Genomic DNA, 56,665 nt, shown 5'->3' on the forward strand with positions numbered 1-56,665 from the left:
AGCTTCCACAGCTCCCCGGACGTCACGACGGCCGGGCAGACGAAACCGCCCAGCGACGGGCCGTCGGGGCCGAGCAGGATCGGGGTGTCGCCCGTGAAGTCGATGGCGCCGACCGCGTAGGGGGTGTCGTGGATGTTCGACGGGTGCAGCCCCGCCTCGCCGCCGTCGGTGCGCGCCCAGCGCGGGCGCGGGCCGATCAGCCGCACGCCGGTGCGGGCGGAGTTCAGGTGCACCTCGTAGTCGGTGGCGTAGAACTCGTCGAGGTCGGCGCGGGTGAAGAACTCCGGGGCCCCGTGCGGGCCCTCGGTGACGCCGATCGTCCACGCGTCCGTGTACTCGGGGCGTCGCTCGTCGGGGACGGGTCCGCCGATGGTGGTGAACCCGTCGCCCTCGGGGGCGCCGGGCCGCAGCACGTCACCGGCCTGCAGGGCCCGCCCGCCGTGGCCGCCGAAACCGCCGAGGGTGAACGTCGACGCGCTGCCGAGGTAGTGGGGGACGTCGAGGCCGCCGCGCACCGCGAGGGCCAGCCGCAGCCCCGGCCCGGTGGCCGTGCCGACGGCCAGGGTCCCGCCGGCGGGGACCTCCACGGGTTCCCACATCGGCTGCGCGACCCCGTCGACCGTGACCTCGGCGGGAGCGCCGGTGACGCACACGACGGTGTCGACGGAGAACCGCAACGTCGGGCCGGTCGCGGTGATCTCCAGGCCGGGGGCCCCGACGGGGTTGCCCACGGCCAGGTTCGCCTCGCGCAGCGACCACGGGTCCATCGGGCCCGACGGGGGGACGCCGACCTGCCAGTGGCCCACCCGGCCGGGCAGGTCCTGCACGGTCGTCATCGCCCCCGGGGTCAGCACGTCGATGCGCGGGTCGGGGTCCTCGGTGATGTCCAGCGTGGACGTCGAGTGGGTCGCGGTGCGCAGCGGGAGGTCGTCGACCAGGGAGCGCAGCAGGCCCAGGTTCGTCACGACGCCGTCGACGCGGGAACCGGTCAGGGCCTCGCCGAGCAGGTCGAGGGCCGCGTCGCGGCCGGGGGCGGTCGCGATCACCTTGGCCAGCATCGGGTCGTAGAACGGGGTGATCTCCGAACCCGTCTCGACCCAGCCGTCGACGCGCACGCCGTCCAGGCGCGGGAACCCGGCGTTCGTCACCAGGCCGGGGCTGGGGGCGTTCTCCTTGGCGGGGTCCTCGGCGTAGACGCGGGCCTCGACGGCGACGCCGGTCGGGGTCCACGCACGGTCGAACGCGGCGTCGACGAGCGGGTCGGCGTGCCCGTCACGGGCCAGCCGCAGCATGAGGTCGACGAGGTCGACGCCGTAGGCGAGCTCGGTGACGGGGTGCTCGACCTGCAGACGCGTGTTGACCTCCAGGAACGCGGCCTCCTCGCGGACCGGGTCGTAGACGAACTCGACCGTCCCCGCCGACCGGTAGCGCACCGAGGCCATCAGACCGGCCGCGGTGGAGGCGATCTGCTCGCGCACGTGCGCGGGCAGCGCGGGGGCGGGTGCCTCCTCGACGACCTTCTGGTTGCGGCGCTGCAGGGAGCAGTCGCGGTCGCCGATGACGGCGATCCGGCCCTGGCCGTCGCCGAAGACCTGCACCTCGACGTGCCGGGCCGGACGCACGAGGCGTTCGAGGAACACCCCGGTCGAACCGAAGTTCGCGGCGGACAGCCGCACGACGCGCTCGTACGCCTCGCGGACCTCCTCGGCGGTGGCGCAGGCCTGCATGCCGATCCCGCCGCCCCCGCCGGTGGCCTTGAGCATGACGGGCAGGCCCACCTCCGAGGCCGCGCGCACGGCGTCGTCGGCGTCGGCCAGCAGGCCGGTCCCGGCGAGCATGGGGACCCCGGCCCGCCCGGCCAGCTCCCGGGCGGTGTGCTTGCTGCCGAAGGCGGTGATCTGCTCGGGCGTGGGCCCGACGAACGCGATCCCTGCGTCCTCGCAGGCGCGGGCGAACTCGACGTTCTCGGACAGGAACCCGTAGCCGGGGTGGATCGCGCCGGCACCCGTCTGCTGCGCCGCGGCGAGGATCGCGTCGGCGCGCAGGTAGCTGTCGCGGGCCGGGGCCGGGCCGAGCCGCACGGCCGTGTCGGCCTCGCGGACGTGCGGGGCGGCCCGGTCGGCGTCGGAGTACACGGCGACGGTCCTCAGCCCGAGGGCCTTCGCGGAGCGCAGGACGCGGCAGGCGATCTCGCCGCGGTTGGCGACGAGGACGGTGTCGAAGCTCATGCCGGTGCTCCCGTCGGCGCCGTCACGATCATCCGCAGCGGCGTGGGGTTGAAGTCGTTGCAGGGGTTGTTCACCTGCGGGCAGTTCGAGACGACGACGAGGAGGTCGACCTCGGCGCGGAACGCGACCCGCTTGCCGGGGCCGGAGATGCCGTCGACGATGCCGAGGGTCCCGTCGGCCTCGACCGGGACGTTCATGAACCAGTTGAGGTTCGAGACGAGGTCGCGGGCCGACAGCCCGTGCCGGGCCCCCTCCGCCAGGAAGTTCTCCCGGCAGCCGTGCTGGTGCTCGGTGTGGTGGCCGTACCGCAGGGTGTTCGACTCCTTGCCGCAGGCGCCGCCGATCGTGTCCTGGCGTTCCACCTCGTTGCCGACGACCGTCGCGAGGGGGTTGCCGTGCTGGCTGCGCAGGACGGTCCCGGTCCGGACGTAGGCGTTGCCCTGCCAGGCGAGGGTGTCGGGGACGCTGTAGCGCTCGGAGCGGTCGGCGTCGGAGAACAGCAGGCAGTCCGCGGACTGGTTGCCGCCCACGTCGACGATGGTCAGGACGTTCCCGGCGGCCACGACGGCCGACCACGGGGCACGGGGGGCGACGCGCTCGTCGAGGACGACCTCGCCGTCGACGAGGGGGCCGCTCCAGTCCAGGACGGTCTCGGTGATCGTCACAGTCCTCGTGCCTCCGCGTGCTCGATCGTGTTCAGGTAGGCCCGGTGCAGTTCCGGCGTGCTGGTGAAGCGCTCGTCCGCCGGTCCGGTGGGTCCGTCGCGCCAAGCGTGGACCCGCAGCGGTCCCACGGTGAACTCCGGGCGCGGGTCCAGCGGGTGCGCGGTGTTCGCCACGAGGACGATGAGCGGCAGTTCGGCGAGGAGTTCCACCTCGGCCGGGCCCGTCGAGCCGAGCCAGTCGAAGGCACCGTCGGCCCCGACCCGGACGCCCTGGAAGAAGCTGACGCTCGGGGGCAGGTCGCGCGGTCCGAGCCCCTGCTTGGCGGCGGCGAGGGTGAGCAGCCCGCGTCCCGACGGGCTCGGTCCCTCGGGGGCCGCGTCACCGTACTTGCGCGTGTTCCAGGCGTCGGAGGTGGTGCCGCAGAACGCGTCGTGCCGCCCGGAGGTGTCACCGACGACCGTCGCGAGGACGCGCCCGTCGCCCGACAGCAGCGGGTGCCCCGCCCCGAGGTAGGCCTGCCAGGGGATCTTCTGCGTGTCGGCCACGTTCAGCCGTTCCCACGGCGCGACGGCGGAGAACAGCAGGACGTGCGCGCAGGCGTCGCCCGTGACGTCGGTGAACCGGATCCGGGTCCCCCGGGCGACGACCTTCGAGGTGTAGCCACCGGGGGCCACGGTCTCGGCCCAGGTGAGCCGGGACGGGTCGACGTCGGCCGGGGCGAACGGGGAGCTCGACGCGGGCAGGTAGGGCATGGCGTCGGCGAGGGTCCCGGCCTGGGACCGGGCGTCGTCGCGGGCGGCGGCCAGGGTCGCGGTGTTCCTCACGCGGGTTCCTCCACAGGGGTGGTGCGCTGCGGCGCGCTGACCAGCAGCTGCCCCAGGACGATCTTCCCGCCGTGGCGGGAACGGTTGCGGCGGTGGACGAGGGCACCGACGACGAGGGTGGCGGCGATGAACAGCAGGGCGCTGTACTGCAGCCACCAGGTGCCGTCGGTGAGGTCGTAGACGCTGGCGCGCGGCCAGGCGAGGTTGACGACCATGACCGTCTGGTAGACGACGGCGAGGACGTTGACGGGGACACCCCAGCGGCCCAGGGAGAACAGCGGTTTCCCGAACTCGTCGGTGCCGCCGGTGGGCAGTTCCCCGCGGAGCCGGCGGACCAGCAGCGGCAGCGTCACGCCGAGGTAGGCGAGGTACAGCATCGCGATGCAGAGGCTGGCCAGGGCGGTGAACACGGCGCTCTGGTCCCAGTTCACGGCCAGCGCGATCGCCGCGCCGAGCCCCACGAGCACGGCCGCGCCGATGGGGGTCCCGGTGCGCGGGGAGACCCGGCCGAGCAGGTCCGCGAACGGGAACGCCTTCTCGCGGGCCATCGAGTAGACCATCCGCGACCCCGAGGTCTGGACGGCGAGGGTGCAGACGACGACGGCGATCGCGACGCACACCAGCAGCAACCGGCCCCCGACGTCACCGAGGCGCGCCGTGAGGACGTACGCCAGACCGCCGCCGGCGAGAGAGCCGTCGGTCAGGCTCGGCGCGGCGACGACCCCGCCGACGAGCAGCAGGGCACCGCCGACGCCGGACAGCACGAGGGCGCGCAGGATGGTGCGCGGCGTCGTGGCGCGCGGCGCGCGGGTCTCCTCGGACAGTTCCCCGGCGGAGTCGAAGCCGACCATGACGTAGGCGGCCATGAGGGAACTCGCGAGCCACAACCCGAGGTAGTTCCCCTCCCCCGCGCCCTGGCTGGTCAGGACCACCGAGGGGTTCCGTTCGGCGTGGCCGAACAGGGCGACGACGAGGACGGCGACGCCGATGATCTCGACGACGACCCCGGCGGAGGTGATGACCGCCATGAGCCGGACCCCGACGGCGTTGACGACCGTGGTGACGACCAGCAGCAGGACGCCGAGGACGACGGCGTTCTGCGCACCCGTCGCCGACACCGGGGAGGAGTCCGCGCCGGATCCGCCGACGAGCTGGAACCCGGACCAGATCGTGGGCAGGACGGCCTGCAGGGCGATCGCCGCGGTCGCGACGGTCAGGACCTGGCCGATCACCATGACCCAGCCGGTGAACCACCCGACGTCCGTGCCGGCCAGCCGGCTGGACCACTGGAAGACCGCCCCGGAGATGGGGTAGCGCGCGGCGAGCTCGGCGAAGCACAGCGCGACGAGCAGCTGGCCGGCGAAGACCGTGGGCCAGGTCCAGAAGAACCCGGCACCGCCGAAGCTGAAACCCAGCCCGAAGAGCTGGAACACCGTGGTGAGGATCGAGACGAAGGAGAAACCCGCGGCGAACGACGCGAAGGGACCGACGTTGCGGCGCAGCTGCTGGCCGTAGCCGAAGCTCCCGAGGTCGTGGCTGTCGGGGGCGTGGTCGGGGTGGGAGCGGGGTGCGGGAACGGACATCGGTCGATCCCTCCGGTCGGTGGCTCGTGAATACCTGTCGATCGACAGGTATGGCTCCGAGTCTGGCCGAGGAGGTGTTTCGCGCGTGTTTCCGGACCGTCAAAGTCTGGTTACCCCACCGGTCGTCGATCAGCGGGAACCCGGGAGGGGCGGACACCTCCTGGGACGACGAGTGCTCATTCGGCCACGAAGGACCCGGCGGAGGGGTGGGCGGAGACGTGAGGATCGCGCGGGCCCAGCCACGCCTCGAACCCGTCCTCGCCCGGGACCGCGCCGTCGGCGGCCTGCGCGGCCGCCTCCTCGCGGGTGGTGGCCAGGACGTCGGCGAAGGCGGCCCGGACCCGCCGGCGGTCGGCCGGGTCGGTGCCGGTGACGACCAGGTGCGTGCTGCGCTCACCGGGGCGCCAGGTCCCGCTCACCCCGATGCTCAGCTGACCGCCGGCGCCGTTCCACTCGCAGACCGTGCCTGGGCGGGTGGTCAGGCGGAAGGTGCCGCGGGCCCGCAGGCGTCCGGCACCGAGGTCCTCGATGCGCTCCAGCAGCCGCCCCGGGTGCAGGGTGTGCGCCGACGTCAGCTCCGTGGTCCACACCCCGCAGGTGTCGGTGACCGGGGGCCGGTGCACGGCCAGCGGGTCGGCGCGCACGCTCGTGCGGTGCCCCCCGCCCAGGGGGGCGGTCAGCTGCGTGGCGTCGACCCGGTCCAGCGGCAGCACGGGCACCGCCGGTCCGCACAGGTGGGCCAGCAGCGTGCGGGCGTGCTCGTCGGGGATCCCGTCGGCCACCACCAGGTCAGCCTCGTCGAGCTGCTGGGCCAGGACTTCGCCCACCGCCCGCTCGTCGTCGTCGCCGGAAGCGGTGCTGCGCTCGGACAGCAGCGCGTCGCCGAGCAGGTCCTCGACGACGCCGGCGGCCTCGACGACGGCCACGACCCCGCGCACCGCGACCACCTCGCGCAGGTCCTCCTCCGCGCACAGCGCGGCCAGCAGCGGTGCGGGGTCGGCGGCGACGGGCAGGGCCAGCACGAGGTCGGACCAACGACCGCTGGCGGCGATCGCGGCGACGGTCGGCAGGACGTCCTCGCGCTGGGCGCAGCCCAGGCAGGCGTGCTCGAGCGGGACCAGCACGTCCTCCACGATCCCGGCGGCGTCGCTCACGACGCGCCGCAAGCCGTCGGGGAGGAGGTCGTAGCGCAGGACGACGGCGCCGGGGACGTCGCAGAACACCGCGCCGGTGGCCAGGTCCCGCTGGAGCGGGTGGACCGAGGTCACGAGGGTGATCGGCAGGACGGGATTCACAGGCACCTCCACATGAGAACGATTCTCGTTTAGAGTGACGTTACCAGCCGTCGAACCCTGGAGGAGTCCTGTGCCCCGCCCCGCCGACACCTCGTTCACCCCACCCAGCCCACCACCGCCCCCCTCCCTCCGGGGCTGGGTGCTCGTCCCGGCCGGCGAACCGGGCCTGCTGCACCGGGCCCGGTCCGTGGTGCGCACCTCGCGCGACCTCGTCCTGGTCTCCCTCGACCCTGCGGCGGCGACACCGGCCCGAGCCCGCCTGGGGGTGGGACTGGAGTTGCCCTGGACCGCACCGCGACCAGGACGGCTGGTCTGGTTCGGTGACCTGACCGCCCTCGAGACCGCCGCGGTGCTGGAGTGGATCGCCGGACCGGTGGCGGGGCTGGCGACGGTCCCCGCCGCACTGCGCCACCGGGTCACGGTGGTGCAGCCGGCGGCGATCCACCCGCAGGGTCAGCCGCGCCCGTAGCGGCGGCGGAACTTCTCCACCCGCCCCTCGGTGTCCAGGACCCGGGCGTTCCCGGTCCAGAACGGGTGGCTGGCTGCGGAGACGTCCACGTCGAAGACGGGGTAGGCCCCGCCGTCGGCCCACTCCAGCGTCGGCAGGTCGCGACGCCCCGCGAGGGTGGAGTTCGACAAGAACTCGACGCCGGCCGCCTTGTCGCGGAAGACGACGGGCCCGTAGGCCGGGTGCAGGTTCGGTTTCACGGTTCCTCCTGTAGATGAGATAGGTTCTCAACAGTACGACCACCACCCACCCGTCACGACCAGGGAGGAAACGTGTCCGCCCACTGCCAGGTCACCGGAGCCGTTCCGGGGTTCGGCAAGTCCGTCTCGCACTCGCACCGGCGCACCAACCGTCGGTTCGACCCGAACGTCCAGCGCAAGAAGTGGTTCGTCCCCTCCCTCGGACGCACCGTGACGCTGACCGTGTCCGCCCGCGGCATCAAGACCGTCGACAAGCGCGGCATCGAATCCGTCGTCGCGGAACTGCGGGCCCGGGGGGAGAAGCTCTGATGGCGAAGTCCCAGGACGTCCGCCCGGTGATCAAGCTCCGGTCCACCGCCGGGACCGGGTACACCTACGTCACCCGCAAGAACCGGCGCAACGACCCCGACCGCATGGTCGTCCGCAAGTACGACCCCGTCCTGCGACGGCACGTCGACTTCCGCGAGGAGCGCTGAACCGTGGCCAAGAAGAGCAAGATCGCCAAGAACGAGCAGCGCAAGGAGATCGTCGCCCGCAATGCCGGGCGCCGGGCGGAGCTGAAGAAGACGGCGGTGAACCCGCACCTGAGCCCCGAGGAACGGGCCGTGGCCCAGCTGGCCCTGCAGAAGCTGCCGCGCGACGCCAGCCCGACCCGGGTCCGCAACCGCGACGTCTCCGACGGCCGTCCGCGCGGTGTCCTGCGCAAGTTCGGGTTGTCGCGGATCACGATGCGCGACATGGCCCACGCCGGGGAACTCCCCGGTGTCACGAAGTCGAGCTGGTGAGAGGAACCCCGTCGTGAAGGTGCGCGCGTCCCTGAAGAGCCTCAAGCAGAAGGAGGGGTCCATCGTCGTGCGGCGGCACGGCAAGGTCTACGTCGTGAACAAGCGGAACCCGCGCTGGAAGGCGCGACAAGGCTGACGCGGGGTCTGGACGACGGCGACCGTGATCCCTTCGCGCACCCGCAGGGCTGCCCGGCGCAACGGCCCCCTCGTGGGCACGGGAGGATCGGGGCGTGCAGACCATCACCGCCGCCGACGTCACCACCGCCGCCACCCGCACCACGGGCCGCGTCCGGCGCACGCCCGTCCTGCAGGTCGCCCCGGACCTGTGGCTGAAGCTGGAGTTCCTGCAGCACACCGGGACCTTCAAGGCCCGCGGCGCGCTCAACCGGCAGCTCGCCGCCCGCGAGCGCGGGGAGCTGGACCCGGACCGCGGGGTCGTGGCCGCCTCCGGGGGCAACGCGGGCCTGGCCCACGCCCACGCCGCGGCCCAGCTCGGCGTGCCCGCGACGGTGTTCGTCCCCGAGTCCGCCCCCGTCGTGAAGGTGCGCAAGCTGCGCGACCTCGGCGCCGACGTCCGGCTCGTCGGGGAGCAGTACGCCCAGGCCTACGAGGCCGCCGTGGCGTACGCGGACGAGCGCGGTGCCGTCTTCTGCCACGCCTACGACCAGCCGGAGGTCGCGGCCGGGGCGGGGACGCTGGCCCTGGAGGTCCTGCAGGACGTCCCGGACGTGGACACCGTCGTCGTCGCCGTCGGCGGCGGGGGGTTGTTCGCGGGGGTCGCCGCCGGTCTGGACGGCGCGGCCCGCGTCGTCGCGGTCGAGCCCACCGGCGCCCCGACGCTGCACGACGCCCTCGCCGCGGGCGAGCCCGTCGACGTCGACGTGTCCGGTGTCGCGGCCGACTCCCTCGGCGCCCGCCGGATCGGGGAGATCGGCTTCACCGTCGCCCGCCGCACGAACCCCGTGAGCCTGCTGGTCGACGACGCCGCGATCGTCGCCGCCCGTCGTGACCTGTGGTCGCGGTTCCGGGTCGTCGCCGAGCACGGCGCCGCCGCCGCGTGGGCCGGGCTCGACGCCTACCACCCCGCCGACGGGGAGCGGGTCGTCGTCGTGGTGTGCGGGGCGAACACGGACCCGGCCGACCTGGGGTGACGCCCGAACCACCGCGATGACGACAGCGTCATCGCTGTAGCGACAGGAGCCTGGTGGACGCCGCGAACCCCCTGCGCAGCATCGCCTCCACCGTGGATGCGGACGTCCTCCTGGTGCTCGCTCGCACGCACCGCGCCGTCAGCGGTGCCACCGTGGCGCGGCTGGGGGGCCGTTCCTACGCGCGCACCCGCGCCTGCCTGCACCGGCTCGTGGCGCACGGACTGGTCACCGCCGAGGACGCGGGCGCGGCGGTGATGCACCGCCTGAACCGCGATCACGTGCTCGCAGGACCGGTCGAGCGCCGGCCCCGAGAGCGACATCGACGTGCCCCTCGTCCACCAGGCGGCCGACAGCGAACCGTGGGGCGATGCGGCTCACGAGACGGGTCGGGAGCTCGAGAGGACGACGGGCAACGCGGTGCAGTTCCTGACCCTCGGCACCACTCAGCTCGCGCGGGGCGTCGCCGACGGTGAACCGCTCATCGCCGGTCTCCGCCAGGACGGGCGGGTCCTGTCGGCCCTCCCGTGCGCGACCTGCTGGCGCCCGCGTGAGCGACCGGGGCCGAGGACGGGCTGGCACCCTGGTGGACGCGGCGGTGGACCGGATCAGGTGACCCGGTCCGACCGGCGTCAGCGTGGGTCGTTCTCGCACCCCACTCCGTCGTGGTCGCTGTCGAGGCCCGGTCGGTAACCGGGCTCACCGCTGCGGATCGGGCGCCCGATCGCGTTCCACACCGCCGTGCAGTTCGCGTAGTACACGCCCGTGCTCGGCGGCGTCGTCACCGGCGGCGTCGGAGCCGCGGCGATCTGCTGGTTCACCCGCGCCCCGGTGGCCGACGACCACTCGACGTACCCGCCCTGGAAGTCGACCCGCCGCCCGCCGGCGATGGCGTACTCGTCGCTCGTGGGGTACCCGAGGGAACCGCCCTCGTACCCCGTCGAGCCGTAGGCCGCGAGCAGGTCACCGCACAGCGCGTGGGCACCCGTGGTCGGCGACCAGTACGCCGTCCCGCCCTGGAAGCGCTGGTAGACCCCGGAGGCGACGCTCGGGAGTTCCTGCGTGGCGGGGTAACCGAGGCAGCCGTTCTCGAACCCGAAGCGGCCGTACAGGTCGCGGAAGGAACCGGAGACCGTGTGCGCGCCCGTCGCGGGCGACCAGTAGGCGACGCCGCCCTGGAACAGCTGGAACACGCCGCCGCGGATCGGGACCTCCTGCGAGGTCGGGTACCCGAGGAACCCGTTCTCCCAGCCGAGGGACCCGAACAACTGCGCGAACGCACCCGAGACGCTGTGGGCGCCGGTCGACGGTGACCAGTACAGCGTCCCGCCCTGGTACTGCTGGTAGACGCCACCGGCCCCCGCCGGGTTCTCCCCCGAGGTCGGGTAGTGCAGGAACCCGTTCTCCCAGCCGGTCGAGGCCCACAGGTCGCGGAAGGACCCCGAGACGTCCCAGGCACCGGAACCCGGGCTGAAGTAGATCGCGCCGTTGCGGAACGTCGCGAAGCTGCCCGTCGCCGTCGGCTGCTCGCACCCCGCGGTGCCGCCGAGCTTCCCGGCGGCTCCGCCGAGCTGGTCGTAGCGCGCCTGGACGGGCTGCTGCAGGCACTCGGCGGCCGAGGCCGTCCCCGCCGTCGCGACCGTTCCCCCGACCAGCAGCGCCGCTGCCGCCACCACCGCGCGTCCTCGCACGTCCCGCTCCTTCGTCGCAGTGAACCTCCGCACCGCAGGCTAGGGGAATGCGGGACCGGGTGCGGGTGGAACGGGCGAATCCCTCCCGCGGGCGGGCACCGGAGCACCCGACCGCGGGAGGACGCCGGGTCAGCGCCCGTCGTAGGACAGACCCGCCCCCCGCGCGAACATCGGGTCGGCGGAGTCGTCGGCCACGTCGGGCAGCTGGGCCGTGACGGCGGCCTCGGACGACGGCAGTTCGAACGGCAGCCGTCCACCGGGCGCGCGCCGGCCCAGGACGGTGTCGAGCAGCACCTCGTCGGACACGCCGTAGTTCGCGAGCACGGCGTCGGCGACGGAGGCCACGCCCGTCAGGACGAGCGGGCGGTCGAGCTTGGGCACGGCGACGGTGGGGGTCCCGGCGGCGGCCGCGGCCCGCAGCAGACGCACGTCGGCCTGCTCCTCGGTGGGTTCCAGGCCGGTGAGGTCGGCTCCGGAGCGCGGGTCGGCGATGCGGACGACGGCGAGGTCGGCCTTCGTCGGGTCCTCGGTGACGCGCAGCCCGCGGGCCCTCGCCACGGCCGGGTCGATGCCGGCGAGGTAGACGGTGCGGACGGAGGCGCGGCTGACGGGCAGCAGGTCGTCGGTGTTCTGCAGCAACGTCAGCGACCGTTCCTGCGCCTCGTCGCCGATTCGCTGGAACCGGGCGTTGCCGGCGAGCCGGCCCGCGGCCGCGGGGTCGACGAACGGGTTCTCGAACAGGCCGAGCTGGAACTTCTGGACCAGGACGCGGTGGGCGGCCTGCGCGACGCGCTCGGCGCTGAGCAGCCCTTGCTCGACGGCGGCGACGACCTGCGTGGAGTCGGAGTCCCCGCCGATCTGGTCCACGCCGGCGTTCAGGGCCTTGGCGAAGCGCTCGGTGCGGGTGGCGTTCTCCATGCCCCAGGGCATCCCCACGCCCCACGAGCCGATGAAGCTGTTCGGCGGCCGGTTGTCGAGGCACTCCTGCGGGCAGTCGCCGGTGATGCCCCAGTCGGACAGGACGACCCCGTCGAAACCCTTCTCGCCGCGCAGGACGTCCTGCAGCAGGTAGGAGTTGAACCCGGCCCCCACCTGCTCGACCTCGTGGCCGTCGCGCACGAGGTTCTCGAGGATGGAGTAGGTCGGCATGATGCCGGCGGTCCCGGCCTCGAAGGCGCCGTCGTAGGGCACCAGGTGCTCCTCGAAGTTCCCTCCGGGGAACGCGGCGTAGCGGCCGTAGGCGTAGTGCGAGTCGTAGCCGTTGACCTGGGCGCCGTACCCGGCCCAGTGCTTGGTGACGGTGGCGACGCTGTCGCGGGTCAGGCCGTCGGTGCCGCCCTGCACGCCGTCGACGTAGGCACGGACTTCGTCGCGGGCGGTCTCGGCGTCGGAGCCGAAGGTGCCGTTGATGCGCGTCCAGCGCGGTTCGGTGGCGAGGTCGGCCTGCGGCCCGAGGAGCTGGGCGATGCCCATGGCGCGGAACTCCTGGCGCACGACGTCGCCGGCGCGCCGGGTCAGGTCGGGGTCGCCGGCGGCGGCCAGGCCGGTCGGGTCCGGCAGCGACGTGGTGCCCTTGCCCGCGACGGTCTGCCCCTCGACCTCGGAGAAGCCGTTGCGGGGGTCGCTGGAGACGAGCACGGGGATGCCGAACGGTTGCTGCTCGGCGATGAGCTGCACGAGGTTGTTCGCCTCGGCGATCTGCGCGGGTTCGGCCGACAAGCGGGTGATCATCGTGGTGACGTGCCGGTCGGCGATGTCGCGGACAGTGGCGGCGACGTCGTAGGTGGTGCCGGAGGACGTGAGGTTGCCGTGGACGAGCAGACCGGCGCGCTGGGCGAGGTCCAGGCGCGCCAGCAGGTCGTCCGCGCGCTGCTCGGGGGTCAGGCGCCAGTCCTCGTAGGGGGTCACGCGGCCGTCGCGGTCGAGGTCGCGGAACTTCAGGCCGCCGACGTCCAGGATCGGGGCGCCGCGCGTGGACAGCACCGGCTGCGCGCTCGTGCGGGCGGCGGGGGTGGCCGGGGCGGCACCCGCGGCGGTGGTGCCGCCGACGGTCACGGCGACGAGACCGGCGAGCACGGCCGCGGCCCGCGAACGGCGCAGGCGACGGGGGACCGGGGGGTGGGCGTCCATGATTCTCCTTCGAACCGGGCGGCGTCGTGCCCGGCGGCACCGCCGGGCAGGGGAACCGTACACGAATTTCTCAGGAGGCTCAGAAATTGGTGGCGGCGGCGGGCGGCCGTGGGAGGCTGGCCCCGTGCCGACCACCGACACCAGCCGCCGGGGCGGGCGCGGTGAGTACGCGAAGTCGGCCCTGCGCCGGCAGGAGATCCTCGACGCCGCGCTGACGGTCTTCGCCGCGTCCGGCTACCGCAGCGCCTCGCTGCGCGAGATCGCCGACCGCATCGGCATCTCCCAGCAGGGGCTGACGTACCACTTCCCCACCAAGGACGCCCTGCTCGCCGCGGTGCTGCAGGCGCGCGGCGAGCGCCACCGGGCGCTGTTCGAGAACGGCGAGACCACCCCGGCCGGGCACGTGCGGGCGCTGCTCGACCTGGTGGAGCACAACCAGGCGACCCCCGGGCTCGTCGAGCTGCACTGCACGCTGTCGGCCGAGGCCACCGCGCCCGACCACCCCGCCCACGGGTACTTCCAGGAGCGGTACTCCGGCATCGTCGCCCACCTCGGCCGCGTCTTCGGGCAGCTGCGCGAGCAGGGTCTGCTGCGGGAGGGGGCCGACCCCGCGGGCTGCGCGCGCGGGCTGGTCGCGCTCATGGACGGGCTGCAGGTGCAGTGGCTGCTGTCGGGCCGCGGCTTCGACATGGCCGCCGACGTCCGCGCGCACCTGACGTCGGTGACGACCCTCGACCTGACCTGACCTGACCTGATCCGATCTGACTCGACCCGCGTCAGGCGAGCGGCGGCGCCGTCGTCCCCCGCACGATGAGCCGCGTCGGGAAGGGCCCGAGGTCGCGCGGCGGGCGGCCCGCGAGCAGGTCCAGCACCTTCTTGCCCGCGGCCGCCCCCAGGGCCTCGGGGTCCTGCGCGACCGTCGTCAGGTCGGTGAGCTCGGCCAGCGGGTGGTCGTCGATGCTGATGACCGAGATCTGCCGCGGGACCTCGATCCCGGCCCGGCGCAGGCTGCGCATGGCCCCCAGGGCCACCTCGTCGGAGAACGCGAACACGGCGCTGGGCAGCTGCCGGCCTGACAGCAGCCGGTCCATGCCCTCCGCACCCCCGCGCGACCCGCCGGACCAGGACACGACGAGTTCCTCGTCGACCGGGATGCCGGCCATCTCCATGGCGGTGCGGTACCCCTCCTCGCGGTCGCGCTGCGCCTGCCACGCGCGGTCGGTCGCCGCGACGGTGTTGAGCAGCGCGATGCGACGGTGCCCGAGCTGGAGGAGGTGGTTGACGGCCTGCTGCGCCGCGAGCACGTCGTCGATCGCCACGTAGGGGACGGTGTCCCCGTGGCTGCCGGCCGCCACGACCGCGACCCCGGCGTCGGCGAGCTTGGCGAGTTCGGGGGGCGTCAGCGCGATGGCGACGACGACGAGCGCGTCCACCTTGCGGCGCACCGGCATCGTGGCGAAGAACTGCACCCGTTCGTCGGGGTCGTCGACGCACCGGACCAGCAGGTCCAGACCGGCGGGACGCAGTTGACGCTCCAGGCCGACGACCACGGAACTGCAGTACCAGCTGGGCAGGTCGTGCAGCACGACGGCGACCCGGCCCGTGGCGCGGCCGGCCAGCGCCGCGGCCTCGGGGTTCACGACGTAGTCGAGTTCGGCGGCGACGGCGAGGATCCGGTCCCGGGTGCCGACGCTGACCCCCTCGAGCCCGCGCAGCGCGCGCGAGACCGTGCCGAGGGAGACCCCGGCCCGCTGCGCGACGTCCGCCATCCGCACCTCGGGCACGGGCGGGTCGTGCTTTCGGGGGAGTTGTCGCGACGTCGCGGGCATGGGTGGATTCCAGCACCGTTCGACGTTCCGGTCCAGCGCCTCGGCCGCGGAACGGGTCCCACAATCGTGTGCGTTACCAAGTTGCAACGCAAGCGGTTGCGTCGCGCTGACCTGCACCGACACTCAGGTAAACGCTTGCGTGAAAGTCGGTTGCGCGTTGACGGCCCTCACAGCCGGGTGTGTAGTTCTCCCGTCGGTCCGGGTTCGCCGAGGAGCCCGGCTGGGAGGTGACTCCCGTGGGGAACCGGTCGTTCCCGCCCGCTCTCGACGAAGAGGAGAACGCCGTGTTCGGCAAGTCCAGTCTGTCCCGCAGAGTGACCCTCCCCGTCGCCCTCGCGGCGACCGGCGTCCTGTTCCTGGGCGCCTGCGGGGGTGGGAACGACAGCGGCGGGAACTCCGACGCCGCCAAGAGCGGGAACGACACCGGTCCCATCACGTACGTCCAGGGCAAGGACAACAGCAACATCGTCCAGCCCGCCATCGACAAGTGGAACGCCGCGCACCCGGACGAGAAGGTCACGCTCAAGGAGCAGACCGACCAGGCCGACCAGCAGCACGACGACCTGGTGCAGAACTTCCAGGCCAAGAACGCCGACTACGACATCGTCAGCGTCGACAACATCTGGACGTCGGAGTTCGCGGCCAAGGGGTGGCTGGTCCCGCTCGAGGGCGACTACGCGCTCGACACCTCCGCGCTGCTGCCGGCCACGGTCAACGCCGCCACGTACAACAAGAAGGTGTACGTCGGGCCCACCAGCTCCGACGGTGGCCTCCTCTACTACCGCAAGGACCTCGTCCCCACGCCGCCGACGTCGTGGGACGAGCTCATGGCCGACTGCTCGATCGCCAAGCAGAACAACATGGACTGCTACGCGGGCCAGTACGCGCAGTACGAGGGTCTCACCGTGAACATCGCCGAGGCCATCAACACCGCGGGTGGCTCGGTCCTGTCCGAGGACGGCAAGACGGCGACCCTGGACACGCCCGAGGCCAAGGCCGGCCTGGACCGGCTCGTCAAGGCCTTCCAGAACGGCGACATCCCCAAGCAGGCCACCACCTACCAGGAGGAGCAGGGCCGGCAGTCCTTCGAGGACGGCAAGCTCCTGTTCCTGCGGAACTGGCCGTACGTCTACAGCCTGGCCAAGACGGACGGGTCCTCGACGGTCAAGGACACCTTCGGCGTCGCGGCTCTGCCGGGCAACGGCGACGGCAAGCCCGGCGCCTCCAGCCTCGGTGGTCACGCCGCCGGGATCAGCGTCTACTCCGACCACAAGAAGACCGCCTTCGAGTTCCTGAAGTTCCTGGAGTCCGAGGAGATCCAGAAGGACTGGCTGACCCAGGGTTCGGCCGCGCCCGTCCTCTCCTCCCTGTACGACGACCCCGCGCTGGTGCAGCAGTTCCCGTACCTGCCCACGCTGAAGACGTCGATCGAGAACGCCGTGCCGCGGCCCGTGACGCCGTTCTACCCGGCCGTCACGAAGGCCATCCAGGACAACGCCTTCTCGGCGCTGTCCGGCAGCAAGTCGACGGATGCCGCCCTGAGCGACATGCAGAAGTCGGTCCAGAACGCCATCAGCGGCGGTCAGTGACCTGAACCCGCACACCGGGGGCCGGACACCCGCGACGACGCGGGTGGGCCGGCCCCCGGTGGACAGTCCCGAGGAGGACGCATGAGCGCCACATCCGGTGTCGCCACCGGCGAGTACGCACAGGGCAAACCCCCGCTCAAACCAGCCAAGCGAGCGAGCCTGCACGACGGCTCCGGCCGGCGCGCGGCGCTGCTGATCGCCCCCACGATCGTGCTCCTCGCGATCGTCATCCTGTACCCGGTCGTCTCGGCCGTGTCCCAGTCGTTCACCAAGGACGCCGGCCTCGACCCGGCGACGGGCATGTTCGTCCAGGGCGGTTTCGCCGGGGTCTCGAACTACAAGCTGTGGCTCCTGCAGGACTGCGGCAGCGGCGCCTTCAGCTGCCCGCCCGGCACCCTGGGATCGCAGTTCTGGACCGCCACCGGGGTGACGTTCCTGTTCACCGTCGTGGCCGTGACCCTGGAGACGGTGCTGGGGATGATCTTCGCCCTGGTCATGCACCGCAAGTTCAAGGGCCGCGCGATCCTGCGCGCCAGCGTCCTCGTCCCGTGGGCCATCCCGACGGCCATCACCGCGAAGCTGTGGTACTTCATCTTCGCCTACGACGGCATCGCCAACCACCTGCTGGGGACCCAGATCCTGTGGACCGGCGACGGCTGGGCCCCCAAGTTCGCCATCATCATCGCGGACACCTGGAAGACCGCCCCCTTCATGGCCCTGCTGATCCTCGCCGGTCTGCAGGTCATCGACGAGGGCGTCTACGAGGCCGCGAAGATGGACGGCGCCGGGGCCTGGAAGCGCTTCGTCCACATCACGCTCCCGCTGGTGAAGCCGGCGCTGATCGTGGCGGTGCTGTTCCGCACCCTGGACACCCTGCGCATGTACGACCTGCCGGCGATCCTCACGCACGGCGCGGGGAACACGTCGACGTTGTCGATGCTCGTCGTCGACCAGGTCAGATCGGGGTTCAACGCCGCGTCGGCGCTGTCGACGATCACGTTCCTCATCGTGTTCCTCGTCGCGTTCATCTTCATCAAGTTCCTCGGCGCGAACGTCACGGCGCAGAAGGCGCCGAAGGCGAAGAAGGCGGGTTGACATGGCCACCACTGCCACCACCGGGTCCCGCGGCAAGGTCAAGGTCACCAGCTCGGGCGTCGAGGTCGTCCAGCGCCGCCGGCCGCTGTCCACGACGCTGACGTACGTCGGGGTCGTCCTGATCTGCCTGTGGGGGCTGCTGCCCTTCTACTGGATGATCGTCACCAGCTTCCGCGACGTCGGGTACACGTTCGACACGACGCCCTGGTTCACCCACGTGACGCTCGACAACTACGCCACCGCGTTCTCCACCGCCCGCGGCAACCACTTCGGGCGGGCGCTGGGCAACAGCGTCGTCATCGCCGTGGCTGTCACGGTCATCGGCATCCTGGTCGGCGTCTTCGCGGCCTACGCGCTGGCCCGGCTGGAGTTCCGCGGGAAGTTCTACGTCCTGGGCCTCATCCTCGGGGCGTCGATGTTCCCGGGCGTCGCGCTCGTCACGCCGCTGTTCCAGCTCTTCACCAACATCGGCTGGCTGAACACCTACCAGGCGCTGATCATCCCGGACATCTCGTTCGTCCTGCCGCTGACGGTCTACACGCTCACGGCGTTCTTCACCGAGATGCCGTGGGAGCTGGAGGAGTCGGCCCGCATGGACGGCTGCACCCCAGGCCAGGCGTTCCGCAAGGTCATCCTGCCGCTGGCCGCGCCCGGCATCTTCACGACGGCGATCCTGGCCTTCACCGCGGCCTGGAACGAGTTCCTCCTCGCCAGCCAGCTGGGCGGGGACAAGGTCCAGCCCGTCACGGTCGCCATCGCGAGCTTCGCCGGGGCCCAGCCCCACCAGGAGCCGTACACGGCCGTCATGGCCGCCGGCACGATCGTCACCGTCCCGCTCATCGTCCTGGTGCTCGTGTTCCAGCGCCGCATCGTCTCCGGCCTCACGGCTGGCGGCGTGAAGAGCTGACGCACCCGCACCGACCGAGACAGGAGACCGCCGTGAGCACCCCCAGCCGTCGCCCGGACGTCCCGGCGAGCGCCGTGCGCGCCCGCAAGAACGCCCAGCACCTGGAGACGTTCGGCGGTCTCCTGATCGCGATGACCGTCCTCGTCCTCGGGTTCACCGTGTACGCGGAGGTCACGGGGGCGCCCGCGCTCAAGCTCGTGGGCGTCCTCGTCCTGCTGCTCGTCGCCGACGTCGTCGTCGTCAAGGCCGCCCGGTCCCAGCGCGCCCGCTCCGAGCAGCGGTGAACGCCGACTGGTGGCGCCAGGCGGTCGTCTACCAGGTCTACCCGCGCTCCTTCGCCGACGCGAACGGCGACGGCACGGGTGACCTGGTGGGCCTGACGGCCCGCATCCCCCACCTCGTGGCCCTCGGCGTCGACGCCGTGTGGCTCAGCCCGTTCTACCCCTCGGCCCTGGCCGACGGCGGGTACGACGTCGACGACCACCGCGACGTCGACCCGAGGATCGGCACCCTCGACGAGTTCGACCGGATGGTCACCGCCCTGCACGCCGCGGGGATCAAGCTGATCGTCGACATCGTCCCCAACCACTCCTCGAACCGGCACCCGTGGTTCCAGGCCGCGCTGGCCGCCGGGCCCGGCTCCCCCGAACGGGAGCGGTACGTGTTCCGCGGCAGCGAGCACCCGCCGACGGACTGGGTCGCCAGCTTCGGCGGGCCCACCTGGGAACGCGTCGGCGACGGCGAGTGGTACCTGCACATGTTCGCCCCCGAGCAGCCCGACTGGAACTGGGACCACCCCGACGTCCGCGCCGACCACGAGCGCACGTTGCGGTTCTGGGCCGACCGCGGGGTCGACGGGTTCCGCATCGACGTCGCGCACTACCTGACGAAGGACCTCAGCGGGACGCTGCCGTCGCAGGCCGAACTGGCCGGGTGCCCGGAGGGGACGCACCCGTTCAACGACCGCGACGACGTCCACGAGGTCTACCGCTCGTGGCGGAAGGTCTTCGACGAGTACGACCCGCCGAAGACGGCCGTCGCCGAGGCCGTCGTCCCCACCCACCGGCGCCCCCGGTACGCCTCCGCCGACGGGCTCGGGCAGGCGTTCAACTTCGACCTGCTCGAAGCCGACTTCGACGCCCGGCGGTTCCGCGACGTCGTGGAACGCAACCTCGCGCTGGCGACCGAGGCGGGGTCGACCTCGACGTGGGTCCTGTCGAACCACGACGTCGTCCGGCACGTCTCGCGGTACGGCCTGCCCGACGGCACGTCGTACCCGCAGTGGCTGCAGACCGACGGCACCGAACCGGAGCCCGACCTCGCGCGGGGACTGCGCCGGGCCCGGGCGGCGACGGCGTTCCTGCTGGCACTGCCCGGCTCGGCGTACCTGTACCAGGGCGAGGAACTCGGTCTGCCGGAGGTCGCGGACCTGCCGGGGGTGGTCCTGCAGGACCCGACGTGGATCCGGTCGCTGGGGACGTGCAAGGGACGCGACGGGTGCCGCGTCCCGCTGCCGTGGACGCCCGACGGGCCGACGTTCGGGTTCGGCCCGGACGGCGGCCTGCCCGCGCACCTGCCGCAACCGTCGTGGTTCTCCCGGTACGCCGCGGCCGCGCAGGCCGGCGACCCCACGTCGACGCTGTCCTTCTACCGGCACGCCCTGGCCCGGCGGGCCGAGCTGCAGGGCCCGGAGTCGCTGGAGCCCCTCGACGCCGGTGAGGGGGTCGTCGCGTTCCGGCGTCCGGGCGGGTGGACGTGCGTCACGAACTTCACGACCTCCCCGGTGCCGCTGCCCGCCGGGGACGTCGTCCTCGCCAGCTGGGGCGACCCGCGCGGCGGGGGGCTGGCCGCGATCGCCGGCGAGGGCACGGTCTGGCTGCGCGGCTGAGGTCAGAGCGCGTCGAGCTCGGCGACGGCGTCGGCCGGCAGGTCCAGCGCGGCGCCGGCCACGTTCTCGCGCAGGTGCGTCACGGACGAGGTGCCCGGGATGAGGAGCACGTTCGGTGAGCGCTGCAGGAGCCACGCGAGGGCCACGGCCAGCGGCGACGCCCCGAGGCGGGTGGCGACGTCCGTCAGCGTCCGCGACTGCAGGGGCGAGAACCCCCCGAGCGGGAAGTAGGGGACGTAGGCGATCCCCAGCTCCTGCGTGGCGCGCAGGACGGCCTCGTCCTCGCGGTGGGCGAGGTTGTAGGAGTTCTGGACGCAGACCACGGGTGCGATGGACCGGGCCTCGTGCAGCTGGTCGACGTCGACGGTGCTGAGCCCGAGGTGGCGGACCAGGCCCTGCCGCTGCAGGTCGGCCAGCGCCCCGAACTGCTCGGCGATGGAGCCGGGGACGGCGGTGTGACCGTCGGCGCCGCCGCCGACGCGCAGGTTCACGACCTCGAGCGCGTCGACGCCGAGGGTGCGCAGGTTGGCGTGGACCTGCTCGACGAGGTGGTGCGGAGCGGTCTGCGGCACCCAGGCGCCGTGCTCGTCGCGGACGGCGCCGACCTTGGTGACGACGTGGACGCCGTCGGCGGGGGTGAAGGCCTCGCGGATCAGTTCGTTGACGACGTGGGGGCCGTAGAAGTCGGCGGTGTCGACGTGGTTGACGCCGACGTCGACGAGGGTGCGCAGGACGGCGAGCGCCTCGGAGCGGTCCCGCGGCGGTCCGAAGACGTTCGGGCCGGCGAGCTGCATGGCGCCGAAGCCGGTGCGGGTGAGGTCCAGGTCTGCGACGGGGTAGGTGTCGTTCACGTCCCCAGCGTGCGCCGGGGCGGGTCGCGCAGGCAGTTCCCCGCCGATCCTGGGGGTGCGGGGACCAGGCTGGTCCCGGGGACGGTGCCTAGGCTGGCGCGGTGAACGCTCTGGGCGAGTTCCTGCGGGCCCGTCGTGGACTGGTGGACCCGGCGGACGTGGGGATCCCCGTCAGGGGGGTGCGGCGGACCCCGGGTCTGCGGCGCGAGGAGGTCGCGACGCTGGCGGGCATCAGCGCGGACTACTACCTGCGGCTGGAGCAGGGCCGGGACCGCAACCCGTCGCGGCAGGTGCTGGAGTCGCTGGCGCGGGTGCTGCGGCTGGACCCGGCGGCGACGGCGCACCTGCTGAGCCTGGCGACGGCGGCGCCGGCGCCCCGTCGGCCGCGGCGGGAGGTCGTGCCGGTGGGCATCCGGCAGTTGCTGGACGCGCTGGAGCTGCCGGCGTTCGTGGAGAACCGGGTGTTCGACGTGCTGGCGGCGAACCCGGTGGCGACGGCGTTGTGGCCGTCGCTGCGGGTGGGGCAGAACCGGTTGCGGGCGGTGTTCCTCGACGACGTGGAGCGGGCGATGGTGCTGGACCCCGAGCGCAGCGCGGCGGGGATGGTCGCCTCGTTCCGCGCGTCGGTGGGCGCCGGGACGGACGACCCGCGGGTGGCGGCGCTGGTGGGCGAGCTGTCGGTGGCGAGCCCGGAGTTCGCCCGGTTGTGGGCGCGGCACGACGTGCGGGAGCTGGCCGGGGGCACGGCCCGGTTGCAGCACCCGGCGGTGGGTCCGCTGGAACTTCGGCGGGAGAAGCTGCCGGTGGGCGGCACCGACGGGCAGCTGCTGGTGATCTACCACGCGGAGCGGGGGTCGGAGTCGGCGCGCTCGCTGGCGCTGCTGGGGTCGCTGGCGGTCTCCCCGCCGGGAGGTGCGGTCGACTGACCCGGGCCGGGCGGGAACGGACCGGTGCGGGCAGGCGGAGGAGTTTCTCGACGTTTCGCGGACAGCTCCCCTGCTGATCGGGGCGGCCACCGTGAATTGCTGCAAACGGGTGACGCTGACGTCTCCTCCGTGGCACTGTCGCTACCAGCTGTCACCCAACGACGGGAGCACGGTCCATGCGCACGCACCGTTCCACCTCCATCCGAGCAGCCGCCGCGGCGTTGGCGCTGCTGGCCGCACCCACGGTGGCCCTGGCCTCGGCCGCACCGGCGTCCGCGGCGGCCGCGGGCTGCATCCGCGAGAACCTGTTCGACGTCTCCTCCGGAGCCTCCTACCGCATCCCCTTCTCCGGGGTCCCCACCTTCCGCAACGGCCCGGGGGGAACGATGACGGTGAGCCGCAGCTACACCGGCAGCGCCGCCTACCAGGTGACCGCCGGCACCAGCGCGGAGGTCGACGCCGTCCTCGCCAAGGCCAAGGTGGAGATCAGCGCCTCGCTCACCAAGACGAACTCCACCTCGGCGACGAACACGTACACCCGCAACATCACGGCCGGCAAGTTCGGGAACGCCCGCTACGTCAGCTACGGCAGGACCGTCAGCTGGTACCGCGGCTACATCTCCCCGACCTGCACCGTCGTCAAGACCTCGTCGGGAACCATCCGGTTCCCCTCCACCAGTGAGGGTTGGTACTACTGGGAGACGTCGTCGTGACGTGACCCGGGTGGAACCGGTCGACGGGAGATCACCGGAAACCGCCCCCGCCGTGATCGTCCCGGGTACGGTCGGGTCGTGTTCCAGCAACCAGGACAGTTGATGCTGCTGTCGGTGCTCGTCCCGATCGTGGCGTGGGCCGTCGGGCTCGCCGTCACGGCCTACGTCGCCTACCGCGTCGTGCGGGCCGGGGTCCGGGACGGCATCCGGGAAGCCCGCTCCGAACGAGACCCGGGCCGGGGGCCGGACCGGTTCGAGTAGCGACGGGCGGCCCGCCCGACGACACGCGGTGCAGGGCCACGGAACTCCCCGTGCCCCCGCGCCGGGCTCACTCGCGCTCCGGCCCCAGCAGCACCCTGCAGGTCCAGTAGGCGGTGACCGAGAACCCGGCGCAGAGGACCAGCACCAGACCCAGCGCCGTGACCACCACACCCGGCCACAGCGAGACGTCGACCGTCGACTCGGCGCGGTCCAGCAGGAACGCCCCCACGGCGACGCAGAGGACGGCGAGGGAGGTGGTCGTGCCGGCCGCCGTCCTGAGCGGTGCGACCCGGCGTTCCAGCGCGGACACCCGGCCCGCGTCGTCGTCGGACCACGGGTGCTCACCGTCGAGTTCAGCCACGACCCGATCATGGCGGTCTTCCCCCGTCGAGGGGGTGAGGACGCGCAGATCGTCCCGGTCGGCCAGCGGCGGGGAACCCGGGACGAACCCGTTCAGGTGGTGCGGCGTCCGTCGCGCCGTTCCTGCAGCCAGAGGAGTTCCAGCAGAGCGGCGAACACCGTCGCACCGGCCGCGACGAGGAGCAGCGCCCGGCCGGTAACCCTGTCGAACTGCTGCAGCAGCCGGACCTCGGAGGGGTTCGCGGAGTCGCGGACGACTTCGACGCGCGCACCGGTGCGGGGCGGCGGGTCCGGGCAGGGCAGGATCGTCCGCGACGTGCCGTCGACGTCCAGCCGCACGAAACCCCCTTCGCCCGTGGAGACCTCCGTCACCACCCCGGTGGTCTCGACGCCCCGCTCACGCCAGACGGCCCGGTCGTGCGCGTCCCAGAGGGCGTAGGCGACGCACCAGGCGATCACGGCGAGCAGGACGAGACGACTGAGCCACTGCCACGGGTACCTCCCCAGGAGAACCAGCCGACTCACCGGCCCCCTCGCAGGCCACCGTGGGCGGGGGTCCCGGCGTCGTCGCCGTCGTCACCGTGGTCGTCCCCACCCCCGTCACCGCCGACCCGCGCTCCGGCGCCCTCGCCGTCGTCCTCCGCGCCGCGCTCCCGCTGCCGTCCTCGACCCACCACGCCCACCACCGGTCCTCCGCCCCCACGCCGTCCACCTCGACAGTCCCGCGCCGACTCACCCGAGTCCCGGGGCGATCTCCGCCAGGCGGCCGGCGACCGCCGCCTCCAGCCGGTCGTCCGTCGCCACCGCGGAGAACTCCGAGTCCAGCTCGCTCCAGAGCTGCTCGTCCTCGCCCGACAGTTCCTCCCACCCGGTCGGGCGGAACCGCAGGTACTCCTCCCGGGCCCGCAGGACCAGGTCGGCGACGTCGGTCAGGCCCAGCCACCGGTAGCCGTCAGCCGCGTCGTCGACCTCGCGCAGGCGGTCGCCGAAGAAGAGGTTCTCCACGGCTCCGCCGACCAGTCCACCGTTCTCCGCGATCCCGTGCAGGGCCAGGGCCGCCCCGAGCCGGCGCAACCCGGGCGGGGCGGAGGCGTCCTGCCGCTGGTGCGCGAGGACGGCGGGGACGTTCACGGCGTCCAGCAGTGGCGTCACGGTGGCTCCGTCGTCGGCGGGGTGGTCACCGTCGACGGTAGCCCCCCGTCCCGACACGACGGGCTCGCTCGACGACTCGGCGTCGGACCCGGCGACGTTCCCGGGAACGGGGAGCGGCGTCACCGGTGGAACCGGTAGAAGGGTGCCCGTGCCGATGCTCGTCCGGGCCGCGACCGCGGCCGACGCCCACGCCGTGACCGAGACCCACGTCACCGGCTGGCAGTCCGGGTACCGGGGTCTGCTGCCCGACGCGTACCTCGACGCCCTGTCCGTCGAGGACCGCACCCCCGGCTGGGCCCGGGCCATCGCCGACGGGGCGCAGGTGCTGGTCGCCGACGACGGTGAGCGGGTGCACGGTTTCGTCACCTTCGGCACCACCCGCGACGCGGACCTGCCCGCCTGCACCGGCGAGGTCCAGGCCCTCTACGTCCGCCCGGGCACGTGGGGACGTGGCGTCGGGGGGTCGCTGCTGGACTGCGCCCTCACCCGGCTGGCCGAGGCGGGGTGCGAGCACCACGCCCTGTGGACCCTGAAGACCAACCTGCGGGCCCGCCGCTTCTACGAGCGCCGGGGCTGGCGGGCCGACGGACGGGAGAAGACGGAGCGCAGACCCGGCCTGGTGCTGCACGAGGTCCGCTACCGGCTTCCGTGAGCGGCGGCGGACGTTCGGGGCCGGGCGAGACCTCGATCCGCTACTCTGCGATGAGGCCACGTCTCCGCTGATGCCGGTTCGCCTGACGGCGAACGACCAGATCGGACGACCCTCGTGCCTCTCCGCCCCCTCGACGCCCTGCGCGCTGCGCTCTCCCCGGTCACGGCCGCGCCGACCGCCGAACTCCGGGCCTTCCGCGCCACCCTCGTCGGCACGCTCGTCACGTCGGTGGGTCTGGGGCTCACCCTGCCGTTCACCTTCGTCTACTTCCACCACGTCCTCGGGCTGCCCCTGCCCGTCGTGGGGGTCGTCGTCGCCGCGGCCGCCGTGCTCGCCCTGGGCGCCACCGCCGCGGGGGGCGCGATCGCCGACCGGGTCGGGCTGGGACGGGTCGCCGTCCTCGGCCTGGGTCTCCAGGCCGGCGGGACCGTGCTCCTGGCCCTGGCCCGCGAACCCGTGGCCGGGACCACGGGCCTGGCCGTGCAGTCGATGGGCAACTCCCTGGTGTGGCCCAGCCTGAACGGGCTCGTCACCCACCAGGTCCCCGCCGAGCGCAGGTCGCGCGCCTTCGCCGTGCGGTTCGGGCTCGTGAACGTCGGGATCGGCGCCGGATCCCTCGTCGCAGCGGCGACGGTGTCGGTCGCGCGCCCGAACAGCTTCCACGTGGTCTACCTGCTCGACGGCGCCACGACCGCGGTCTTCGCGGTCGTCCTCCTCCTGGGGCTGCGGGGCACCGCGGGCTGGACGGCGCACGCGCACCGCGCGGGCGAGGTCACCCGGACCGGTTACCGGACCGTGCTGCGCGACGGGCGCTTCACCGCCTACCTCGTGGTCGTGCTGGCCCTGGCGGTCTTCGGCAGCTCCCAGACCGAGGGCCCGTGGGCGGCGTTCGTCGCCCTGACGCCCGGCGGGTCCGCCCGGGTCGTCGGCCTGGGCTTCGCGGCGAACACCGCCGCGATCGTCGTGTTCCAGCTACCGGTGGAACGCCGGACCCGGGGGCTGCGGCGCAGCCGGCTGCTGGTCCTGTGCGCCCTGTCGGGGGCTGCGGCGTGGGTGCTGACCGGGATCGCGAGCCTGCCGGGGCTCCCGGCGCCGGTGGCCGGAACGCTCCTGGTGGTGGCCCTGGGCGTCTTCGGGGTGGGTGAGACCTTGCTCAGCCCGGTCATCAACGCCGTGCCGAACGCCCTGGCGCCGGACCACCTCCGCGGCCGGTACAACGCGCTGAACTCGGCCACCTACCCGGTCTCCAAGTTCATCGGCCCGCCCCTGGCCGGAGTCCTGATCGGAGGCGGGACGCCGGGCTCCTGGGTCGTCGTGGTCACCCTCGGCGCGCTCGCCGCAGCCGGTGGCGCCGTCCTGCTCGGCCGACGCCTCCCACCCCACGTGGAGCTCCCGGGACGATGACCCCGGGCGTCAGCCGAGCGTCGCCCTGCCCGTCGCGTCAGCCGGTGCCACGGCCGCACGCCACGACGTCACCGCACCCCGCTGGGCGCCGGGGGCCTGGGCGACGACGTGGTCGGCCAGCAGGTCGTAGAACTCCCGGGTCGTCCAGGGCTCCCAGCCGTGCGGCTGGTCGCGGCCGAACCGGTACGTCACGTTGGAGCCCTCGAGCTTGTCGACGCGTTCCTTGAACAGGTTGACGCCGACGTTCAGGAAGTACGTGTCGGCGTCGCCCACGTAGATGGTCAACCGGCCGTCGAGCTTGTCGCGCAGCTCGTCCCAGTGCTCCTCGACGTAGGTCGCGAGGTCGAAGTGGTCGCGCCAGTGGGCGGCGACGTCGTGGTCGATCTCACCCGTCGCCTTGTCCCAGATCGGCTTCGGGTAGCCGTCGGCACCGCGGGGGGAGAACACGGCCTGCCACACGTCCCACTGACCGAGCCCGGAGCGGCCGCGGCTGCCCAGCGCGCGCTCCCAGCCGTTCTCCTGGCCCATCGTGTACTGCGTCTTGCCGCTGACCTCGCGCGCCGACGGCACGGGGACGTCGAGGTAGGCGTGGTGGGTGACGCAGGCGTTGTCGTCGTCGTAGACGTCGACGAGCTGGTGGGCGTGGAAGTCCAGCGGGTCGGGGTAGCCGGCCCAGGCACCCTGGTAGAGGTCGGGGTAGAAGATCTGCGTGGCCGCGGCCTCCCAGCCGCCCGTCGAGCCGCCGGAGAGCACGCGCGCCCACGGAGCGCCGATGGTCCGGAAGCGACGGTCGACCTCTGGCAGCAGCTCGGTGTTCAGCGCGGTGCCGTACGGCCCGATGTTCGCGGAGTCGACGGCGTAGGAGTCGTCGTAGTAGGGGTTCTCGTGGCGGAAGGTCACCGTGATGAACTTCGGCGCCGTGCCGGACAACCAGTACGCGCTGAACTCGTTGCCGCCGTCCTCGGTGAACCCCCGCGGTGCGTCACCGGGGAAGTGGCCGTGGTGTAGCTCCATCGGGTAGCGCACGGTCCGGTTCGCCGCCTCGTCGTAGCCCAGCGGCAGCAGGACGTCGGCGGCCACGTACGTGTCGCGGCCCCAGAACTCCGAGAGCACCGCGCTGCGGATCTTCACGTGCTTGACGTGCCGCGACTCCGCGGGGTTGCCCTGCTGCGACGTGCCGCCCGCGGGGACCGGTTCGGAGGGTTGCACGACCGTGTCCAGCGTGAGGCGCAGGGTTCGCCGGTTCCCGGTCGCGGGGACGGTGACCTCCACGACGGGGCCGTAGAGGTTCCCCGTGGAGGCGAAGACGTCGTGACCGTCGCCGCCGGGCAGGTGCAGGTCGATCTCCGCGCCGTCGGAGCGGGAGAAGTGCGTGTAGACGTTGAAGAAGGCCTGCGCGCGGTAGGTGCCGGGCGGCAGCGCCGAGGCGTCGGCCAGGGGGAAGCCGACGGCCGGAGCGGCCAGGGGGACGCTGGTGCTGCGGCCCGGGGCGAGACCGGTGACGTCCAGGCCCCAGAACGGCACCCCGTCGGCGACGTCGCCGGCCTGCTCGCGCGGTTCGCTGTCGGCGTCGGTGGTGAGGATGACGTAGACGCGGCCGGTCACGGGCCCGGGCACCAGCCCCGGCGCGAGGGTGACGGACGCGGTGAGGGACGGGCGGTGGGCCGGGGTGGCCGGCCCGGCGGCCGACGCGGCGGGTGCGCCGCCCACGGCGGCGGCCCCGGAACCCACCCCCGCGACCGCGGCGACGAACGAACGGCGGGACGGTCCGGTCACGACGGCTCCAGGGTGTGGTGGGGCGAGCACGTGCAGTGGTGCGGAACGTAGCAGCGGTGCCGGCACGGGACCAGGGGTCGACGCGCCACCGGTCAGCGCGCGCCCCCGGCCACCTCGTGCGGGGCGCGACGTCCCTCCCGGGCGGCGACGTCGCGCGTCGTTCGTGCCGGGAGGACCACCGGACACGCCGGGGGCCCACCCGTGAGGGCGGGGCCTGCGGTGGTGAACGGACGACTCAGCCGCGACCGCAGCGGCGATGGAACTCCGCCTCGCGCCCCTCGGTGTCCAGGACGCGGGCGTCGCCGGTCCCCGGCCGGCGGATCAGGGAGCCCCGGGTCCTGCCCACAGCTCGACCCGCAGCTGACCGCGGTCCTCCTGGAACGCCATCGTCCGGTGGAGGTGGGCCGCGGTCGTCGAGGACGCGAAGGCGACGTCCCACGGGTCGTTGAGACGCACTCCCACCAGCCACACCCGGCGGAAACCCCCGAGGGAGGCGAGGCGCTCGTCCTCGGGGACCTCGTCCCCCCCGATGGAGGTGCTGCCGGCGGGGTCGCTGCGGAGGAGGACGTCCTGGAGACCGAGTCCGGGTGGGAGGTAGTAGCGAGCCATCGGGCGGGTGGTGTTGCCGAGGTAGACGACCGCGTCACCCGGCCGCACGTCCGCCGCCAGGTCCCGGGCCAGCGAGGGCATGTCGTCGACCACGTAGGCCTGCCGCCGGACCTGCGCCAGGTGAGGGACCTGGGTCGCCACGAGCAGCGTCACCGCCAGCCCCGCGCCGACGGATCGCCACCGCGGGGCGCCGGAGGACCGTGGTCCACGTCCACGAGCGAGCACAGCGACCCCTGCCCCGCAGAGCACGGCCAGACCCGGCGCAGCCGCTGTCGAGTACCTGGGCTCGAACAACTGCCCGCCCCACGCCGAGCCGGCGTTCGCCAGCACCGGCGCCGCGATCCACGCGGTCACGAACACCGGGCCGAACCGACGACCTCCCCGGTCCGTTCGACGCGACCACGCGGTGAGCCCCACCGCGCACAGCACGGCCACCACCACCAGCGCCGCGCGGCCTCCGGCTGCGGAGTGCCACAGGCCCAGCGTCCTGGACAGCACGGGGAAGTCGTCGCCGATGCGGTCCGGCGCCTGGCTGAAGCCGACGGCCACCATCGCGAAGGACGCGAGGGCCGGGAACGCAGCACCGAGCAGGACGCGCCGCCGCGGTGCGCGAGCCGGCTGCAGGAGCACGACGGCGATCAGTGCGGCGACGGCGGGCGCCCCGCTGAGGACGTGCAGCGCCGCCGCTGCGGTGGCTGCCCCCGTCCACAGGACCCACCAGCGGGTGCGGGGTCGTTCCCGGTCACGCAGGAGGGCGTACGCCGTGACGGTCACGCTCGCCACGACGAGGGGGTAGGGGCGCGCCTCCTGGCTGTGGTCGACGAGCACCGGCAGCACGGTGCAGACGACACCCGCTGCCGCCCCGGCCACCGGGTCCAGCAGGCGACGCGCACACGCGGCGACGACCACCACCGCCACCACCGTGGCCACCGCCCCGGGCAGCCGCAGCCACGCCTCGTCCTGCGACACCCGCACCCAGGGGTGCATGAGGGCGTACCAGGGCCCCAGGCCGGCATCGGTCACCCGCAGCCCGCGCAGCATCACCGACCAGCCCCGCACCGCGGTGGCGAGGGTGTAGAACTCGTCGCGCCACAAGGGTTTCGCGTCGTAGCGCCACGCGGTGGTCCCCACGGCCAGCAGGCACGGCAGCAGCCACCACCACCCGCCCGCGACGCGACGGAGGAGCCGGTGGTGACCGAGGAGGCGGTGCTCGCGCGACCGTCCCCGCGTCAAGGAGCGACGCCCCAGCCCTCGCGGCCGCCCCCGCGCGAACCACCCGGGCGGCGACAGCGATCCCGCGACCCACCCGCCGGCGCTGCACCCCGCCGTTCCGCCACACCCACCTCAACGCCCCCCGCCGGGCCGCTGACGACCCCTCGCGAACACACCCCGTCGACAGCGGCGGGCCGGCCCCGCGCTCGGACGCAGTGTGGCGGTGACCGGTGCGGAGGGGCTGAGGACACGCCCTCGTCCGACCGGCGTCCCGCCGACGCGGCCCCCGGTGGCCCACCGTCGCGAGGAGGCTCGGTGCGGCGGCGCGGGTGCGCGGAACGGCCACGGCCGGCACGGCTGCCCCCACGGGCGTGCCGAGCAGGGTCGCCTCACCGGGGGTGCAACGTCGCGGGCAGGGGCGAGGTCGCGGTGACGTCGACGAGGCTGCCGCCGGCTTCCCAGCGGACCACCGCCCACCGCCCCGTGGTGGCGCACCCGGGGTTGACGTCCGAGGTGACCTCACGGGGCGTGACCGGGGTGCTGGCGGTCTGCGTGATCGAGTCGGCGCCATCACGCAGGCGCAGCTGCGCCGTCGGGTCGGCGGTCATGTCCCGGTCCGAGATGAACAAGGCGCTGGGGTCCTTCGTCCTGTTCTCCACGGGGCCGGTGAACAGGCGCAGCCGAACGCTCCGGCAGACGTCGTCGAGGCAGTAGTCGGCGCTGCGCGGGCCGCTGGGGCCCTGGGCCACGTCGCTCAGCGCGCTCAGGTCGAAGACCAGCCCGAACGGTGGGGCGAGGGTCGTGCACGCGACCCCGGGATCGAGGTGCGAGCAGGCGGACGCGGCGACCACGAGGAGGCACGTCCCGGCGACCGCCGCTCCACGGCGCGGGCCCCGGAGCGCGGCGGGCCGTCTGTCCTCGAGCACGTGCCCCATCATGACCACCCGGCCGACCGCCGTTGACCGTCAGGGCGCGCTGTGCGGGACCGCGCGGTCGAGGCGCTGCCCGGCTCCACGCCCGACAGCGGTCGCTCACGGAGCCCATCCGACCCCGGCGTCCTGCGGACCGGGTTCCCGGGACGGGCCCGCCGAGCCCTGGTCCGAGTCGTGGAGGACGACTCGACGGTCGTGCCCACGTCCGAGGTCGAGCTGGAACCCCACGGCCCGGCGCAGCTCCCCCGACCAGGTGGGCGACCTGGTGAGGGGGTGCCCGGTGCCCGACCACGCCCGTCGGTGGGCGGACGACGAAGGCCCCGCACCCTCGGGGTGCGGGGCCTTCGTGGTCCCTCGACCGGGCGCGACCTCTGATCAGCGACGCGGGATCAGCGTCGGCCGTAGCGGCGCCGGAACTTCTCCACACGCCCCTCGCTGTCCAGGACACGGGCGTTGCCGGTCCAGAACGGGTGGCTGGCCGCGGAGACGTCGACGTCGAAGACCGGGTAGGTGGTCCCGTCCTCGAGCGCCTGGGTCGGCAGGCCCACGCGGGTGCTCAGCGTCGAACGCGACAGGAACGTCGTGCCGGCGGACTTGTCGCGGAAGGCGACCAGGCCGTAGGTGGGGTGGGTGTTCGACTTCACGGTGACCTCCGGAGTGGGTGTCGCAACCTGCACTCCTGAGAACCGCTCTCACCCAGGACTTGTTCCCGCGGTGCGGCTGCCGCCGAACCAGGGCCACCGCTGCACCCAGGTCGCCCGCCGGACCGGTCCGGAGGCGACCGGGGGCGCACCCGCCCCGGGGTGTCCGCTCAGGGGCGTCCCGCCTCCGCGGGTTCGTCCGCCGGCAGGGTCGGGGCCCCGCGCCCGGCGCGCAGGTTCAGCGCGAGGACCACCGCCCCGACGGCCAGCCAGGCGATGCCGCCGATCTTGGCGGCCGCGTCGGCGTTGACCAGCACGTACCCGATGATGAGGAACCCCAGCACGGGGGCGACGAGGTGCAGGAGGTAGTTGCGCGAACGCCCCCGGACGAGGTGGTGGACGATCACCGAGACGTGCAGCAGGCAGAAGCCGAACAGGGCGCCGAAGTTCACCAGCGACGAGATCAGCCCGATCTGCCCGACGAAGAACAGCACGAGGACCAGGGTCAGCCCGGTGACGACGAGGGTCGCCGCCATCGGCACCTGCCGGGCGCTGACGCGCGACAGGAACGCGGGCAGCTGCCGGTCGCGGCTCATGGAGAACAGCAGGCGCGAGGTGGCGGCCTGCGCGGCCATGGCGTTGGCGATGCCCACGGCGATGACGTTGACCACGAGGAAGGCGGTCTTCCAGCCGGAGTTCGACGCAGCCTCGACGAGGTCGAAGAACGCGTTGCCGGCGGCGGCGTCGCCGAAGGAGTCCCGCCCCGCCGCGAGCAGGCTGGCCAGCCAGGTCTGGACGACGAAGAGGAACGCGACGACGAACAGGGCGATGAGCATCGCGCGCCCGGCGGGGTTCTTGCGTCCCGTGGTCTCCTCGGCCAGGGTCGAGATGCCGTCGAAGCCGAGGAAGCTGAGCACGGCGATGGACAGCGCCGAGGCGATGAGCGGGCCGCTGACCTCCGAGGAGTTCCAGAACGGTGTCGCACCCCACTCGGCGCCGGGGATCGTGCCACCGTTCAGCGCGGTCGCGGCGATGATCACGAACGCGACGACGAAGACGATCTCGACGGCCAGGAACACCCGGTTGGCCAGCTTGAGGGAGCTGATGCCCAGCAGGTTCACGACGGTGTTGATCGCCACGAACACCAGCGCCCACACCCACCGCGGGCTGCCGGGGAAGATGCCGACCATCGACTCGGCGGCGAACACGTACAGCAGCGTCGGGATGAGCAGGTAGTCCAGCAGGATCGCCCAGCCGGCGAAGAACCCCAGCGCGGGGTGGACGCCGCGGCCGACGTAGGAGAACACCGAACCGGCCAGCGGGAACGCCTTCGCCATCTGCCCGTAGGCGAGGGCGGTGAACACCATCGCCACCAGGCCGATGAGGTAGACGAGGGGGACCATCCCGCGGGCGCTGTCGTAGACGGTCCCGAAGATCGCCCACGGGGCGATGGGGACCATGAAGACCAGGCCGTAGACGAGCAGGTCGAAGGTGGAGACGGAACGCTTCAGCTCCTGCTGGTAGCCGAAGGACTCCAGGGTGCGCTGCTGGTCGCTCATCGCGGTTCTCCGGGTTCCTCGTCGCCGGCGGGAGCGGCGGCGTCGTCGTGGGCGGCGAGGAAGGCCGCGACGACCGCGCGGAACTCCTCGGGCTGCTCGAGGTGGGTGCAGTGGCTGGCGCCGGGGAAGACGTGGCTGGTGACGTCGGGGATCCGTTCCACGAACGGCGCCCAGGTGGCGGGGGTGGCCTCGTCGAACTCACCGGCGACGACGAGGGTGGGCACGGCGACCGCGGGCAGGCGGTCGACGACGCTCCAGTCGCGCAGGGTGCCGACGACGTGGAACTCGTTGGGTCCGTTCATCGTGTGGTAGACGGTCGGTTCCGCCTCCATCTGGGCCTCGCTGGCGGCGAAGTCGGGGTGGGTCGGGGTGATCCGGCAGACGTGGCGGGCGTAGAACACCTGCGTCGCGGCCAGGTACTCCGGGTCGGTCGTCGTGCCGGCGGCCTCGTGGCGCTCCAGCGCGTCGCGGACGTCCGCGGGCAGCTCGGCCCGCAGCTGCGCGGCACCCTCCACCCACAGCTGCATCGACGCCGGGGAGTTGCAGATCGCCAGCGAGACCAGGGACGCCGGGCGGCGCACGGCGATCTCGGCCCCCAGCATCCCGCCCCAGGACTGGCCCAGGACGTGGCAGCGCTCGATCCCCAGGCCGGTCAGGACGGCGTGGAACTCGTCGACGAACAGCTGCGGGGTCCAGAACTCCGCGGGCGCGTCGGGCAGGTGGGTGCTGCGCCCGCAGCCGAGCTGGTCGTAGTGGACGACGGTGCGCCCGGTCTCCTGCGCCAGGGCGGCGAGGTTGGCGACGTAGTCGTGGGCCATGCCCGGTCCGCCGTGCAGGACGACGAGCGGCAGGGCGCCGGGGCGGGGGGCGGTGGGGGTGGTGACCTGCACCCAGGTCTCGTGGCCGAGGACCGGCAGGGTGCGGGACTCGACGGTGGGGGTCGCGACGGGCATGGCGAGAGCATGATGAGCCGAAAGGTCCCGCACAAGACCATTGGCGGGAATTTACCTGCGGGAAACTGCGCGAGGATGGCGGGGTGAGGCAGACGGACGCGGAGCGGGCGCGGACGCGGACGGGTGCGTCCGCCGGTCCCGACAGCCCCCGCGTGGCCGCGGTGCTCGAACGCCTCGTCACGGCCATCGCCACCGGGCAGTACCTGCCCGGCTCCCGGCTGCCCCCCGAGCGCGACCTCGCCGCCGCTCTCGGCGCGGGGCGGATGACGGTCCGCGCGGCGCTGGCGCACCTGGCCCGGCGCGGTCTCATCGAGACCCGTCGCGGCCGCACCGGCGGTTCCTTCGTCGTCCAGCAGTGGCCCGAGTCCTCCACCGCGATCGTCGGGCGCACCCTGTCGGCCACCTACGCGCAGCTGCGCGACCTGTGCGAAGCCATCGCCCGCCTGCACGGGGCCGTCTGCCGGGCCGCGGCCGAGGCCCGCTCCCCCGCCGACCTGGCCCGCATCGAGGACGCGCTGGACGTCTACGCCGGAGCGGAGTCCGGCCTGGCCTCCCAGCAGGCCGACAGCGCCCTGCACCTGGCCATCATCGACGCCGCGCACAACGACACCCTGCGCCGGGTGCTGGCCGACCTCGAGGGCCAGCTCAGCATCGGCGCCCCCGCGCACCTGTGGGGAGCGCCGGAGGGCATGCGGGCCATGGAGGTCCGGGCGCTGCGCGAGCACCGCGAGCTCGTCGCCGCGATCGCCGGGCGCCGGGCGGACGACGCCGAGCGGATCGCCCGGGCCCACGTCGCCATCGACCTGGAGCTGCTGACCGCGGCCCTGGCCCGCACCGGCGTCCTGCCCGCCCCCGCCCGGTGACCGCCGGACCCGGCCGCTCGTTCGCCGCCGCCGAACGCGGTGCCGGTCACGTCGAGGTCGGCCTGCGCAACCGCCCGGACCAGCGGCTCTCCACCTGGGCCGCGACGCTGGACGCCGTCTCGGACGCACCCGTCGCGGAGTGGGTCGTGACCTCCTCCGACTCAGGACCACGACCGACCGGTCACTCGATGCACAGGACGAAGTCGTCGAAGACGTGACGGCCCGGGGCACCTCCGGTGGCGGCAGCCGCAGCGGCGACGTCGTCCAGGTGCGCAGGCGTCATCGGCAGCGGGGCTTCGCCGTCGTGACGGACCGAACCCCGGGGGTGGTCCACCCCGGCCACGTCCGACATCTCCACGTGCGCCCCCAGCAGGTGCTCCACGGACCTGGTGCGGACCAGTTCCCGCAGGCGCTGCAGCGAGGCGCAGAACGCCGGGAAGTCGTCCACGTACAGCCGGCCCGGGTAGACCGTGTCGCCGGTGAGCAGGGCACGGGTGGCCGGGTCGTGCACGGCGACGGAGGTCCGGTGGTGCCCGGGGATCGCCACGACCTCCACCACGCGACCGCCGAGGTCCAGGCGCCCTCCCGCACCCTGCGCGTCGATGCCGAAGAAGGAACGCACCGCGGCGACGTCGTGCCCCACGACCACGGTGTCGGGCCGGTCGTCGAACTGGCCGTCGCCGGCGACGTGGTCGTCGTGAGCGTGGGAGTGGGCCACCACCAGTCCGTAGCCCGGACGGGGGTGCACTCTCAGCCACTCGTCCACGAGCCCGTCCACGATCGAGCGCAGGGAGCGCGCGACGTCGTCCCCGGTGGCACCGGTGTCCAGGAGCAGTGCCCGCTCGGTGCCGAGGAGCAGGTACAGGAACGGTGCCTCGAAGTGGGAGGTGATGCTCTGGCGCAGTACCACCGTGGCCTCGTCGGCCCAGTGGACCTGGAACGCCGGTTCAGGTGCGCCCGAGGTGGCGGTGTTCCAGGTGACGTCGAGGTCGAGGGGACTCATGGCGGCAGGCTAGGTGGGTCCGGGCCGGCGAGGAGCGCTCGGAGCAGGCACCGGAGGTGCTCCCCGTCGGCGACGGCGCGGTGGTGGGGGGTGCGTCTGCGCAGTTCCGGCGGCACCTGCGGGAGCCCCGGCGCACGCACCGGGGGCTCACCCTCCCCGGACCCACACGGTCACGTCGAGAACACCCCACCCACCCAGGTCACGACTTCGCGCGCCCCACCGCACCGGCACCGAGAAAGTCGTCTGCCCGGAACCGGCCGACTCCAGCGTCAGGCACCATCCCGTCCACCTCCCGCCCGCGCCACCGTCCCGGCACAGCTCCTGCGAGGGGTCGCTGAGGTGGAGACCGGCCTCTCCGGCGTGCAGCCGCTGCGACAGGCCCTGCACCGCCAACCCTGCAGCGGCCGACGGGTCGTGGCTGCCCCCGTCCACACCCCCGGCACCGCGCGGCACGGAAAGACCCACCCCGATCGCCGCCGCCTCGCACGGACGCAGCAGCACCGCCACCTCCGGTCCCACCTGCTGAGCCTCCGCCGCGTCCGCGCCACGGGTCGTGAGCACCACGCCCGCCAAACCACCCGCCAACCCGCCCCGCACCTGGCGCAGCCGGGCACTGAGCTGCACCACGCTGACCTCAGCGACGTCGCAGTCGTGGACCACCGCGCCGGACGGACGCGCTGCTCGCACCCGCTCCTGCGCCGGCGCCCCGAAGAACAGACCCCCGCCGCGATCGGCAGGGCGATCACCGTGACGACCGCGACGACCGACGCCCGCCGATCCACCCCACGCCCCTGAGCACGCCCGAGCCCCCGCCCTCGACCGCGACCTCGCCGCGGACCGGGCCGTGCGCCGGCGCGGTCCAGCAGCCGCGCGCAGGACATCGTCCACCGACGGGGCACAGCACGATCCTGCCAGCGAGAGCCACCTCGGTCACCACGTCGAACGGCACCACGTCGAACGGCTCGCGTTCTCCCACCGCCGGTCCCGGCACGGCGAAACCCGCGCGCGCCGGGACGTCGAAACCCCGGCCCAGTCGGCGAACCCCCGCCCAGAGATCTTCCGCACGTGCCGGTGATCGAGGTCGGTCCACGGGCAGGAGCCCCCTCGACTCGGCGGCGTCCGCGCGACCCGCGACGTCTCGAACCGTCGCGCCTCACAGATCGAGGAGTCGTCGCGGGCGTCCGCCAGTGGCGGCACTCGCCCGGTGTCGAGGTCTTCCACCAGACCGGTCGACGACACCGTGCCGGACGGCCCCACGTCGTGGGGCTACCCGCTCGTGCGCGACGACGAGCAGGACCCGTGGTTCATCCAGGACGACGGCGACGGCTGAACCGCACCGCGAACCGCCGCCGTGGACGCCGGCGGGCCGCGCCGAGGACCCGCGGGCCTCGCCCCGGGCAGGTCGACGTCGTGCACGAGGTCAGTCCCACCAGAAACGCCAGGACAGCTGTCCGGGCAACTCGTCCGCGTACTCGGCCACCGATCCTGGACCGTCCTGGTAGATCGCGTCGGAGCAGAAGGCCACGTGCTCGCCCGCCAGCTGCAGCGAGACCGTCTCGGTGATCTCGGCGGCGACGGAGACGACGACGGTGGCCGAGTCGATCGCCACCAGTCGAACACCGAAGCGCTCCTCCCAGCTGCGCAGCACGCACGACAGCTCAGCGGGGCTGGCGTCGAAGTTCACCGCACCCGACCAGCCCAGCGACGCCAGGACGTCGGCACCCCGGGAGACCGGGACGAGCCCCAGACGCAGGGCGGGGTCCGCCGACAGCAGCTCGCGCGCCAGCTCCAGGGCCAGCGCGTCGGGGTCGTGGCGCAGCGGCTGCGCGGGAGCCAGGCCCGGCCAGGTGCTCTGCTCCTCCACCTCCTCGAACCAGGAGCTGAGCACCTGCTCGGCGTCGAGGTCGTCGACGCGGTCCAGCTCGGACTCGAAGAGGCTCTCCGCCTCCCAGTCAGCAGCGGGCTCGTCGAGCAGCACGGGGTGGAAACCGCTGCGGGTGCGCTCGGCGTGCAGCCGGGTGAAGACCTCCAGCGAGGCCGGTCCGACCGACGCCCACAGGGCGGGGACGCCGTCGTCGTTCATCACCACGGCACCGGCGGGAAGACCGCCCGGGAGGTTCGAGAAACCGCTCACGGGCTCCATCCTGAGGGTGGGTCGGACACGGGGCGAAGAGCAGTCCCGTCCGGCGTCCGGAACGAGGGTCGGGCGGGAACGTGGATCCACGATCGTCTCGTGCCGCGCGGGCACCCGGCCACGGCGCTGTCGTGCGGCACGATGACCCGCACCCGCGCAGTGCCGTGGTCACGACCGAACCAGGAGGCAGTCCGTGGTCCGCTTCCACCCGCGCCTGATCCGCGCGCTGCTGCACCACCGCCACCAGGAGTGGCGCGAACGCCGTGCACCGCTCCCACCCGAGGGGCGCCTCGAGCCCGCGTGGTACCCGGACCGGCCTGTCTCCGGCAGCGTGGGAGCGAGCTACGAGCCCGTCGACACGTCCCGGGTGCGCAGATCGCGTCGTCGCTGACCCGGACGCCGGCTGCTGCGCCGCCCCACCGGTACCGGCCTCCCTCACGGCAGCGGGACCGGACCGACGAGGTCGTCCGGCGCCCGCCGGGACCGCCCGCTGTCGGTGACGACCGCCAAACCCTCGCGCGCCCAGTACTCGAAACCACCGATCAGTTCCCGCACCCGGGTGTACCCCATCGAGGCCAGGGTGGAGGCGGCCTTGGTGGAACCGTTGCAGCCCGGCCCCCAGCAGTAGACGACGATCGGGGTGTCCAGGTCCGGGGCCAGGTCCGCGATGCCGTCGTGCACCTGCGCGCCGGGCAGGTGCACCGCGCCGGGGATGCGGCCCTGGCTCCACCCCGCTGCCGAGCGCACGTCGAGCACCAGCGGCGCCGCACCGGCGGCGCGGGCCGCGGCGAGGTCGGCGGGATCGGTCTGGTGGGCGAGCTTGGCGGCGAAGAAGTCCACCGCGGAGATCGAGGTCGGCATGCCCACCATGGAACCCGGTCGACTCCTGCGGGACCAGGTCCTGTCCACGGCGTCGACGCGTCTGCGCCGTCGATCCGCTGGTAGTTTCGCCGTCGTGGCGACGAATCCCCGGCCGGCCCTGGACGCGACCGACCGCCGCGTCCTGGAAGAGCTGCAGCGGGACGGCCGCATCAGCGTCGCCGACCTGGCCCGGGCGATCAACCTGTCCGCGAGCGCCACCGCCGACCGGTTGCGTCGTCTCACCGACACCGGTGTCATCACCGGCTACAGCGCCACCCTGGATCCCGAGGCGCTCGGTTACACCGTGACCGCGTTCGTGCGCCTGGCCTACCCGACGGGCAACTACAAACCCTTCCACGACCTGCTGGACGTCACCCCCGAGGTCGTCGAGGCCCACCACGTCACCGGGGACGACTGCTTCGTCCTCAAGGTCCTCGCCCGGTCCATGCGCGACCTGGAACGCATCACCGGCAAGCTGGCGACCCTGGGGGGCATCACGACCAGCGTCGTCTACTCCAGCCCGCTCCCGCGCCGACGCCTCGATCCCGCGTGAGCACCGGGACGTACCCGCCCTCCGCACGGTGTGAACCCGCAGGGTTCGTGCTCAGCCCCGCCCCGCTCACGGACCCACCGGTCGACCGCGGCGCACCGAGATCGGTCGCTCGATCGCAGCGACCGCCCTCGTCCTGCTCGTCGCTGCGCTCCTGCGTCGGGCGGCGCGACGGGAACCGTCTCCACCGTGGCGACGTCCCAGCGACGTGCTGCGCCGACGCGACCTGCTGACCGCCCTCACCGCCACCGGCGTCCTCGCCGCCTGCGGCACGAGGGACAGCCAGGACCCGGCCACCCCCGCGACCCGCTGGCCCGGCGACCTGCCGACGACGACCGCCACCTGGCAGGAACTCCCCCCGCCACCGATCGACCCCCGCGGGGCCCCGACCCTGACGTGGACGGGGGCGGAACTGCTCGTGGTCGGCGGGACCGGCCCCGTCGTCGGGCCCGTGCCGGACTGCCCGGCGAACGCCAGCTGCGCCGCCCCACCGACCGAACCGGTCACGGACAGCGGCGCCTACGATCCCGCGACCGGCACCTGGCGCCGCTTCCCCGAACCCCACTCCTTCCACCACGGCACGACCTGGACGGGGAACCTCCTGACCGACGGCTGGTCCTGGTTCGACCCCGCCACCGGCGGATCGGGTCCGGCCCCCGAGTCGGACCTGCTCGTCTACGCCCCCGCCTGGTGGTCGGGGACGGAGGTGCTGTGCGTCGGCACCGACGGCAGCGGCCAACCCGTCCCGCACACCCTCTGGGCCTGGAACCCCGCGACCGGCACCACCCGCACCAGCCGGGTCCCGGGCCCCGACTCCGGGGAGAGCTGTTGCACGATCTGGACCGCGGACGAACTGCTCGTGGGGCTCACCCAGGTGCCGGACGGGTACGCGGGCAGCAGCGTCCAGGCCTACGACCCGGCCCACGACCGCTGGCGCGCCGTCCCCGTCCCCGTCCCCGGCGGCGCGGAGGAGACCTCCGGCCCGACCGCTGTGCCGTTCGGGGGGTGGGACGGCCGCCGGCTCATCGGAACCGGGTGGAACGCGGACCAGGAGCCGAGGCTGGAGCGGGTCGACCCGGTGGACGGCACGTCCGACCCGCTGGACCTGCCTGCGGCGCTCCAGGACCCCCGCTGGGCCCAGAACGTGGTCGTCGGTCCCGGGCACGTGGCGGTCGGAGTCGGCGGCCGGTACGCGGTGCTGCACGAGGAGACCTGGACCGCGTTGCCCGCGTTGCCCGGCGTCGTGGACGGCGACCCGACCACCGTCGCCTGGGCGGGTGATCGGCTCGTCGTGTGGGACGACTCGATGGAACGCACCGGCTGGCAGATCCAGCCGACGTGACGGGCCGTCCACGACGACGCGCCGCCTGGCTGCTCCCACCACGGGCCAGGACGTCCAGCGACGTCTGCGCACTCCGGGGTTCGCACGCTCCACCGCCGGCCCGGGTCGTGCGATCGCCCCTCGGCGTCCCCGGGTGCAACCTCGTGCGGCGGCTGGTGCGTATCAACCGGTGAGGAAGGGAGGGACCGTGGAGGCGCACCCCGGTGAGCAGGACTTCGACGACTTCGCCACGTCCGCCATGCCGCGGCTGCGCGTGCTGGCCTACGCCTGGTGCGGCGACTGGCACCACAGCGACGACGTCGTCCAGGACACGATGGAACGCCTCTACGCCGCCTGGCCCCGGGTGCGCCGCCGTGGCGAGCAGTACGCCTACGCCCGCACCACCCTCGTCCGCCGCCTCATCTCCGAGAACCGTCGCGCGTGGCGACGCCACGAGACCGCGACCTTGGACCAGGCCGGCGACGAGGCGACGAGCACCCACCCGCGAGCCGAGGACAACGCCGAGGACAGCAGCCAACGGCTGGACGTCCTGCAGCTCCTGCGCCACCTGCCGGCTCGGCAGCGAGCCGTGGCCGTGCTGCGCTTCGTCGAGGACCTGCCCGTCAGCGACGTCGCCGACCTGTTGCACTGCAGCGAAGGCACCGTCAAGAGCCAGGCCCACCACGCGCGTCGACTGCTGCAGCAGCACCTCGTCCAGGAGCACTCCGCGACTTCCGCCGAACCCGTACCGACGCCCGCGCCCACGACCCGGCCCACCTCGAGGGGAGCCCGCTCATGACCCACGACCCGCACTCCGACGTCGACGTGTCCGCGCGCCTGCGGTCAGCCCTGCGGGAACGCCCCGCCCCGGCGCCGACGTGGGACCTGGCGGCGCTCAAGGCGCGAGGTCGCCGCCGGCGCCGCCGTGCCCAGCTCCTGCCCGTCGCGCTCGGCCTGGCCGTCGTGGCCGGCGCGGCGGCGCCCACGGTCGTGGGCGGCTCGCCCTGGCCGTGGGAGGCCACCCGGACGACGGTGGCTGCCGCGACGCGGGTGGCGACCCCTGAGGAGGTCGTCCGCCACTACATGGACGCCCGGATCGCGGGCGACAACGCCGGCGCCTTCCACGACTACTGGGCCGAGGAACCGGACACCGGTGTCGAGGCGATGATCCAGTGGACCGCGCAGGAGCTGCCCGCCAAGGACGTCACCATCGGCCAGGCGCAGCCGGACCCCACCGCGCTCACCGCGCACCGGTTGTGGCGCCAGGTGGTGGCGGTGCCGCTGTCCTACCAGTGGGACTACGGACCGGGGCTGCGGTCGGGCAAGTTCCCCTTCAGCGGGTCCGTCGTGCTCGTCCGCGACAGCGACACCGACCCGTGGCGGATCTGGTACTCCGACCAGTCCCCGGACTTCCGCAGCAAGTGACGACCCCAGAACCTCGACCCGAGCGGTGACACCCTGTCCGACGTCCGGGTCGTGGCGCGCTGCGCGTGCTCCCGGTCCTGGCGACCGCGGCCAGACCTGACCACCTCACCCCGCACTGGACGCCGCTGTCACGCCGCCCCCAGCGCCCGAGTGCTCCAGTTCGAACAGTCCACGACCTGCAGGCCGGCACCGGTGAGCACGACCAACGCCTTGCCCGCGTCCACCACGGCCACGTCACGCGGACGCTCGCACGGTCGCTCCTCGAGAACGACCGCGTCGTCGTCGAACCGGACCAGCGACGCCCGTCCCGCCCAGGTCTCGTGGATCGTCACCCAGGTCCCGGTCACCGGATCGTGCGCCAGGGGGCGCAGGTGGTCGCCCACCTCCACCCGATCACGGCCGTCGGGATCGAGGATGCGCAAGAACCCGTTGTCCTCGATGGCCAGGTGCTCCCCGTCGGTGGCCGCGAACCAGACCGGCCCCAGCCCCGTCGCGATCCGGGGCGCCACGGGGTCCAAGCACCGATCCAGCAGACGGCACCAGCCGCCGCCCACCGCCAGCGACAGATCCTCGGTCAACGCGATCACCCGCAGAACCCCCCGCAGGGACCTCACCTCCTCCCCGGTGACCGCGTCCAGGACCCGGGTGGGGCCACGGTCGCAGCTGACAGCGACACGGCCTCCCGCCAAGGCGGTCAAGACCTGCACGTTCGTGCGGCTGCGGTCCTGCCACAACCGCTCACCGCTCAGGTCGTAACCGCACACGCCCTGACGCGTGTACGCCCCGGCGACCACCACCGGCCGCTCACCCGGAACCAGCGCCACCCGGGATCCATCGTCGTGGACCGTCTCGAACGTGGCGCAGCGCGCAGCCCGTTCTCGCGACCACACGTGCACGACCCGCTCGAACTCCGCGGTGACCAGCAGGTCCTCCTCCCACGGCGGCGCGGCGACCTGACGCAGGTCGCTCACCGGCGAACACCCCCTGCGAACACGTCGACGACCATGCCCGGGAGTCTGACCGACACCTCCGACAGCAGCGTCCCGACGGGGTTCGGCACGGCGGGCCCCGTGACCCGGCGCCGAGTTCTCAGCTCGCTCGTCAGCGGCGGTGCCGACCGCGGTGCGACGGCCACCGCCACGACGGCCCGCGGCCCGTTTCCCACCGGGTCCGCACCTGGACCTCCGCCCGCTCGCGGAGGTCCGCCCGGAAGCGTTCCTCCACCTCGGGGTGGAGCCGTGCCTGGAGGCGGCGCAGCAGCACCCAGCCCGTCAGCACCAGCGCGCACGCCGCACCGCCACCGGACATCAGCACCAGCGCCACCGAGTCGTCACCGGAACCGGCGCGGCGGGCGACCCGGGGGTTCGCGGTGTCGTACTGCACCTGCAACCGGTCCCCCGCCCGGGGGAGGGGATCGGTGCAGCTCAGGTAGGCCCGCCGACCGAGCACCTCGACCTCGATGCTGCCCCACTTCGGGTGCGCGCAGTCGTCCACCAGGAGGACGGGAGCGGTGGTGTACGCACCCCGCTGGGCGTACGTGCGCTCCTCGTCCCAGGACGCCCAGCCGTAGACGGTTCCCAGGACCACCCACAGCGCCAGCCAGGCCACCAGTCCCGGGCGCTCCAGGAGGGCCGGCAGACGTCGTCGGGCGAGTGACCACCCGCGGGGCCGGTCCCCGGGCCGACCGTCGGGACCGCTCACCGGCATCTCGGGTCCCGCCCCGTCCCGGTTCGAGCGTGCACCGTCCCAGGCTAGGAGGGGGCCGGGTGCTGCACGGCACGTCTGCGCACCAGAGCACCCGGGCGGCCGATCAGGAGAACCACCCGATCGTGGACCGAGTGGCACCCGGCCCGCCGCCCTGGAACCGTCGTCCCGTGAGCGCGACCCCGACCGCGCAGGAGTGCGTCTTCTGCGCCATCGCCCGGCACGACGCCGAGGCCAGCACGGTGTTCGAGGACGACACCGTCGTGGCCTTCATGGACCGCTACCCCGTCACCCCCGGGCACCTCCTGGTCGTGCCGCGCCACCACGCGGTGGGCCTGGAGGACCTGGACGACGCCACGGGGATCCGCGTCTGGGCGGTGGCTCACGACCTGGCCCGCACCCTGCGCCGCTCCACGTTCCGCCCGGAGGGGATCAACTTCTTCCTCTGCGACGGCGAGGTCGCCTTCCAGACGGTGTTCCACCTCCACCTGCACGTCCTGCCCCGCTGCACCGGGGACGGCTGGACCGTCGAGAACCTCCCCGGGACGCTGGACCGGGACAGGCGACACCTGGACGAGGACGCGCGCGAGATCAGGACCGCCGCCGCTCGACGCGCGGGCGAGGGTCCGGCCGGTACCCGTGGGTGATCGGGTCGTGAGGTTCCTGGCCCCCGGGTGGCTGGTCCCCCTGGACTCCGGCCTGTGGGCGGTGGACCGCTACCAACCCGTGGCCGCGGTCCTCGACCTCCGCGACGGGACCGTCCGGAACGTGGTGTCGTGGTCCGCGCAGCCACCCCCCGCGGCGGTGCGGTACTCCTCCACGGTGGTGCTGGACGACGGGACGTCGCTGTGGGTCCAGCAGGAGAGCGGCGGGCCCGTCGTGCGGGTCGGCGAGGAGGGGATCGCCGCCAGCGGGCTGGTCGACGACTCTGACGATCCGACGGCGAAGCAGTCGCTCCAGGTGTGCAGGCCGGGTTTCGCGTGGTGCTCGGGCAGCGCCGACGAGTACGAGGTCGTACCCCGCGGAGCACCTCCCAGCGAGCCACCCCGGCACGGCCGGCTGCAACGGGTGGACTCCGACGGCCGGGTCCACACCGTCGAACTGGACCGGGGAGTCCGAGAACTCCTCGACACCCCGCAGGGTCTCCTAGTCGCCGCCGTGGGGGACGACGTGCACCGGCGTCCCCGCTGGGACGGGGACCGGGACAAGGTGGCCCACGGCACCCGGCACTTCCTGCTGCCGTGGCAGGAGACACCACCACCGTTCCTCGGCGACCGGTACGCCCTGCCCGCGGACTTCCACCCGCCCCCGCGGACACCGCACCCGACCCTGCCGTCCCAGGACGTCGCCGGGTACGGCCCCGTCGCCGCCGGTGGTGGGCTGGAGTGGTTCGCAGGACCCGGCCGGAGAGCGCCCGACGACGATCCGGCGTTCGCCCGGCCGGTCCTCAGCGCCCGCGGACCCGACGGGACGACGGTGGCCTCGTGGGACCTCGGTGGTGGCTGGATCGACGCCGTCACCGCCCACGGCACCCGGCTGACCGTCGCCCTGGCCCACCGCCCGACGGGGTGGAGGTCCCACGTCGTGCACCACCCCGTGGAGGTCTTCACCCTGGACGCCGCCGACGGTTCCCGGACCGACGTGCTGGCCGCTGACGCGGTGGACGTCAGCGAGGGGTGCTGGCCCCTGCAGCCGCCGCCGGTGGACGCCCGGTCCTACGCCTGGGAGGTGCTGAGGAGCGCCCAGCGCGGTGCCGGGCAGCTGGAACGGGTGGGGGCACGTGAGGTGCGGTACCGCCTCGACGGTTCGTGGCCGCAGACGGTCCTGGAACTCACGTGCACCGTGTCCGGACGGCCGGGTGTCGTTCTGCGGCAACGGACACCGCTCTTCGACGAGCTGGGTCGCGCCATCGGCTCGCAGTACGCCGCCGCGCACCTCGTGGACCGGCTGGCCTCGCACTGGCAACCCCGGCCGGGAGTGGCCGACGGTTTCCTCGACCTGTGAGCCGGACGGTGCCGTCGACGTGGCAGGGCCCGGGGTTTCCGCGGACGAAACCGGTGCGCCGGGATTTCTGGGGTTCTCGTCCGTCCGGGTCCGGGATCGACGGCCGTCGAACGCCGGGAACCCCCGCGGTCGCCGACGCGAACCGGGGGACCTCACCCCAGGCCGACCGCCACGCGGTCTCTCACCATCACCTCCACCGACGCCCGCGGCGGACGTCCGCTCATCACCGTCACGTCGAAGTCCGCAGCACCGTCGGCGGCTGCGGGCGAGCGGTACGACCACGTCAACCGCGTCACCCCCCGCTGGTGCTGGACCCCCACCCCGGTCGAACCCACCAGCACCGTCATCCAGTCACCGCAGGCGGGGTCGCGCCCGATGTCCGCCGACGCCCGCGCCACCCCCGGCCACGGCACCCCGTAGCCGGCCTGCAGCCACAGGAACGTCAGCCCACGGCGCCGGGCTTCGACGAAGGTCGTCTCCGGGTCCCACTCCACACCGGGCGGGAGGTGGAACACGTACACCGCCGCGCTCTCCCCGCGGCCCAGCTCAGCGCGCGGGACCAGTTCCCGGGAACCCTGGCGGGCGAAGCACCGGCGGAAACCGGCTGCCTCCAGGCTGGGCAGGGTGGGTGGGGCGAAACCCAGCCACTCCCGCGCCGCGTCCTCGCTCACCGGCTCGAAGTGCCCCAGCCGGCCCCGTTCCCGCGGCCCACGGGTGGGGCGTCCCCGTGGTGGCAGCAGCGAGTCCAGCGCCGCCGCGACCGGTGACGGGAGCGGCAGGTCGAGGAGGGGTCGCGACCAGTCGTGGTCTTCGCCGTCAGGACTCACCCGCTCACCGTGCCAGCACGTGCCCGCACCGAGGAAGGCACCTCGTCACCCGACCCCGACGTCAGATCGAGACCTGACCCGCCGTCGACCGTCGCGCTCGACGATCGTGGTGACGGCGGGGTTCGATCGGTAGCCCGGGCACTGTCGCGACCCCGTGCTCGGCTGCGCGGGTGCACACCGTCGCCGTCGGCATCCTCGTCCAGGACCAGCGCGTGCTCCTGGGGCTGCGCAGCGCGGGCCGCCGCGCCTTCCCGGGCCGGTGGGCCCTGCCCGGGGGCCACGTCGAACCCGGCGAGTCCGAGACCGGGGCCCTGCGCCGGGAGCTGCGCGAGGAACTGGGCATCGACGTCCTGGAGTGCGACGGCGAACCCACCTCGCGACTGCACGTGACCTCCGGCGCGCCCGGCACCGAGGTGCGCCTGAGCGCCTGGCGGGTACGAGCCTGGGACGGACGTCCCGGCAACGTCAGTCCCCACGAGCACGACCGTCTCGCCTGGTTCACGCTCGGGGAGTTCGACCAGCTGCGGTGGGCGCACCCCGAGCACCGTGAGGTGCTGAGGGAGCTGCTCGACCCGACCAGCCCGTGAGACGCCCCGGGGGGTCTGCCCGGCTCCACGGTCGTCCCACGGGTCCACCGGCTCACCCCTGCCGCCTCCGGTCGGACTCGGCCACGGTCCGCGCGGGAACAGGTCCTAGTCTTCGGGCACGCACCCCCGACGACGAGGACGTGACCCGACCGTGGACCACCTGACCTTCCCCTCCGACGCGGACGGTCTCGTCCTGCACGGCTACCACTGGCCGGCGCCCGGACCCCGCGCCACCGTGCAGGTCGTGCACGGCCTCAGCGAGCACGCGCCGCGCTACGACCGGCTGGCCCGGGCGCTGGTGGCGGCGGGGTACGACGTGTGGGCGCACGACCACCGCGGTCACGGCGCCTCGGTGGACGAGCGGACCCCGCACGTCAGCTTCGGCGTCGGCGGGTGGGACGGTCTCGTCGCAGACGTGACGCAGTTCTCCGCCCTCGTCGAGGCCGAGCGTCCCGGCCTGCCGCACTTCCTCGTCGCGCACTCCATGGGCTCGTTCGCGACGCAGGTCACCCTGCTGGACCACTCCCGGCGCTACGACGGCGTGGTGCTCAGCGGGTCCACGACCATCGACGTGTTCGCCGCTGGCCTGCCGGCGCCGCAGGAGGGGCAGGGCGGTGACCTGTCGGCCTTCAACGCCGGTTTCGAGCCCCGCACCGGCTACGAGTGGCTCTCGCGCGACGCGGCGGAGGTGGACGCCTACGTCGCGGACCCGTTGTGCGGGCAGGAGACCGCGCCGGAGGTGATGGGGGCGCTGTTCTCCTCCCCGCGGGTCGGTGACCCGCGGGAACTGGCGGGGATCGACCCGGGCCTGCCGCTGCTCGTGGTCAGCGGTGGGGACGACCCGCTGGCCGGTGGCGGGGAACTGATCGAGCTGCTGGGCCGGCGGTACCGGGAGGCGGGGGTCCGCGACGTGGAGGTCGAGGTGTACCCCGGGGCCCGGCACGAGGTCTTCAACGAGACCAACCGCGACGAGGTGACCCGCCGGGTCGTGGACTGGCTCGACGCGCGCTCGGCGGCGCCGCGCGAGCGGGGCTGAGGGCTGAGGGGGCGACGTCAGGGCGCGCCGGGCCGCTCGTGCTCGTCCTGCTCCTCCAGCACGGCGAGCAGGTGCGCCAGCACCGAGACCACCTCGGGCAGCAGCGCCTGCTCCCGCCCGCTCAGCCGGGCCGTCGCGGAGGCCACCGTCGTCGCGCTGGCCCGGTCGTAGCGGGTCAGCAGCGACGTCGCGGCCCGGGTGGCCCGCACGTCCACCCCGCGCAGGTCACCGACGGCGGGGGTCCGCTCGGTCAGGCCGGCCGCCCCCGTGGCGCGCAGCAGGTTGCTGACCGTGGACCGCGCCAGGTGCAGCGTCCCGGCGAGCTGGCTGGGGGTCGAGGGGCCGCGGGCGGCCAGGACGCGCAGCAGCTCGACCTGGGCCTCGGGCAGGTCCGGCAGGTCGGCCAGCTCCCGGCTGCGGCGCAACACCTTGCGGCGCAGCGGGCCCAGCAGGACCGACAGGTCGGCGGCGGGGCCGGGGGCGGTGTCGTCGGGCACGTCCTCATCCTGCCCGGTGAGGGGTCTTGACCTCCAACTGGTTTTGCACTCAAAATCATGCGGTGATGACGCCGGAACTCCAGGACCCCGCTCCCCCGCAGAACCTCGACGGGCTGGTCGGGCACCGCTTCGTCTACACCTACGCCAACGGCTGGCGGTACGAGATGTACGTCAAGAACTCACGCACCATCGACTACCGCATCCACTCCGGCATGGTCGGCGGACGCTGGGTCAAGGACCAGCACGTCGACCTCGTCCAGCTCGACGAGGACAGCTACAAGGTCTCCTGGACCGAGCCGACCGGCACCTGCGTCGTGGTGAACGTCATGCCCGGGCGGCGCCGCCTGCACGGCACGATCTTCTTCCCGCGTTGGGTCGAGGAGGACGGTTCCAGGACCGTCCTGTTCCAGAACGACCACCTGCCGCTGATGCAGCAGTACCGCGACGCCGGCCCCACCTACCCGATCCACGTCGTCCCCGAGTTCGCCCGGATCACGTTCTTCGAGCACGTCGGCACCGACGACGAGGACGTCGTCTCCACCGCCCCGGGCGACCTGCCCGCCTCCTTCGTCGACCAGGAGAACTGACCGTGGAACCCTCGCCCGAACCCGGACCGCAGGACGACCTGCGCGCGCCGGACCACACCCACCGCGTCAGCACGTCCGACGGGCTGACGCTCGTCGTCCACGCCTGGGACGGTTCCGGTGCGGCCGCGCACCCGGTCGTGCTGCACCACGGGTTCAGCGCCAGCGCCTTCGTCGAGTGGCCGCGCACGGGCCTGCTGCAGGCCCTGCTCGCCGCCGGACGTCGCGTCCTGGCGGTGGACGCCCGGGGGCACGGGGCGTCGGACAAACCCCACGACGCGGCGCGCTACGGCGAGGTCCGGATGGCCGCCGACGTCGTCGAGGTGCTCGACGCCCTCGACCTGGGCGTGATCGACCTGGTCGGGTACTCGATGGGCTCGGTCGTCTCGCTCCTGGTCGCCTCCACGCACCCCGACCGCGTCCACCGCCTCGCCGTCGGCGGGGTCGGCGCCGGGATCGTGGAACTCGGCGGGGTCGACACCCGCGCCCTGTCCTCCGCCGAACTCGCGCGGGCCCTGCGTGCGCCGGACCCCTCGGCGATCACCGACCCGCTGGTCCGCGGTTTCCGCGAGTTCGCCGAGGCGACCGGCAACGACCTGCTGGCCCTGGCCGCCCAGGCCGACGCCGTGCACGCCGCACCCCTGGCCCTGGACCGCATCAGCGCCCCGACGCTGGTGGTGGCCGGGGACGCCGACCCGCTGGCCGAACGTCCCGAGGTGCTCGCCGCCGCCGTCCCGCGGGCCCGGTTGCAACGGGTGCACGGCGACCACGCGGAGGCGCTGTCCGACCCGGGGTTCGCCCACGCGATCGCGGAGTTCCTGGCTCCCTGAGCCGACGGCCGGTGCCCGTGGTGCGGGCACCGGCCCGACGCCAGCGGGTGCCGACCCCGTCCGCCGAGGCGACGATGGGCCGGTGCCGCTCCTGCCGTCCCCGCCGACCGAGCGCGACGCCGTCCGCGCCTGGGTCGCCACCCACCTCGGGCACCTGACCTGCGAGCCGCCGGGGGAACCGGTGCCGGTCTCGGCCGTGCGCGGCGGCCAGCGCGCCGCCGATGCCGCGCTCGCGACGCTGGACCTGGCCGGGTACGCCGCCCGTCGCAACGAGGTCCTCCCGGTCGGGCGCCGGGGCGCGACGCGGTTGTCCCCCTACGTCCGCCACGGCCTGCTGCCCCTGCCCACCGTCTGGGCCGCGGCCGCCGACGCGCCGGCCCGGGACCGCGCGAAGTTCCGCGACGAACTGCTGTGGCAGGAGTACGCCCGTCACCTCTACGCCCGCCTCGGCCACCGCACGGCCGAGGCGCTGCGCTTCGAGGCTCCCGTCCCGCGGCAGGCCTGGCCGCGCGAACCCTGGCCGGCGGACATGGCGTGCGTCGCGGCGACCACCGCCGAACTGCACGAGGACGGCTGGCTGGTGAACCAGACCCGCATGTGGCTGGCGTCGCAGTGGTCGGTGCGCGCCGGGGCGGACTGGCGCGAGGGTGCGCAGGAGATGTACCGCCACCTGCTCGACGGTTCGCAGGCCGCCAACCGTCTCGGCTGGCAGTGGGCCGTCGGGACCGGGACGGGCAAGGTCTACGGCTTCAGCCGCTGGCAGGTCGAGAAGCGCGCCCCCGGGTTGTGCCGGGGGTGCGCCCTGCAGCGGGCCTGCCCCGTGCAGGAGTGGCCGGACACCGACGCCGGACCCCGCGCCGACGTCCCGGCGGAGCTGACGGGTGGGCCCACCGACGCCGCGGGCCCGCGGGAACCGGAGGTCGCGGGAGAACCCGACGCCGTCTGGCTGACGGCGGAATCCCTCGGGGACACCGACCCGGCCCTGCTCGCGCACCCGGACCTGCCCACCGTCTTCGTGTTCGACGAACCGCTGCTGGCGCACCTGCGGTTGTCCGGCAAACGGCTCGTGTTCCTGGCCGAGACCCTGGCCGAACTGGGGTGCGACGTGCACCTCGGTGATCCCGTGGCGGAACTGTCCGGGCGCCGGCTGGCCGTCACCCACGCCCCCGTCCCCGGTTTCGCCCGCCGCGCCGCGCAGCTGGACGTCGTCGCCCGCCACCCGTGGCCGTGGTTGCGCCGGCCCGGTCAGGGGTCCCTGCGCTCGTTCAGCGCGTGGGTGCGCTCGGCGGGGTGAGGACCAGGCACCCGTCGTGGCCGCCGAACCCGAAGCTGTTGGACAGCACCGGGCCCGGCACCTAGGCGGTCGGCTTCGTCACGACGTCGACGTCGAGGTCGTCGTCGAGGTTCTCGTGCCCGACGGTGGGCGGGGTGGTCGCCGGTCCGCGCGCCCCGGTGCACGCGCAGCACGGCCGCGGGTGCGTCCGGCGCCGACACGGGCACGGTGGAGGGGACCCGAGCCGCTCAGGCGCCCGCCGAGACGTTGACCATCCAGTCGACGCCGAACCGGTCGGTGAGCGCCCCGTACAGGTCGCCCCACACCTGCTTCTCCAGCGGGGTCGTGACTTTCCCGCCCTCGGCGAGGCCGGTGAAGAACCGCTCCCCCTCGGCGGAGTCGTCCCCGAACAGGCACAGCGCGACGTTGCCGCCGCCCGCCGCGGACATCCCGGGCATGGCGTCGGAGACCATGAGCGTCAGGCCCGCGGGGGTGTCGAGCTGGCCGTGCATGACGCCGTCGGGGTCGACGCCCTCACCGCCGCCGTAGTCGGCGAAGGTCATGACGCTCGCCTCCCCGCCGAGGACGGAGCGGTAGAACTCCAGGGCCTCGCGGGCGGTGCCGGCGAGGCAGACGTACGGGCTGAGGCGGGTGCTCACGGGAACCTCCAGGAGACGGGCGGGCCGCCCTGCGCGACCCCACCCCTGCGACCCGCACCGCGCGCCGAACTCATCGGCGCGCGGGTCCGGTGGCGGGAGGTCGGGAGGGTGCCCCGCGTCGTGCGGGTGGGCACGATCGATACGGCCGTCCCGCGACACCCCGATCCCCCGGCGGCCCACCACGGCGTGTCGGCGGACGACGGCATCGATCCTGCACGCCTCACCCGGCACGGACTTCCTCCGGCAGGCCGGGGACCCCCGGGTGGTCGACCGGGCCACTCCCACCGACCCCCGACCGACTCCGTCACCGGGGCGGCTGACCACCTCGGTGACGGCAGGTCGTCCAGGACGCAGGAACGGCGTGCGGAACCCGGGCACCACCGTGCTCCCCGGCGACCGCGCGGTCACGGCGATCTCGGTGCGGAGTCGTCCTCGGGAACTGCCCGATCGCTGTCGCGCAGGATCTTCAGCTGCCGTCGTCGAAGTCCTGGCTGTCGCGGAGCTGCTTCACCAGCGGGCCGAAGGTGGCCGGGTCCGGGCGCAGGACGGCACCGGTGCTGGAGAACACCAGGTCGCAGCGGCCGGTGACGTCCACGAGCAGGTAGGTGTACTCCCGCAGGTAGCGCTCAGTGGGCGTGCTGTCGGGGTTGTGCTCGTAGTCCGGGGTGGTGAGCAGGTCGATCTGCGCCTGCTGCCCGGGCTCGGGAAGGCAGTCGGGCTGGCCGTCCACATGGGCGGCGTCGTCCACTGCCTCCTGCAAGCGGGCGAGCAGACCCGGGTCGTGGGTCTGACCCGTCCACGCGTTCGTGGTGTCCGTGATCGTCGCGCCCGCCACGGGATTGGTGCTGGCGCGGGCCGGCGCCTGTCGTTCCCCGGACCGGGGCTGGATGGTGAGACTGTCCAGCAGGTCGTGGACCTGCGCCTCGTCACCGGCGAGCTGCACCCGCACCCCGCGCGAGGGGACACTGACGGTGGCGCTGCTGTCGTTGCCGTGGACGATGTCGTCGAGGTAGACGGGCACCCCGTCGATGAGATCGAGCCCTGAGGTGGTCCCCGATCCTCCAGTCCACTGCCGCACCGCCCACGGCACCACCAGGGCGCCAGGACCGTCCTGGGCGAGGTCGCAGTCCGGCCCCAGGCTCGCGGTCGATGCGCCCACCACGGTGATCGCGCCGGGAGCCACGCACGCCGCCTGCGCTGAGCCGGTCCTCACCTCGTAGCCCTGCGCGGTGACCTGGACACCGTTGACGCCGCGATCGGTGGCCTCGATGCCCGGCGGCTGCCACTGCTCTTCCGGGGCGGGTTCGACCGTGGTTGCCGGCGTCACCGGCCGGACACGAACGGCACCTCCCCCACCGGAACCAGTCGCCACGAGCGCGGCGGCGGTGCAGGCAGCGACCAAGCCCGTGGTGGCGATGGCTGCCGTGCGCCGGCGTGCGTGCTGGCGGCGCCGGGCGGCGTGCAGGACCGCGTCGGGGTCCAGACGCCTCGGCGGGGTCGGCACGGCGTCGCTCAGCAACCGCTGGAGGTCCTGGTTCATCGCGCACTCCCCTGAAGACGAAGCCCGTGCAAGGCGGGGTGACGGCGCAGCGTGGCCAGCGCCTTGGAAGTCTGGTTCTTCACCGTGCCCACGGAGCAGTCCAGGGCAGCGGCGGTGTCGACCTCGGTGAGGTCCTCGTAGAAGCGCAAGGCGATGACCGCCCGCTGACGCGGGGGCAGTGCCCGCACCGCGGTGAGCAGGACGTGGTGGACCTCTGGCCCCAGGCCGGCGGGCACGGGTAGTTCGGGCAGGTCGGCGGTGGGGATCTCCCCGCGCCAGCGCCGGCGGCGCCAGTCGAGCGCCTGGTTCACCATGACCCGGCGGACGTAGGCGACAGCGCCTTCACGCCCGTTCGAGCCCTCGGTGCCGCCGATGCGCCGCCAGTGCGGCCAAGCCCGCACCAGCGCGGTCTGCACCAGGTCCTCGGCAGTGGCCCAGTCCCCCGTCAGCAGCCACGCCGTACCCAGCAGCGTCTGCTGCCTCCTGCTCACGAACAGCCGGAAGTCCTCCGCTGCATCCATCTGGGCCTCCTCGGTGCCTCACCCGCTACAACCGGCTGGACCCTGCAGAAGGTTGTCCCGCGCTTCTCGGAGCCGCTCTGGACCGCACGGTCGTCCCGCCGTCCGCGCGCTCGACGACCTCACGCTCCCACCGAAGACCACGAGATCACGGATCACGTGCTGCGGGGGTAGCCACCCTCACGGATCGTCGGCAGGCTCACCCAGTGCCCTTCGCCGGTGAGCCCCCAGCCGACAGCACCGACACCTTCGCCCTGGCCGTCGACTACCTCGACTGGTACGGCGAGGTCCTGCTGCGCCGGCTCGACGGCCTGAGCCCTCACCAGCAGACCACCCCGGCCGTGCCCTCGGGCTGGTCCGCGCTCGGCCTGGTCAAGCACTCGGCGTCCGTGCGGCGGTACTGGGTGCGGCACGTCTTCGCCGGCGAGGACGTCGACTTCTCCTGGCCCGGTACCGCCGAGCAGGAGTGGCAGATCACCACCGACGACACCCCGGCACGCATCCGCGACTACTACCGGACCGAGCACGAACACTCCCTGTGCGTCCTGCGCCGCACGGCCCCGGACGTGGTCTCGGCGCGCGGCTACGGCGACACCGACGTCCGGCCGACCCTGGCCTGGGTCGCGCTGCACCTGCTGCAGGAGTCCGCCCGCCACAGCGGCCACCTCGACATCAGCCGCGAACTCACCGACGGATCCACCCACCTGGACCCGTGACGCCGGTCCCGCTGCGGACGTCGGCACCCGTCCGCGGCAGCCGCGCACCCGCTGATGGCGCGCTGCGGGCCACGACGCGCTCGTGGCACCCTGCGAGCGAGGTGGTGGCGACAGCGCCCCGTGCTTCGCGGCCCGGCGAGCGGCAGGACGACGAGGATCAATCGTCGGGCGGTTGCAGCACGCACAGCTCGTTGCCGTCCGGATCGGCCAGGACGTGCCAACGCCACCCCTGCTCGACGACAACCTCAGACGTCAGGCGGACGCCGCCTGCGGCTTCGATCCGGGCCACCTCCGCCTCCAGGTCGCTGGTCCGCAGGTCCAGGTGCATCCGGTTCTTCCCGCCTTTGGGGTCTCCCGTGCGTTGCAGCAACAGCTCCACCCCGTCTCCGCTGGAGGGGACCAGGCTCAGGTAGGGCCCTCCTCCGTACTCGTCACGCCGGTACCCGAGGACCGCCGTCCAGAAGGCCGCGGCGCGGTCGAGGTCGCTGGTGTCCAAGACCGCCACGAGCTCTCCGCGGGAGTATCGCTGCACGTGACGATCCTGGCACCGGGCGAGCGACACCCGCCCGCTCCTGCGCTGCGGTGGACGTCGTGGCGCGTCCAGCGCAGACCGCACGACGGTCGAACGCAGTCAGAACGCTTCCTCGTCGGCCACGCCGTCTCGCGCGACGGTGGCCGGAGCCCCAGCTGGACCACCGGGGCAGTGCATCCGAGCCACCACCGCACCAGGCACGTCCTCGGCACCGGGACGGGTCCGCGCCCACTCCGCTCTGACCTCGCGGACCCGCTCGTCGAGCGGTCGCTCCTCGCCGGCCGCACCCACCACCACAGCAGAGGGCACCCACTGCGCCTGAGCCCACACGGCCACCTCGTCGCGCGACCCGGTGAACAGGTCGCGGCGCTCGCCCCGCGTCACCTCACCCACCCACCTGCCTCCCGTTTCACGAAAGACCCTCACCGTCGCTGGTCGAGGCGACGGCGGAACGTCGGCAGCGGAGTGCTTCTCGCGATGCGCCACCACGCGACACTGGTAGCTCCAGCAGGCCTCGGCCAGTGACCACCGGATCTCGCGGGACCGGGTGACGTCGTGGTCGTGGCGCCGTCCACGCGCGGGACGACTTCGCGCTCATCTCGACGACAGTCGTGTCCCACCATCTGTGTCGCCACGTGGAGTGCGCCGTGGGTGTCTGCTCAGAGCCGCCCCGGCGACGTCCTGAGGACACCCACCCCTCGTTCCACGACCCCGCGCTCAGGTCCGCCCTCGTCGGCGGTGACACCTCCGACGACGACGAGGAGTTCAGCGCGACCAGTTCAGCGGGTGGACCTCGCGCCACCGCCGGGACCCGAGGATCCCGCCCGCGGTCCTG

At 73.5% G+C, this 56,665-nt stretch carries 60 protein-coding genes (1 of these 60 only partly in view); 30 read left to right on the forward strand and 30 right to left on the reverse strand.

The annotated features are described in order from the left end of the window. From uca to CLV37_RS20030, 5 genes are all read right to left on the reverse strand, one after another. Window positions 1–2,228 carry the 5' portion of an urea carboxylase gene (gene uca, locus CLV37_RS20010; RefSeq protein ID WP_106213720.1) on the reverse strand. It extends 1,375 nt beyond the left edge of the window, so the window shows 2,228 of its 3,603 coding nt (coding positions 1–2,228); it begins with the start codon at window positions 2,226–2,228; its stop codon lies off the left edge, out of view. Next, complete coding sequence (locus CLV37_RS20015; RefSeq protein WP_106213722.1) at window positions 2,225–2,893, reverse strand: urea amidolyase associated protein UAAP2; 669 nt, start codon at window positions 2,891–2,893, stop codon at window positions 2,225–2,227. The genes uca and CLV37_RS20015 overlap by 4 nt, the downstream gene beginning before the upstream one ends. Continuing rightward, window positions 2,890–3,717 (reverse strand): urea amidolyase associated protein UAAP1, encoded by an 828-nt coding sequence (locus CLV37_RS20020; RefSeq protein ID WP_245885498.1) that lies wholly within the window; start codon window positions 3,715–3,717, stop codon window positions 2,890–2,892. Before CLV37_RS20020 ends, CLV37_RS20015 begins: the two co-directional genes overlap by 4 nt. Then, window positions 3,714–5,300: an APC family permease gene (locus CLV37_RS20025; RefSeq protein ID WP_106213724.1), complete on the reverse strand. Its 1,587-nt coding sequence runs from the start codon at window positions 5,298–5,300 to the stop codon at window positions 3,714–3,716. Before CLV37_RS20025 ends, CLV37_RS20020 begins: the two co-directional genes overlap by 4 nt. Window positions 5,301–5,476: 176 nt before the next feature. Then, on the reverse strand, window positions 5,477–6,601 hold the full coding sequence (locus tag CLV37_RS20030; protein WP_170127388.1) for a GTP-binding protein: 1,125 nt from the start codon (window positions 6,599–6,601) through the stop codon (window positions 5,477–5,479). A gap of 64 nt (window positions 6,602–6,665) precedes the next feature. On the opposite strand from CLV37_RS20030, the gene CLV37_RS20035 reads away from it, so the two are divergent. Then, complete coding sequence (locus tag CLV37_RS20035; RefSeq protein ID WP_170127389.1) at window positions 6,666–7,064, forward strand: hypothetical protein; 399 nt, start codon at window positions 6,666–6,668, stop codon at window positions 7,062–7,064. Here the strand turns inward: CLV37_RS20035 and CLV37_RS20040 are convergent. Further along, window positions 7,049–7,303, reverse strand: coding sequence for a type B 50S ribosomal protein L31 (locus CLV37_RS20040; protein ID WP_106213730.1), 255 nt, complete (start codon window positions 7,301–7,303; stop codon window positions 7,049–7,051). The genes CLV37_RS20035 and CLV37_RS20040 overlap by 16 nt on opposite strands. Window positions 7,304–7,375: 72 nt before the next feature. On the opposite strand from CLV37_RS20040, the gene rpmB reads away from it, so the two are divergent. From rpmB to CLV37_RS20065, 5 genes are all read left to right on the forward strand, one after another. Beyond that, entirely contained in the window at window positions 7,376–7,612 is a 237-nt protein-coding gene (gene rpmB, locus CLV37_RS20045) for a 50S ribosomal protein L28 (protein WP_106213732.1), read from the forward strand. Further along, window positions 7,612–7,779 (forward strand): 50S ribosomal protein L33, encoded by a 168-nt coding sequence (rpmG, locus tag CLV37_RS20050; RefSeq protein WP_106213734.1) that lies wholly within the window; start codon window positions 7,612–7,614, stop codon window positions 7,777–7,779. The genes rpmB and rpmG overlap by 1 nt, the downstream gene beginning before the upstream one ends. 3 nt (window positions 7,780–7,782) lie before the next feature. Next, window positions 7,783–8,088, forward strand: a complete 306-nt coding sequence (gene rpsN / locus CLV37_RS20055; RefSeq protein ID WP_106213736.1) for a 30S ribosomal protein S14 — start codon at window positions 7,783–7,785, stop codon at window positions 8,086–8,088. Between the two features lie 13 nt (window positions 8,089–8,101). After that, on the forward strand, window positions 8,102–8,224 hold the full coding sequence (ykgO, locus tag CLV37_RS20060) for a type B 50S ribosomal protein L36 (protein ID WP_106213738.1): 123 nt from the start codon (window positions 8,102–8,104) through the stop codon (window positions 8,222–8,224). Between the two features lie 94 nt (window positions 8,225–8,318). Next, window positions 8,319–9,239, forward strand: coding sequence for a serine/threonine dehydratase (locus tag CLV37_RS20065; RefSeq protein ID WP_211298808.1), 921 nt, complete (start codon window positions 8,319–8,321; stop codon window positions 9,237–9,239). 629 nt (window positions 9,240–9,868) lie between these two features. Here the strand turns inward: CLV37_RS20065 and CLV37_RS20070 are convergent. Further along, complete coding sequence (locus CLV37_RS20070) at window positions 9,869–10,927, reverse strand: excalibur calcium-binding domain-containing protein (protein WP_146149507.1); 1,059 nt, start codon at window positions 10,925–10,927, stop codon at window positions 9,869–9,871. 129 nt (window positions 10,928–11,056) lie between these two features. Beyond that, window positions 11,057–13,057 carry a glycoside hydrolase family 3 protein gene (locus CLV37_RS20075; RefSeq protein WP_106213742.1) on the reverse strand — a complete coding sequence of 667 codons (2,001 nt, stop codon included), beginning with the start codon at window positions 13,055–13,057 and terminating at the stop codon, window positions 11,057–11,059. Between the two features lie 124 nt (window positions 13,058–13,181). Between CLV37_RS20075 and CLV37_RS20080 the strand changes: the two genes are divergently transcribed. Then, window positions 13,182–13,802 (forward strand): TetR/AcrR family transcriptional regulator, encoded by a 621-nt coding sequence (locus CLV37_RS20080; RefSeq protein ID WP_211298809.1) that lies wholly within the window; start codon window positions 13,182–13,184, stop codon window positions 13,800–13,802. A 31-nt stretch (window positions 13,803–13,833) separates the two neighbouring features. Here the strand turns inward: CLV37_RS20080 and CLV37_RS20085 are convergent, their stop codons facing one another. After that, window positions 13,834–14,841 (reverse strand): LacI family DNA-binding transcriptional regulator, encoded by a 1,008-nt coding sequence (locus CLV37_RS20085; RefSeq protein ID WP_211298810.1) that lies wholly within the window; start codon window positions 14,839–14,841, stop codon window positions 13,834–13,836. A 359-nt stretch (window positions 14,842–15,200) separates the two neighbouring features. Here CLV37_RS20085 and CLV37_RS20090 point away from each other — a divergent pair, with 359 nt between their 5' ends. The 5 genes from CLV37_RS20090 (at window position 15,201) to CLV37_RS20110 (ending at window position 20,365) form a co-directional block, all read left to right on the forward strand. Beyond that, window positions 15,201–16,475 carry an ABC transporter substrate-binding protein gene (locus CLV37_RS20090; RefSeq protein ID WP_245885499.1) on the forward strand — a complete coding sequence of 425 codons (1,275 nt, stop codon included), beginning with the start codon at window positions 15,201–15,203 and terminating at the stop codon, window positions 16,473–16,475. Window positions 16,476–16,556: 81 nt separating this feature from the next. Further along, the gene (locus CLV37_RS20095; RefSeq protein WP_106213748.1) at window positions 16,557–17,570 is read left to right on the forward strand and encodes a carbohydrate ABC transporter permease; all 1,014 of its coding nucleotides are present in this window, start codon (window positions 16,557–16,559) and stop codon (window positions 17,568–17,570) included. A 1-nt stretch (window position 17,571) separates the two neighbouring features. Then, window positions 17,572–18,477, forward strand: a complete 906-nt coding sequence (locus tag CLV37_RS20100; protein ID WP_106213750.1) for a carbohydrate ABC transporter permease — start codon at window positions 17,572–17,574, stop codon at window positions 18,475–18,477. 32 nt (window positions 18,478–18,509) lie between these two features. After that, window positions 18,510–18,761, forward strand: coding sequence for a hypothetical protein (locus CLV37_RS20105; RefSeq protein WP_106213752.1), 252 nt, complete (start codon window positions 18,510–18,512; stop codon window positions 18,759–18,761). After that, window positions 18,758–20,365 (forward strand): glycoside hydrolase family 13 protein, encoded by a 1,608-nt coding sequence (locus tag CLV37_RS20110; RefSeq protein ID WP_106213754.1) that lies wholly within the window; start codon window positions 18,758–18,760, stop codon window positions 20,363–20,365. The genes CLV37_RS20105 and CLV37_RS20110 overlap by 4 nt, the downstream gene beginning before the upstream one ends. A gap of 2 nt (window positions 20,366–20,367) precedes the next feature. Here the strand turns inward: CLV37_RS20110 and CLV37_RS20115 are convergent, their stop codons facing one another. Then, window positions 20,368–21,216: an oxidoreductase gene (locus tag CLV37_RS20115; protein ID WP_106213756.1), complete on the reverse strand. Its 849-nt coding sequence runs from the start codon at window positions 21,214–21,216 to the stop codon at window positions 20,368–20,370. 101 nt (window positions 21,217–21,317) lie between these two features. Between CLV37_RS20115 and CLV37_RS20120 the strand changes: the two genes are divergently transcribed. The 3 genes from CLV37_RS20120 to CLV37_RS27125 all read left to right on the forward strand — a co-directional run bounded on the left by CLV37_RS20120 (window position 21,318) and on the right by CLV37_RS27125 (window position 23,116). Next, window positions 21,318–22,142, forward strand: coding sequence for a helix-turn-helix domain-containing protein (locus CLV37_RS20120; RefSeq protein ID WP_106213758.1), 825 nt, complete (start codon window positions 21,318–21,320; stop codon window positions 22,140–22,142). Window positions 22,143–22,318: 176 nt separating this feature from the next. Then, window positions 22,319–22,855 (forward strand): hypothetical protein, encoded by a 537-nt coding sequence (locus CLV37_RS27120; RefSeq protein ID WP_146149508.1) that lies wholly within the window; start codon window positions 22,319–22,321, stop codon window positions 22,853–22,855. Window positions 22,856–22,933: 78 nt separating this feature from the next. Next, complete coding sequence (locus tag CLV37_RS27125) at window positions 22,934–23,116, forward strand: hypothetical protein (RefSeq protein ID WP_146149509.1); 183 nt, start codon at window positions 22,934–22,936, stop codon at window positions 23,114–23,116. 67 nt (window positions 23,117–23,183) lie between these two features. Here the strand turns inward: CLV37_RS27125 and CLV37_RS20130 are convergent, their stop codons facing one another. The 3 genes from CLV37_RS20130 to CLV37_RS20140 all read right to left on the reverse strand — a co-directional run bounded on the left by CLV37_RS20130 (window position 23,184) and on the right by CLV37_RS20140 (window position 24,628). After that, window positions 23,184–23,477: a hypothetical protein gene (locus CLV37_RS20130; protein ID WP_106213764.1), complete on the reverse strand. Its 294-nt coding sequence runs from the start codon at window positions 23,475–23,477 to the stop codon at window positions 23,184–23,186. Between the two features lie 92 nt (window positions 23,478–23,569). Beyond that, window positions 23,570–24,001: a hypothetical protein gene (locus tag CLV37_RS20135; protein ID WP_146149510.1), complete on the reverse strand. Its 432-nt coding sequence runs from the start codon at window positions 23,999–24,001 to the stop codon at window positions 23,570–23,572. 207 nt (window positions 24,002–24,208) lie between these two features. Further along, on the reverse strand, window positions 24,209–24,628 hold the full coding sequence (locus CLV37_RS20140) for a DMP19 family protein (protein ID WP_146149511.1): 420 nt from the start codon (window positions 24,626–24,628) through the stop codon (window positions 24,209–24,211). 154 nt (window positions 24,629–24,782) lie between these two features. Between CLV37_RS20140 and CLV37_RS20145 the strand changes: the two genes are divergently transcribed. Next, complete coding sequence (locus CLV37_RS20145) at window positions 24,783–25,280, forward strand: GNAT family N-acetyltransferase (protein ID WP_245885506.1); 498 nt, start codon at window positions 24,783–24,785, stop codon at window positions 25,278–25,280. A gap of 114 nt (window positions 25,281–25,394) precedes the next feature. After that, window positions 25,395–26,684: an MFS transporter gene (locus CLV37_RS20150; protein WP_106213772.1), complete on the forward strand. Its 1,290-nt coding sequence runs from the start codon at window positions 25,395–25,397 to the stop codon at window positions 26,682–26,684. Between the two features lie 9 nt (window positions 26,685–26,693). Here the strand turns inward: CLV37_RS20150 and CLV37_RS20155 are convergent, their stop codons facing one another. The 6 genes from CLV37_RS20155 to CLV37_RS20180 form a co-directional block, all read right to left on the reverse strand. Next, window positions 26,694–28,460: an alpha/beta hydrolase gene (locus CLV37_RS20155; RefSeq protein ID WP_106213774.1), complete on the reverse strand. Its 1,767-nt coding sequence runs from the start codon at window positions 28,458–28,460 to the stop codon at window positions 26,694–26,696. A gap of 321 nt (window positions 28,461–28,781) precedes the next feature. Next, window positions 28,782–30,302 (reverse strand): glycosyltransferase family 39 protein, encoded by a 1,521-nt coding sequence (locus CLV37_RS20160; protein WP_106213776.1) that lies wholly within the window; start codon window positions 30,300–30,302, stop codon window positions 28,782–28,784. Between the two features lie 368 nt (window positions 30,303–30,670). Further along, a complete protein-coding gene (locus CLV37_RS20165; RefSeq protein ID WP_146149512.1) occupies window positions 30,671–31,207 on the reverse strand; it encodes a hypothetical protein in 537 nt (178 codons plus the stop codon). 395 nt (window positions 31,208–31,602) lie between these two features. Further along, window positions 31,603–31,857 carry a type B 50S ribosomal protein L31 gene (locus CLV37_RS20170; RefSeq protein WP_106213780.1) on the reverse strand — a complete coding sequence of 85 codons (255 nt, stop codon included), beginning with the start codon at window positions 31,855–31,857 and terminating at the stop codon, window positions 31,603–31,605. A 167-nt stretch (window positions 31,858–32,024) separates the two neighbouring features. Next, complete coding sequence (locus tag CLV37_RS20175; RefSeq protein ID WP_106213782.1) at window positions 32,025–33,413, reverse strand: APC family permease; 1,389 nt, start codon at window positions 33,411–33,413, stop codon at window positions 32,025–32,027. Beyond that, window positions 33,410–34,366 (reverse strand): proline iminopeptidase-family hydrolase, encoded by a 957-nt coding sequence (locus tag CLV37_RS20180; protein WP_106213784.1) that lies wholly within the window; start codon window positions 34,364–34,366, stop codon window positions 33,410–33,412. The genes CLV37_RS20175 and CLV37_RS20180 overlap by 4 nt, the downstream gene beginning before the upstream one ends. A gap of 83 nt (window positions 34,367–34,449) precedes the next feature. Here CLV37_RS20180 and CLV37_RS20185 point away from each other — a divergent pair, with 83 nt between their 5' ends. Further along, window positions 34,450–35,229: a FadR/GntR family transcriptional regulator gene (locus CLV37_RS20185; protein WP_106213786.1), complete on the forward strand. Its 780-nt coding sequence runs from the start codon at window positions 34,450–34,452 to the stop codon at window positions 35,227–35,229. Between the two features lie 181 nt (window positions 35,230–35,410). On the opposite strand, the gene CLV37_RS20195 is transcribed toward CLV37_RS20185, so the two are convergent. The 3 genes from CLV37_RS20195 to CLV37_RS20210 all read right to left on the reverse strand — a co-directional run bounded on the left by CLV37_RS20195 (window position 35,411) and on the right by CLV37_RS20210 (window position 39,236). Further along, window positions 35,411–36,232: an MBL fold metallo-hydrolase gene (locus tag CLV37_RS20195; RefSeq protein ID WP_106213790.1), complete on the reverse strand. Its 822-nt coding sequence runs from the start codon at window positions 36,230–36,232 to the stop codon at window positions 35,411–35,413. 1,420 nt (window positions 36,233–37,652) lie between these two features. Beyond that, complete coding sequence (locus tag CLV37_RS20205; RefSeq protein WP_170127390.1) at window positions 37,653–38,366, reverse strand: DUF4253 domain-containing protein; 714 nt, start codon at window positions 38,364–38,366, stop codon at window positions 37,653–37,655. A 435-nt stretch (window positions 38,367–38,801) separates the two neighbouring features. Next, complete coding sequence (locus CLV37_RS20210; RefSeq protein WP_170127391.1) at window positions 38,802–39,236, reverse strand: rhodanese-like domain-containing protein; 435 nt, start codon at window positions 39,234–39,236, stop codon at window positions 38,802–38,804. An 85-nt stretch (window positions 39,237–39,321) separates the two neighbouring features. Here CLV37_RS20210 and CLV37_RS20215 point away from each other — a divergent pair, with 85 nt between their 5' ends. The 4 genes from CLV37_RS20215 to CLV37_RS20230 all read left to right on the forward strand — a co-directional run bounded on the left by CLV37_RS20215 (window position 39,322) and on the right by CLV37_RS20230 (window position 42,523). Then, entirely contained in the window at window positions 39,322–39,780 is a 459-nt protein-coding gene (locus CLV37_RS20215; protein WP_106213796.1) for an Lrp/AsnC family transcriptional regulator, read from the forward strand. Window positions 39,781–39,985: 205 nt separating this feature from the next. Then, the gene (locus tag CLV37_RS20220; protein WP_106213798.1) at window positions 39,986–41,119 is read left to right on the forward strand and encodes a Kelch repeat-containing protein; all 1,134 of its coding nucleotides are present in this window, start codon (window positions 39,986–39,988) and stop codon (window positions 41,117–41,119) included. A gap of 187 nt (window positions 41,120–41,306) precedes the next feature. Beyond that, on the forward strand, window positions 41,307–41,897 hold the full coding sequence (locus CLV37_RS20225; protein WP_106213800.1) for an RNA polymerase sigma factor: 591 nt from the start codon (window positions 41,307–41,309) through the stop codon (window positions 41,895–41,897). Then, on the forward strand, window positions 41,894–42,523 hold the full coding sequence (locus CLV37_RS20230) for a hypothetical protein (RefSeq protein WP_106213802.1): 630 nt from the start codon (window positions 41,894–41,896) through the stop codon (window positions 42,521–42,523). Before CLV37_RS20225 ends, CLV37_RS20230 begins: the two co-directional genes overlap by 4 nt. Window positions 42,524–42,651: 128 nt before the next feature. Here the strand turns inward: CLV37_RS20230 and CLV37_RS20235 are convergent, their stop codons facing one another. Together CLV37_RS20235 and CLV37_RS20240 are read right to left on the reverse strand one after the other, a co-directional pair. Beyond that, the gene (locus tag CLV37_RS20235; RefSeq protein ID WP_106213804.1) at window positions 42,652–43,494 is read right to left on the reverse strand and encodes a hypothetical protein; all 843 of its coding nucleotides are present in this window, start codon (window positions 43,492–43,494) and stop codon (window positions 42,652–42,654) included. Between the two features lie 130 nt (window positions 43,495–43,624). Then, entirely contained in the window at window positions 43,625–44,224 is a 600-nt protein-coding gene (locus tag CLV37_RS20240) for a hypothetical protein (protein WP_146149513.1), read from the reverse strand. Window positions 44,225–44,397: 173 nt separating this feature from the next. Here CLV37_RS20240 and CLV37_RS20245 point away from each other — a divergent pair, with 173 nt between their 5' ends. Further along, the gene (locus tag CLV37_RS20245) at window positions 44,398–44,874 is read left to right on the forward strand and encodes an HIT family protein (protein ID WP_106213808.1); all 477 of its coding nucleotides are present in this window, start codon (window positions 44,398–44,400) and stop codon (window positions 44,872–44,874) included. A gap of 7 nt (window positions 44,875–44,881) precedes the next feature. After that, window positions 44,882–46,231, forward strand: a complete 1,350-nt coding sequence (locus tag CLV37_RS20250) for a hypothetical protein (protein ID WP_106213810.1) — start codon at window positions 44,882–44,884, stop codon at window positions 46,229–46,231. 152 nt (window positions 46,232–46,383) lie between these two features. Here CLV37_RS20250 and CLV37_RS20255 read toward each other — a convergent pair whose 3' ends face one another. After that, a complete protein-coding gene (locus CLV37_RS20255) occupies window positions 46,384–47,058 on the reverse strand; it encodes a hypothetical protein (protein WP_106213812.1) in 675 nt (224 codons plus the stop codon). 170 nt (window positions 47,059–47,228) lie between these two features. Here CLV37_RS20255 and CLV37_RS20260 point away from each other — a divergent pair, with 170 nt between their 5' ends. Together CLV37_RS20260 and CLV37_RS20265 are read left to right on the forward strand one after the other, a co-directional pair. Further along, window positions 47,229–47,645 carry an NUDIX domain-containing protein gene (locus CLV37_RS20260; RefSeq protein WP_170127392.1) on the forward strand — a complete coding sequence of 139 codons (417 nt, stop codon included), beginning with the start codon at window positions 47,229–47,231 and terminating at the stop codon, window positions 47,643–47,645. 151 nt (window positions 47,646–47,796) lie between these two features. Further along, window positions 47,797–48,681 carry an alpha/beta fold hydrolase gene (locus tag CLV37_RS20265; protein WP_106213816.1) on the forward strand — a complete coding sequence of 295 codons (885 nt, stop codon included), beginning with the start codon at window positions 47,797–47,799 and terminating at the stop codon, window positions 48,679–48,681. A gap of 17 nt (window positions 48,682–48,698) precedes the next feature. Here CLV37_RS20265 and CLV37_RS20270 read toward each other — a convergent pair whose 3' ends face one another. Next, complete coding sequence (locus CLV37_RS20270; protein WP_211298812.1) at window positions 48,699–49,178, reverse strand: MarR family winged helix-turn-helix transcriptional regulator; 480 nt, start codon at window positions 49,176–49,178, stop codon at window positions 48,699–48,701. Between the two features lie 65 nt (window positions 49,179–49,243). Here CLV37_RS20270 and CLV37_RS20275 point away from each other — a divergent pair, with 65 nt between their 5' ends. The 3 genes from CLV37_RS20275 to CLV37_RS20285 all read left to right on the forward strand — a co-directional run bounded on the left by CLV37_RS20275 (window position 49,244) and on the right by CLV37_RS20285 (window position 51,886). After that, entirely contained in the window at window positions 49,244–49,765 is a 522-nt protein-coding gene (locus CLV37_RS20275) for a phenolic acid decarboxylase (RefSeq protein ID WP_106213924.1), read from the forward strand. 2 nt (window positions 49,766–49,767) lie between these two features. Continuing rightward, a complete protein-coding gene (locus CLV37_RS20280) occupies window positions 49,768–50,592 on the forward strand; it encodes an alpha/beta fold hydrolase (RefSeq protein ID WP_106213818.1) in 825 nt (274 codons plus the stop codon). Window positions 50,593–50,674: 82 nt separating this feature from the next. Next, window positions 50,675–51,886, forward strand: a complete 1,212-nt coding sequence (locus CLV37_RS20285) for an FAD-binding domain-containing protein (protein WP_170127393.1) — start codon at window positions 50,675–50,677, stop codon at window positions 51,884–51,886. A 227-nt stretch (window positions 51,887–52,113) separates the two neighbouring features. Here CLV37_RS20285 and CLV37_RS20290 read toward each other — a convergent pair whose 3' ends face one another. The 3 genes from CLV37_RS20290 to CLV37_RS20300 form a co-directional block, all read right to left on the reverse strand. Then, on the reverse strand, window positions 52,114–52,524 hold the full coding sequence (locus CLV37_RS20290; protein ID WP_106213820.1) for a VOC family protein: 411 nt from the start codon (window positions 52,522–52,524) through the stop codon (window positions 52,114–52,116). Window positions 52,525–52,990: 466 nt separating this feature from the next. Next, window positions 52,991–54,064, reverse strand: a complete 1,074-nt coding sequence (locus CLV37_RS20295) for a hypothetical protein (RefSeq protein WP_106213822.1) — start codon at window positions 54,062–54,064, stop codon at window positions 52,991–52,993. After that, window positions 54,061–54,585: a SigE family RNA polymerase sigma factor gene (locus tag CLV37_RS20300; protein ID WP_106213824.1), complete on the reverse strand. Its 525-nt coding sequence runs from the start codon at window positions 54,583–54,585 to the stop codon at window positions 54,061–54,063. Before CLV37_RS20300 ends, CLV37_RS20295 begins: the two co-directional genes overlap by 4 nt. 203 nt (window positions 54,586–54,788) lie before the next feature. On the opposite strand from CLV37_RS20300, the gene CLV37_RS20305 reads away from it, so the two are divergent. Beyond that, window positions 54,789–55,298, forward strand: a complete 510-nt coding sequence (locus CLV37_RS20305) for a DinB family protein (protein WP_170127394.1) — start codon at window positions 54,789–54,791, stop codon at window positions 55,296–55,298. A gap of 157 nt (window positions 55,299–55,455) precedes the next feature. On the opposite strand, the gene CLV37_RS20310 is transcribed toward CLV37_RS20305, so the two are convergent. After that, the gene (locus CLV37_RS20310) at window positions 55,456–55,914 is read right to left on the reverse strand and encodes a VOC family protein (RefSeq protein ID WP_342762290.1); all 459 of its coding nucleotides are present in this window, start codon (window positions 55,912–55,914) and stop codon (window positions 55,456–55,458) included. Window positions 55,915–56,665 lie beyond the last annotated feature (751 nt).

This window comes from Kineococcus rhizosphaerae (assembly GCF_003002055.1).
Lineage (GTDB): Bacteria > Actinomycetota > Actinomycetes > Actinomycetales > Kineococcaceae > Kineococcus > Kineococcus rhizosphaerae.

What these genes read in the sequence shown, in the direction of transcription:
- CLV37_RS20025 (WP_106213724.1), bottom strand. Translation starts at nt 5,300, where the DNA reads ATGTCCGTTCCCGCACCCCGCTCCCACCCCGACCACGCCCCCGACAGC.
- rpmG (WP_106213734.1), top strand. Translation starts at nt 7,612, where the DNA reads ATGGCGAAGTCCCAGGACGTCCGCCCGGTGATCAAGCTCCGGTCCACC.
- CLV37_RS20075 (WP_106213742.1), bottom strand. Translation starts at nt 13,057, where the DNA reads ATGGACGCCCACCCCCCGGTCCCCCGTCGCCTGCGCCGTTCGCGGGCC.
- CLV37_RS20095 (WP_106213748.1), top strand. Translation starts at nt 16,557, where the DNA reads ATGAGCGCCACATCCGGTGTCGCCACCGGCGAGTACGCACAGGGCAAA.
- CLV37_RS20100 (WP_106213750.1), top strand. Translation starts at nt 17,572, where the DNA reads ATGGCCACCACTGCCACCACCGGGTCCCGCGGCAAGGTCAAGGTCACC.
- CLV37_RS27120 (WP_146149508.1), top strand. Translation starts at nt 22,319, where the DNA reads ATGCGCACGCACCGTTCCACCTCCATCCGAGCAGCCGCCGCGGCGTTG.
- CLV37_RS20145 (WP_245885506.1), top strand. Translation starts at nt 24,783, where the DNA reads ATGCTCGTCCGGGCCGCGACCGCGGCCGACGCCCACGCCGTGACCGAG.
- CLV37_RS20175 (WP_106213782.1), bottom strand. Translation starts at nt 33,413, where the DNA reads ATGAGCGACCAGCAGCGCACCCTGGAGTCCTTCGGCTACCAGCAGGAG.
- CLV37_RS20180 (WP_106213784.1), bottom strand. Translation starts at nt 34,366, where the DNA reads ATGCCCGTCGCGACCCCCACCGTCGAGTCCCGCACCCTGCCGGTCCTC.
- CLV37_RS20195 (WP_106213790.1), bottom strand. Translation starts at nt 36,232, where the DNA reads ATGAGTCCCCTCGACCTCGACGTCACCTGGAACACCGCCACCTCGGGC.
- CLV37_RS20210 (WP_170127391.1), bottom strand. Translation starts at nt 39,236, where the DNA reads ATGGTGGGCATGCCGACCTCGATCTCCGCGGTGGACTTCTTCGCCGCC.
- CLV37_RS20230 (WP_106213802.1), top strand. Translation starts at nt 41,894, where the DNA reads ATGACCCACGACCCGCACTCCGACGTCGACGTGTCCGCGCGCCTGCGG.
- CLV37_RS20275 (WP_106213924.1), top strand. Translation starts at nt 49,244, where the DNA reads ATGACGCCGGAACTCCAGGACCCCGCTCCCCCGCAGAACCTCGACGGG.
- CLV37_RS20295 (WP_106213822.1), bottom strand. Translation starts at nt 54,064, where the DNA reads ATGAACCAGGACCTCCAGCGGTTGCTGAGCGACGCCGTGCCGACCCCG.
- CLV37_RS20300 (WP_106213824.1), bottom strand. Translation starts at nt 54,585, where the DNA reads ATGGATGCAGCGGAGGACTTCCGGCTGTTCGTGAGCAGGAGGCAGCAG.